General features: G+C 69.7%; 46 protein-coding genes, 2 pseudogenes and 1 riboswitch (2 of these 49 running past the window's edge). Of the genes and pseudogenes, 23 read left to right on the top strand and 25 right to left on the bottom strand.

Annotation, left to right across the window (positions count from 1 at the left end):
• Nucleotides 1-1,875, top strand: the 3' portion of a protein-coding gene (locus LT948_RS02970; RefSeq protein ID WP_003133648.1) for an FUSC family protein. 165 nt of this gene lie to the left of the window's left edge; the window shows 1,875 of its 2,040 coding nt (coding positions 166-2,040); the start codon falls outside the window, past its left edge; the stop codon is at nt 1,873-1,875.
• On the top strand, nt 1,872-2,129 hold the full coding sequence (locus tag LT948_RS02975) for a DUF2790 domain-containing protein (RefSeq protein WP_003107483.1): 258 nt from the start codon (nt 1,872-1,874) through the stop codon (nt 2,127-2,129). The genes LT948_RS02970 and LT948_RS02975 overlap by 4 nt, the downstream gene beginning before the upstream one ends.
• A 21-nt stretch (nt 2,130-2,150) precedes the next feature.
• Here the strand turns inward: LT948_RS02975 and LT948_RS02980 are convergent, their stop codons facing one another.
• A complete protein-coding gene (locus LT948_RS02980) occupies nt 2,151-2,654 on the bottom strand; it encodes a thioredoxin family protein (RefSeq protein ID WP_003086710.1) in 504 nt (167 codons plus the stop codon).
• Nucleotides 2,655-2,845: 191 nt separating this feature from the next.
• On the opposite strand from LT948_RS02980, the gene LT948_RS02985 reads away from it, so the two are divergent.
• Nucleotides 2,846-3,628, top strand: a complete 783-nt coding sequence (locus LT948_RS02985) for an AraC family transcriptional regulator (RefSeq protein ID WP_003086711.1) — start codon at nt 2,846-2,848, stop codon at nt 3,626-3,628.
• 2 nt (nt 3,629-3,630) lie between these two features.
• Here the strand turns inward: LT948_RS02985 and LT948_RS02990 are convergent, their stop codons facing one another.
• The 5 genes from LT948_RS02990 to LT948_RS03010 all read right to left on the bottom strand — a co-directional run bounded on the left by LT948_RS02990 (nt 3,631) and on the right by LT948_RS03010 (nt 9,849).
• Entirely contained in the window at nt 3,631-5,142 is a 1,512-nt protein-coding gene (locus tag LT948_RS02990; protein ID WP_003082523.1) for an MDR family MFS transporter, read from the bottom strand.
• Nucleotides 5,132-6,283: an HlyD family secretion protein gene (locus tag LT948_RS02995; RefSeq protein ID WP_009315512.1), complete on the bottom strand. Its 1,152-nt coding sequence runs from the start codon at nt 6,281-6,283 to the stop codon at nt 5,132-5,134. Before LT948_RS02995 ends, LT948_RS02990 begins: the two co-directional genes overlap by 11 nt.
• Complete coding sequence (locus tag LT948_RS03000; protein WP_014603671.1) at nt 6,280-7,728, bottom strand: efflux transporter outer membrane subunit; 1,449 nt, start codon at nt 7,726-7,728, stop codon at nt 6,280-6,282. Before LT948_RS03000 ends, LT948_RS02995 begins: the two co-directional genes overlap by 4 nt.
• A 382-nt stretch (nt 7,729-8,110) precedes the next feature.
• On the bottom strand, nt 8,111-8,995 hold the full coding sequence (locus LT948_RS03005; protein WP_003086717.1) for an alpha/beta hydrolase family protein: 885 nt from the start codon (nt 8,993-8,995) through the stop codon (nt 8,111-8,113).
• A 56-nt stretch (nt 8,996-9,051) separates the two neighbouring features.
• Nucleotides 9,052-9,849: a crotonase/enoyl-CoA hydratase family protein gene (locus tag LT948_RS03010; protein WP_003086719.1), complete on the bottom strand. Its 798-nt coding sequence runs from the start codon at nt 9,847-9,849 to the stop codon at nt 9,052-9,054.
• A gap of 164 nt (nt 9,850-10,013) precedes the next feature.
• Between LT948_RS03010 and LT948_RS03015 the strand changes: the two genes are divergently transcribed.
• Nucleotides 10,014-10,574 carry a TetR/AcrR family transcriptional regulator gene (locus LT948_RS03015; RefSeq protein WP_003086720.1) on the top strand — a complete coding sequence of 187 codons (561 nt, stop codon included), beginning with the start codon at nt 10,014-10,016 and terminating at the stop codon, nt 10,572-10,574.
• A 79-nt stretch (nt 10,575-10,653) separates the two neighbouring features.
• Nucleotides 10,654-12,426: a S8/S53 family peptidase gene (locus LT948_RS03020; protein ID WP_003086721.1), complete on the top strand. Its 1,773-nt coding sequence runs from the start codon at nt 10,654-10,656 to the stop codon at nt 12,424-12,426.
• Nucleotides 12,427-12,448: 22 nt separating this feature from the next.
• On the opposite strand, the pseudogene LT948_RS03025 reads toward LT948_RS03020, so the two are convergent.
• Together LT948_RS03025 and LT948_RS03030 are read right to left on the bottom strand one after the other, a co-directional pair.
• Nucleotides 12,449-15,024: pseudogene (locus LT948_RS03025) on the bottom strand (PAS domain-containing protein).
• 235 nt (nt 15,025-15,259) lie between these two features.
• A complete protein-coding gene (locus LT948_RS03030) occupies nt 15,260-15,574 on the bottom strand; it encodes a LasR-specific antiactivator QslA (protein ID WP_003086723.1) in 315 nt (104 codons plus the stop codon).
• 1,041 nt (nt 15,575-16,615) lie between these two features.
• Here LT948_RS03030 and aprX point away from each other — a divergent pair.
• The 6 genes from aprX to aprI all read left to right on the top strand — a co-directional run bounded on the left by aprX (nt 16,616) and on the right by aprI (nt 24,912).
• A complete protein-coding gene (aprX, locus tag LT948_RS03035; RefSeq protein WP_031636404.1) occupies nt 16,616-17,860 on the top strand; it encodes a type I secretion system-dependent protein AprX in 1,245 nt (414 codons plus the stop codon).
• Between the two features lie 86 nt (nt 17,861-17,946).
• The gene (gene aprD, locus LT948_RS03040) at nt 17,947-19,728 is read left to right on the top strand and encodes an alkaline protease secretion ATP-binding protein AprD (RefSeq protein ID WP_003086725.1); all 1,782 of its coding nucleotides are present in this window, start codon (nt 17,947-17,949) and stop codon (nt 19,726-19,728) included.
• The gene (gene aprE, locus LT948_RS03045) at nt 19,725-21,023 is read left to right on the top strand and encodes an alkaline protease secretion protein AprE (protein WP_003082540.1); all 1,299 of its coding nucleotides are present in this window, start codon (nt 19,725-19,727) and stop codon (nt 21,021-21,023) included. Before aprD ends, aprE begins: the two co-directional genes overlap by 4 nt.
• A 3-nt stretch (nt 21,024-21,026) precedes the next feature.
• On the top strand, nt 21,027-22,472 hold the full coding sequence (gene aprF / locus LT948_RS03050) for an alkaline protease secretion protein AprF (protein WP_073657080.1): 1,446 nt from the start codon (nt 21,027-21,029) through the stop codon (nt 22,470-22,472).
• 358 nt (nt 22,473-22,830) lie between these two features.
• A complete protein-coding gene (gene aprA, locus LT948_RS03055; RefSeq protein WP_003159842.1) occupies nt 22,831-24,270 on the top strand; it encodes a serralysin family metalloprotease AprA in 1,440 nt (479 codons plus the stop codon).
• A gap of 246 nt (nt 24,271-24,516) precedes the next feature.
• Nucleotides 24,517-24,912: an alkaline proteinase inhibitor AprI gene (gene aprI / locus LT948_RS03060; RefSeq protein ID WP_003082543.1), complete on the top strand. Its 396-nt coding sequence runs from the start codon at nt 24,517-24,519 to the stop codon at nt 24,910-24,912.
• Between the two features lie 12 nt (nt 24,913-24,924).
• On the opposite strand, the gene LT948_RS03065 is transcribed toward aprI, so the two are convergent.
• Nucleotides 24,925-26,550 (bottom strand): methyl-accepting chemotaxis protein, encoded by a 1,626-nt coding sequence (locus tag LT948_RS03065; protein ID WP_015503274.1) that lies wholly within the window; start codon nt 26,548-26,550, stop codon nt 24,925-24,927.
• A gap of 239 nt (nt 26,551-26,789) precedes the next feature.
• Between LT948_RS03065 and lhpD the strand changes: the two genes are divergently transcribed.
• Nucleotides 26,790-27,794: a bifunctional delta(1)-pyrroline-2-carboxylate/delta(1)-piperideine-2-carboxylate reductase gene (gene lhpD / locus LT948_RS03070; protein WP_096070264.1), complete on the top strand. Its 1,005-nt coding sequence runs from the start codon at nt 26,790-26,792 to the stop codon at nt 27,792-27,794.
• A gap of 103 nt (nt 27,795-27,897) precedes the next feature.
• On the opposite strand, the gene LT948_RS03075 is transcribed toward lhpD, so the two are convergent.
• From LT948_RS03075 to LT948_RS03120, 10 genes are all read right to left on the bottom strand, one after another.
• Complete coding sequence (locus LT948_RS03075; RefSeq protein WP_012614360.1) at nt 27,898-29,478, bottom strand: aldehyde dehydrogenase (NADP(+)); 1,581 nt, start codon at nt 29,476-29,478, stop codon at nt 27,898-27,900.
• A 92-nt stretch (nt 29,479-29,570) separates the two neighbouring features.
• Nucleotides 29,571-30,488 carry a dihydrodipicolinate synthase family protein gene (locus LT948_RS03080; protein ID WP_003105052.1) on the bottom strand — a complete coding sequence of 306 codons (918 nt, stop codon included), beginning with the start codon at nt 30,486-30,488 and terminating at the stop codon, nt 29,571-29,573.
• A gap of 150 nt (nt 30,489-30,638) precedes the next feature.
• Nucleotides 30,639-31,673, bottom strand: coding sequence for a trans-3-hydroxy-L-proline dehydratase (locus tag LT948_RS03085; protein ID WP_003082552.1), 1,035 nt, complete (start codon nt 31,671-31,673; stop codon nt 30,639-30,641).
• Nucleotides 31,674-31,698: 25 nt separating this feature from the next.
• Nucleotides 31,699-32,421, bottom strand: a complete 723-nt coding sequence (locus LT948_RS03090; RefSeq protein WP_209364652.1) for an amino acid ABC transporter ATP-binding protein — start codon at nt 32,419-32,421, stop codon at nt 31,699-31,701.
• Entirely contained in the window at nt 32,418-33,062 is a 645-nt protein-coding gene (locus LT948_RS03095; RefSeq protein ID WP_003082557.1) for an amino acid ABC transporter permease, read from the bottom strand. Before LT948_RS03095 ends, LT948_RS03090 begins: the two co-directional genes overlap by 4 nt.
• 10 nt (nt 33,063-33,072) lie before the next feature.
• The gene (locus LT948_RS03100; protein ID WP_073657084.1) at nt 33,073-33,738 is read right to left on the bottom strand and encodes an amino acid ABC transporter permease; all 666 of its coding nucleotides are present in this window, start codon (nt 33,736-33,738) and stop codon (nt 33,073-33,075) included.
• Nucleotides 33,738-35,480 (bottom strand): cis-3-hydroxy-L-proline dehydratase, encoded by a 1,743-nt coding sequence (lhpI, locus tag LT948_RS03105; RefSeq protein ID WP_073657083.1) that lies wholly within the window; start codon nt 35,478-35,480, stop codon nt 33,738-33,740. Before lhpI ends, LT948_RS03100 begins: the two co-directional genes overlap by 1 nt.
• A gap of 58 nt (nt 35,481-35,538) precedes the next feature.
• Nucleotides 35,539-36,360, bottom strand: coding sequence for an ABC transporter substrate-binding protein (locus tag LT948_RS03110; protein WP_003082561.1), 822 nt, complete (start codon nt 36,358-36,360; stop codon nt 35,539-35,541).
• A gap of 257 nt (nt 36,361-36,617) precedes the next feature.
• Nucleotides 36,618-37,415, bottom strand: a complete 798-nt coding sequence (locus LT948_RS03115; RefSeq protein WP_003110834.1) for an AraC family transcriptional regulator — start codon at nt 37,413-37,415, stop codon at nt 36,618-36,620.
• Nucleotides 37,416-37,456: 41 nt separating this feature from the next.
• Nucleotides 37,457-38,899 (bottom strand): MFS transporter, encoded by a 1,443-nt coding sequence (locus tag LT948_RS03120; RefSeq protein ID WP_015503268.1) that lies wholly within the window; start codon nt 38,897-38,899, stop codon nt 37,457-37,459.
• A 38-nt stretch (nt 38,900-38,937) separates the two neighbouring features.
• On the opposite strand from LT948_RS03120, the gene LT948_RS03125 reads away from it, so the two are divergent.
• Together LT948_RS03125 and LT948_RS03130 are read left to right on the top strand one after the other, a co-directional pair.
• A complete protein-coding gene (locus tag LT948_RS03125) occupies nt 38,938-39,882 on the top strand; it encodes a helix-turn-helix transcriptional regulator (protein WP_073657082.1) in 945 nt (314 codons plus the stop codon).
• A gap of 36 nt (nt 39,883-39,918) precedes the next feature.
• Nucleotides 39,919-40,041, top strand: a pseudogene (locus LT948_RS03130) (helix-turn-helix domain-containing protein); the annotation flags it as partial.
• A gap of 137 nt (nt 40,042-40,178) precedes the next feature.
• Here LT948_RS03130 and LT948_RS03135 read toward each other — a convergent pair.
• Nucleotides 40,179-41,045 (bottom strand): LysR family transcriptional regulator, encoded by an 867-nt coding sequence (locus LT948_RS03135; RefSeq protein ID WP_003082572.1) that lies wholly within the window; start codon nt 41,043-41,045, stop codon nt 40,179-40,181.
• A gap of 99 nt (nt 41,046-41,144) precedes the next feature.
• Here LT948_RS03135 and LT948_RS03140 point away from each other — a divergent pair, with 99 nt between their 5' ends.
• The gene (locus LT948_RS03140) at nt 41,145-42,047 is read left to right on the top strand and encodes a DMT family transporter (protein ID WP_003114958.1); all 903 of its coding nucleotides are present in this window, start codon (nt 41,145-41,147) and stop codon (nt 42,045-42,047) included.
• Here LT948_RS03140 and LT948_RS03145 read toward each other — a convergent pair.
• The 5 genes from LT948_RS03145 to LT948_RS03165 form a co-directional block, all read right to left on the bottom strand.
• Nucleotides 42,044-43,297 carry an NAD(P)/FAD-dependent oxidoreductase gene (locus tag LT948_RS03145; protein WP_023092071.1) on the bottom strand — a complete coding sequence of 418 codons (1,254 nt, stop codon included), beginning with the start codon at nt 43,295-43,297 and terminating at the stop codon, nt 42,044-42,046. The two genes, LT948_RS03140 and LT948_RS03145, sit on opposite strands and share 4 nt — an antisense overlap.
• On the bottom strand, nt 43,294-43,530 hold the full coding sequence (locus LT948_RS03150) for a (2Fe-2S)-binding protein (RefSeq protein ID WP_023095917.1): 237 nt from the start codon (nt 43,528-43,530) through the stop codon (nt 43,294-43,296). The genes LT948_RS03145 and LT948_RS03150 overlap by 4 nt, the downstream gene beginning before the upstream one ends.
• Nucleotides 43,527-44,642, bottom strand: coding sequence for a D-hydroxyproline dehydrogenase subunit beta LhpB (gene lhpB / locus LT948_RS03155; protein WP_023097861.1), 1,116 nt, complete (start codon nt 44,640-44,642; stop codon nt 43,527-43,529). Before lhpB ends, LT948_RS03150 begins: the two co-directional genes overlap by 4 nt.
• Nucleotides 44,639-45,583 carry a 4-hydroxyproline epimerase gene (locus LT948_RS03160; RefSeq protein WP_003117444.1) on the bottom strand — a complete coding sequence of 315 codons (945 nt, stop codon included), beginning with the start codon at nt 45,581-45,583 and terminating at the stop codon, nt 44,639-44,641. The genes lhpB and LT948_RS03160 overlap by 4 nt, the downstream gene beginning before the upstream one ends.
• Before the next feature lie 116 nt (nt 45,584-45,699).
• Entirely contained in the window at nt 45,700-46,368 is a 669-nt protein-coding gene (locus LT948_RS03165) for a GntR family transcriptional regulator (RefSeq protein ID WP_003140417.1), read from the bottom strand.
• Between the two features lie 244 nt (nt 46,369-46,612).
• On the opposite strand from LT948_RS03165, the gene LT948_RS03170 reads away from it, so the two are divergent.
• The 8 genes from LT948_RS03170 to LT948_RS03205 form a co-directional block, all read left to right on the top strand.
• Nucleotides 46,613-48,652 carry an FUSC family protein gene (locus LT948_RS03170; protein ID WP_003123102.1) on the top strand — a complete coding sequence of 680 codons (2,040 nt, stop codon included), beginning with the start codon at nt 46,613-46,615 and terminating at the stop codon, nt 48,650-48,652.
• 47 nt (nt 48,653-48,699) lie between these two features.
• Nucleotides 48,700-48,907: riboswitch (cobalamin riboswitch) on the top strand.
• Between the two features lie 96 nt (nt 48,908-49,003).
• The gene (btuB, locus tag LT948_RS03175; RefSeq protein WP_003111869.1) at nt 49,004-50,854 is read left to right on the top strand and encodes a TonB-dependent vitamin B12 receptor; all 1,851 of its coding nucleotides are present in this window, start codon (nt 49,004-49,006) and stop codon (nt 50,852-50,854) included.
• A 63-nt stretch (nt 50,855-50,917) separates the two neighbouring features.
• On the top strand, nt 50,918-51,529 hold the full coding sequence (gene cobO / locus LT948_RS03180; protein WP_003086769.1) for a cob(I)yrinic acid a,c-diamide adenosyltransferase: 612 nt from the start codon (nt 50,918-50,920) through the stop codon (nt 51,527-51,529).
• Between the two features lie 31 nt (nt 51,530-51,560).
• Complete coding sequence (locus LT948_RS03185; protein ID WP_003086772.1) at nt 51,561-52,868, top strand: cobyrinate a,c-diamide synthase; 1,308 nt, start codon at nt 51,561-51,563, stop codon at nt 52,866-52,868.
• A 1-nt stretch (nt 52,869) separates the two neighbouring features.
• Complete coding sequence (bluB, locus tag LT948_RS03190) at nt 52,870-53,526, top strand: 5,6-dimethylbenzimidazole synthase (protein WP_003086774.1); 657 nt, start codon at nt 52,870-52,872, stop codon at nt 53,524-53,526.
• On the top strand, nt 53,523-54,461 hold the full coding sequence (gene cbiB / locus LT948_RS03195) for an adenosylcobinamide-phosphate synthase CbiB (RefSeq protein ID WP_003111871.1): 939 nt from the start codon (nt 53,523-53,525) through the stop codon (nt 54,459-54,461). The genes bluB and cbiB overlap by 4 nt, the downstream gene beginning before the upstream one ends.
• On the top strand, nt 54,454-55,449 hold the full coding sequence (cobD, locus tag LT948_RS03200; RefSeq protein ID WP_003158252.1) for a threonine-phosphate decarboxylase CobD: 996 nt from the start codon (nt 54,454-54,456) through the stop codon (nt 55,447-55,449). The genes cbiB and cobD overlap by 8 nt, the downstream gene beginning before the upstream one ends.
• Nucleotides 55,442-56,496: the 5' portion of a cobyric acid synthase gene (locus LT948_RS03205; protein ID WP_034074750.1), read on the top strand. 418 nt of this gene lie beyond the right edge of the window; only the first 1,055 of its 1,473 coding nucleotides appear in the window; its start codon is at nt 55,442-55,444; the stop codon falls past the right edge of the window. The genes cobD and LT948_RS03205 overlap by 8 nt, the downstream gene beginning before the upstream one ends.

Genomic DNA, 56,496 nt, shown 5'->3' on the forward strand with positions numbered 1-56,496 from the left:
GTGCTGTTGCTGATCAATCCGGTGCAGGGGGCGGTGGTCGGCAAGGGCTGGTGGCGCGCCGTGGGTACCCTGGTCGGCACGCTCGCTGCCTTCGTCCTGACCGCGCTGTTCGCCCAGAAGATGCTGCTGTTCGTCGTCGCCCTGGGTTTCTGGCTGGGTCTCTGCGTCGGCGTCATGAGCCTGGTCCGGCACTTCTACGCCACCGCCGCGGTGGTCGCCGGCTACACCGTGTGCCTGGCGCTGGGACCGGCCATGGTCGAGCCCGAGGCGGCCTTCGAGCACATCGTCACCCGCGCCTCGGCGGTAATCGTCGGGGTCTGCTGCCTGAGCCTGGTGACCGTGCTCTTCAGCCGCAGGACCGTGTCCGGGCGGGTGCGCCAGCGTCTCGTCTCGCTCTGCGCGGCGACGCTGGCGCTGGTCGCTGCGCGGCATGCCGGTGCGGCTGACGGGGAACTGGAGCGCCGTCGCCGGACGCTGGCCGGCGAGGTCTACGCGGTAGACGACCTGCTGGGCGTCGGTCGCGCCGAGTCGCGGGCGCTGAGCGCTGCGCTCCCGGCGATCCGCGGTGGCCTGGCGGCGCTGTTTTCCACGCTGATGGAGTTCCGCTTCGCCGGCGAGACGCATTGGGCCCGGCGCTTGGCGGAGCGTGGACTGGCGCTGCCGATGGCCGACGACCTGTGCCTGCTGGGCGGCCAACTGGAGCGCGGCGAGCTCGACTTCGCCGGCGCCGCGCGACGGCTCGCGAGCTTGCGCGGTCGCCTGGCGGCGATTCGGCGCGGACTTCCGACAGACCAAGCGGATGCCTGTCGCGAAGGGCTGTTCATGGAGCGTCTCGACGAGCAACTGGATGACCTGCAGGCCGCCCTGCGGGGGTTCGCCCGGCTCGACGGCCGGGCCCCCGCCGACGTCCGCCCAGCGGCCTTCCATCGACATTACCGCGAGGCCTTGCGCAACGGCGCGCGAGCCTGGCTGGCGATGCTGGTCGGCGGCGCCCTGTGGTTCCTCAGCGGGTGGGACCAGGGGCCGACCCTGCTGGCGGTGCTCGGCCCCTACTGCACGCTGCTGGCAGCCTCGCCCTTTCCCGCCGAGGGCACGCGCAATTTCATTCGCGGCACGCTCTACGCGATACCTGCCGCATTGCTCTGCAAATTCCTTCTGCTACCGCTGATCAACGGTTTTCCATTGCTGCTGCTGTGCCTCGCCTTCTTCTGGTCGTTCGGTATCCAGGCCACCACAGTGCCCAGGCGGGCGTTGCAGGGAATCGCCTACCTGATCGCCTTCAACACCCTGGTCGCCACCGGCAATCTCGCCCGCTTCGATTTCGGCGACTTCGCCAACCAGTCCTGCGCCTGGGTGCTGGCGCTCTGCATCAGCCTGCTGGTCTACCGCCTGCTGCCGAAGGACCTGGAACGGCATTCGGCGTCGCTGCTCGACCATCTGCGCCGCGAGACCCTCGCCTTGCTGCGTCGTCGCGCCGGTTTCGACGCGCATGCCTGGCAGGCCCGCCAGCAGCATCGCATCGCCCAGCTGGGCGCGCTGCATGGCATGGAACATCCGCGCAGCGCGCTGGCCCTGCGCCTGGGCTTCGTATCCCTGCAACTCGGCCGCGAGTCGCGGCGCCTGTGGCGCGCCCTGGCCGGGCTCGACCCGGCCGCCGCGGAGGCGCGGTGGATCGAGCGCGCACTGCGAGCCATCGCCGTCCGCCATCGCGATCCGCCGCTCGCCGCGCGGCACGCACGCCGTGCCGGCGCCCGCCTGGCGGCCGCCGGCGAGTGGCGCCTGGCCGCGATCCTCACCGACCTCGCCTGGTTGCTCCGGGCCTATTCGCAAAGCGTCTCGTCCGACGGGGCGCAGCATGGAGAAAAGACCTCATGAAAACCTCGTTCTTGCTGGCCTTGCTGCTGTCCTGCTGGTCCCAGGTCCAGGCGGCGGACGACGACGGGAAAGAGTTGCCGCCGATCGAGCGCTACGACTACGGCATGCCGCTGGACATCGAGCGGGTGCTTTCCGTCACGCCGGTGCCGGCCACCTGTGGCGTGGTGCCGCTGGTGATGCTCTACCGCGACAGCGCCGGACGCCTACATCGCTTGCAGTACCGAGGCCTTGGCGCGGGCTGTTCGCGCCACTGAGAAGCGGGCGCAGGCGCTGTCTCAGCGCGCCGCGCCTTCGATGATCGCCAGGACGTCGCCGATGGCGTGCTCCAGGTAGTCGCCCGCCTTGTACGCCGCAAGCGCCTGCGGACCGCCGTCGAGCACCGCCTGCGGCCGTTCGACGAAGCGTCCGAGCAGGTTGAACTCCTCGTCCAGCACCAGTACCAGCGGAATCGGGATTCGCTCCAGCGCCAGGCGCTGGCGCAGGTCGTCCTCGGCGCGGCCCTTGGAAATGATTGCCAGCTCGATATTCGGTTGCAGGCGCTGCGCGAAGTCCAGCGCGGCCAGGTTGATCTGGCAGTCCGGGCACCACATTTCCCCGGCGACCAGCAGGCGATAGCGCCGTTCGATGCGTTGCAGGCGTTCCGTCAGCGCGCTCGGCAGCCCGTTGCTTTCCAGCTTCTGCCGGAACCGCGCGACCGCGCCCTGTTCCGTGGCCAGGCCATGGCCGACGAAGGCGGCGAAGTCTTCTCCGATATCGAACAGTTCCGCGTAAGAGGCCATGCTGGTTTCGCTCCTGTGCTTGGGGAGGGATGGCGCGGCGGATATGCCAGGCAGTCGCGCCACGCCGGGGCGGCCAGGGTAGCGCGCTCGCCGCGTCGCGGCGAGCGCCGGCGTGCTCCGCCGGGTCTGGTCGTTAGCATGGCGCGGCTGGTAAAAAGACAGCGCCACCACTGCCCGCCAAGGCCCGCCCGATGCTGATCGACCTGCCTTCCACCCGTCCGGTCTTCGCCTATGCCCAGGATTATCTCCACGGCGAGCGCGTCGAGCTGCACCGGCATTCGCGCGCGCAATTGATCCATGCGCTCAGCGGGGTGGTCACGGTCGGCACCGCCGAGGGCACCTGGGTGGTGCCGCCGGGACGCGGTGTCTGGTTGCCGGCCGGTATCGAGCATGCCCTGCGTTTCGCCGGCCAGGTGCGCATGCGCACCTTGTTCATCGCCCCGCAAGCGCGCCACGACCTACCGCAGGACTGCCGGGTGGTGGACGTGCCGCCGTTGCTGCGGCAATTGATCGTCGCGGCGATGCGGATCGCCCCGGACTACCCGCCGGGTGGCCGCGACGAGCGGGTGATGGAGCTGATCCTCGATGAACTGCGGGTGCTGCCGATCCTCGCCCTGCACGTGCCACAGCCGGTCGATCCGCGACTGGCGGCGCTGTGCCGCAGCCTGCGCGCCGAGCCGGCCGCCGACTGGAGCCTGGGCGATGCTGCGCGTCGCCTGGGCGTCAGCCCGCGGACCCTGACCCGCGCCTTCCAGCGCGAAACCGGTCTCAGCTTCGTCCAGTGGCTGCGGCGCATGCGCCTGCTCGCCAGCCTCGATGCGCTGGCGGCAGGGCATTCGATCCTCGAGGTCGCACTGGACCTCGGCTACGACAGCCAGAGCGCCTTCAGCGCCATGTTTCGCCGGACCCTGGGCGTTTCGCCGAGCCTCTATTTCGGCCGCGGCGCCGCCTACGGGGTGGCCGAGGGCGACTGAGTTCAGTCCTTCTGGCGCAGCATCAGCGAGGCCAGGGCGCAGGCCAGGAGCGCCACGCAGGAAAGGTAGAAGGCGTCGGAGTAGGCCATCAGGTAGGCCTGCTGGCGCACCCCGTGGTCGAGCAGGGCCAGCGCCTGCTGCTGCTCCGGCAGTTGTATCCGCACCTGGCCACCGCCCAGGCGCTGTTGCAGGGCGCCGTCGAAGATCGTCAGGGTCTCGCCGATCCGCTCGGAGTGGAAGCGCTCGCGCAGCGAGACCAGTTGCGTCAGCAGCGCGGTGCCGATCGCGCCGCCGAGGTTGCGCAGCATCGAGATCAGCGCCGAGGCCGAGCCGGCCTGGGCCTTGTCCAGGCCCTTCACCGCCAGTACCGAGAGCGCGACCATGATCAGCGGCTGGCCGATGCCGCGCACGACGATGGAGGGGATGATCACGTTGCGTCCCGCGTCGGCGTTCAGGTGCGCGCCCATCCAGCAGCCCAGGGCCATGATCGCGAAGCCGCCGGCCACCAGCAGCTTGGGGTTCAGCCAGCGCATCAGGCGCGGCAGCAGCGGCGCCAGGAGCAGTTGCACGAGGCCGTAGAGGATCAGGCTGTCGCCGATCTGCCGGGCGTTGAAACCCTGCAACTGGGACAGGTAGTTGGGCACCAGGAACACCAGGCCGAAGGTCGCCGCGCCGAACACCGCCATCGCCAGGCTGGACACGCCGAAGTTGTAGCTGCCCAGCAGGCGCAGGTTGATGAACGGCCGCGCGCCCCACAGTTGGCGCTGTACGAAGAGCAGCAGGGCGAGCACGGCGAGGACGGCGAAGGTGCGGATGAAGCCGGACTCGAACCAGTCGCGGCGGCCACCTTCCTCCAGCACGATCTGCAACGCGCCGAGGCCGGCGACCATCGCGCCGATGCCGAGCCAGTCGGCCTGGCGCAGGCGTTCGCGGTCGCCGTCGCGGGGGCGGATCGACCAGGCCACCGCGGCCAGCAGGGCGATCCCCGGCAACAGTTGCAGGAGAAAGATCCAGCGCCAGGAATAGGCATCCGCCAGCCAGCCGCCGATCGACGGGCCGGCGGCCTGGGCCACGCTGTTGGAAAGGCTGAACAGCGCCATGCCGAGGGGTATCCGGCTGGACGGCAGCTCGGTGAGGATCAGTTGCATCGACAGCGGGATCAGCACCGCCCCCGAAGCCCCCTGGATCACCCGGATCAGGATCAGCGTCGACAGGTTCGGCGCCAGCGCGCAGCTCAGCGAACTGAGCAGGAACACCAGCGAGCCGAGGAGCATCACCCGGCGCAAGGAGAACACTTCCACCAGCCAGGCGGTAAGCGGGATCATGCTGATTTCCGCGACCAGATAGGCGGTGGAGATCCACGAGCCCTCCTCGAAGGTGGCTCCCAGCGCGCCTTCTATCTCCGGCAGCGCCGCGCTGGTGACGTGCACGTTCATGCCGGCCATGAAGCAGCCGAACAGGCCGCCGGTGACGGCGACCCAGGCACGCAGCGATACCTTGTCGTCAGCGCTCATCGGCGGAGGCTCCGTCCGGTTCGCGAGTGTCCACGGTGGCGATCACCGACATCCCCGGCAGCAGCCGGCCCCGCTCGGCGGCGTCGGCGTCCAGGCGGATACGCACCGGGAAGCGCTGGACGATCTTGGTGAAGTTGCCGGTGGCGTTGTCCGGCGGCAGCAGCGCGAATACCGCGCCGGAGGCCGGCGCCACGCTGTCGACGCGGCCGCGCCAGCGGCGGCCGAACGTGTCCACCTCCAGCTCTACCGGTTGCCCGGGGCGGATGCGTTCGAGCTGGGTCTCCTTGTAGTTGGCCACCACGTAGGCCTGCTCCAGCGGCACCACCGCCAGCAGCGGCAGCCCCGGCGTGACGTACTGGCGCAGGCGCACCTTGCGCTGGCCGACGCGGCCGGCGAATGGGGCGCGGATTTCGGTATCGTCCAGGGCGTGGCGCGCCAGTTCGCGCGCCGCCGCGGCTTCCTGCAGCTCCGCCTGGCGCTGGGCGAGCGCCGCCTCCGCCTCGCGTCGCCGGCTCTTCAGTACGTCCCTGGCGGCGCGCTGGCGGCCTTCCTCGGCGCTTGCCCGCCGCGCCGCCGCCCGCGCTCGCTGGTGCGCCGCGTCGGCATTCTCCAGGCGCTGGCGACTGGTGGCATGCTCGTCGGCCAATTGCCGGTAGCGTCGCCAGTCGGTCTCGGCGCGGCGCCATTCGGCTCGCGCCGCTTCGCCATCGGCGCGGGCGCGGCTGATCGTCTGCACCTGCTCCAGCAGTTGCCGATCGAGGGTCTCCAGCTTCGCGCGCTGGGCTTCCAGCGCCGCCTGCGCCGCCGCTTCGCGGGCCTCGGCGGCGCGTAGGCGCTGGCGGAAGTCGCGCGGGTCCAGGCGCAGCAGCAGGTCGCCGGCCTGGACGTCGGCGTCGTCGGCCACCAGCACCTCGGCGACGTAGCCGGAGACCTGCGCGCTGACCGCCACCCAGTCGGCGCGTACATAGGCATCGTCGGTGCCCTCCAGGAAGCGTCCGCTGCTCCACCACCAGGCCAGCAGGGCGGCGAGCGCGATGGCGCCGGCGAGGCCGCCCAGCAGCCAGGTTCGGCGCCGGTGCGTGGCTGCTGGCATGGTTTCGCCAGTGGTGTGTTCGATGGGTTCCCTGATTGCCTGGTTCATTGTCCGTTTTCCTGGTGGGAGGGGCTGGGAGCGGCTTGCCAGCCGCCGCCGAGAGCCCGGAACAGTTCGACCTGGCGCTCGGCGACGCGCATCTCGGCGTCGACCAGGCGCGCCCGGTCGGCGACCAGGCTGCGTTGACTGTCGAGCAGCTCGAGGGCATCGAGGGCGCCGGCGCGATAGTTGCTGCGCGCCAACCGGTAGGCGTGGCGCTGCTCGTCGAGGGCACGCTGGAGGTCGGCACGCCGCTGGCGCTCGCCGGCATACAGCGCCAAGGCACGCTCGACCTCGCGCAGGGCGCCGAGCACCGCTCCGTCGAAGCGCGCCAGAGCGGCGTCGCGCTCTGCCGCTGCGCTGTCCAGGCGGCCTCGCGCGCTTTCCCGGTTGGGGAAGCGCCAGCTCAGCAGCGGGCCGGCCGCGTAGGCCAGCGCGCCGCTGCCGCCGAGGCCGGCGAGGGTCACTGCGGAGGTTTCGGCGCCGACGGCGAAGCTGATGCGCGGGTACAGCTCGGCTTCGGCCAGCGCGCGCCGGGCGTCGGCGGCGGCGAGCCGGCGCTCGGCCGCGCGGACGTCCGGGCGGCGCGCCAGCAGGCTCCAGCCGTCGCCGGTGGGCAGGGCACGGCGCAGTTGCGGTATGCCGGCGCAGGTCGCGGCGGGAGCGTCCAACTGGCGCGGCGAGCGCCCGCTGAGCAGCGCCAGTTCGTAGAGTGCCGCGCGCCGCCGCGCCTCGAGCATCGGCAGCGCGGCGCGGGTCCGCTCGCGCAAGGCCAGCAGCCGGCGTCGCTGCAGCTCGCTGGAAAGGCCGGCGGCGAGCTGGCGTTCGCTCAGCGCCAGGCTCGCGTCGAGCAGACCGACCGATCGGCGTTGTACCTCTGCCCGTCGCGCCAGGGCGCAGGCGCGGACGTAGGCGAGGGTGGTCTGGCTGGCCACGCTGACCCTGAGCAGGTCGCGCGCCGCTTGCGCCGCTTCGGCATCCGCCTTCGCCGCGGCGATGCGGGCGCGGACTTCGCCCCACAGGTCCAACTGGTAGGACAGGTCGAGGCGGGCGGTGTGTTTCCACTGGCTGCGTACGTCCTCGTCGGTGGCTTCGGCGAGGGTCTGGTCGTCGCCGTCGCGCCCATACTGGTAGCCATAGCCGACCTCGGTCCGTGGCCAGCGTTCGCCCTGTGCGCCGCGCAGATGGCCGAGGAGCGCGCGGGCATGGGCATCGGCTGCGGCCAGGTCGCGGTTGTGGCGCAGCGCGGCGGCCACCAGGTGGTTCAGCCCAGGGTCCTGGTAGAGCGTCCACCACTGGGCGGGCAGCGCGTCGCCGCGGGTTCCCGCCACCCTCGACAGGCCAGGGTCGAGGCTTTCCGCGCGTGGCGCGGGTTGGTTGCGGTTCGCGCAGCCCAGCGCGGTGGAGATCCCCAGCGCCAGCGCCACGCAACGCAGATGACTGGCAAGCGGCATTGCCCTGCTCCCATGTCTGAAAGAGCGGGGAACGGTAAGGCAGGCGCGGGCGGCCTGCGCCGGCAAAAGCGCCAGTCATCGTCGCGAAATGGACAGTCGGCGGATTTTTCAGCGTTGTCGCATCAGGTATGGGCCGCAGCCCAGGGCCAGCAGCCCGGCCGGGATGGCCAGCAGGGAGATGCGGGCGATCTGCCGGGAGTAGCGGTTCACCCCGGCAAAGCTGTCGGCCTTGGTGGCGGTCTCCCGGCGAAACCCCGGTCGCGGCTTTCGGCGCGGCTGCGTTCGAGAAGGAACTCCACGGCGACCACGCCCAGCCAGAATGCGACGGCGAACAGGCGAAGGGACAACGGCAACGGGTGCATGGCGCGCTCTCGCTGGTCTTTCAGGCGTTCTCCGGATGCCGTCTCAGCCAGCGCAGGGCGTCGTCCCACAGCGCCTCTGCACCGGCGCGGAAGTAGCCCATGTGTCCGAGCGGTCCACCGTCGGGTCGCAGGTCGAGGGTTTCCAGCGGTGCGTTGCGGTAGGCCTCGACGAAAGCGTCCCGCGAGCGCGGCGGTGCCCAGGGATCGTCCAGGGCGGTGGCGAACAGACAGGGCGTGCGCACTGCGGCGTAGCGCTGGTGGAGGTGGCGCATCGCCGGGTCGTCGAAATAGTAGCGGGGATGGCGGCACCAGCGCTTCCAGTCGCGGTAGACCCCCAGCGGCAGGTCGTCGCCCATGCCCAGCAGGCTCCAGGCCATGTAGCCTTTCCAGGCCACCAGCGGCGGCAGCACCAGGGTCCACAGCAGGCGCACCTTGAGCGCTTCGCGGCGCGACATCCAGCCGCTCCAGCCGGCGCCGCTGCCGAAGCTGTAGCAGGCGGCGAGCCGCCCATGGTCGGGCAGCAGGCCGATGGCGTGGCCGCCGAAGGAGTGGCCGATCCAGTACAGCGGCCGCTCCTCCCGGCCGAGCAGCTCGACGGCGGCGGCGAGGTCCCGGTAGGCCCAGTCCAGGTAGGACATGGCGAAGCCCTTCAGGCTTGCCGGCGCGGATTCGCCGATGCCGCGATAGTCCAGGGTGAGTACGTCGAAGCCCTGGCGCGCGGCGTGTTCGGCGAAACGCCGGTAGAAGCGCTGGGCGACGCCCGTCGCGCCGGCCACCAGCAGGTTGCCATGGGCGTGGCCCGGCGCGTGGTAGCGGTAGGCGGACAGCGGATAGCCGTCGGTCGCGGGCAGGGCCAGGCGTTCCATCCGCACCGGCGCTGCGGAATGTTGAGTCAACGAAGTCATGTCGGTTTCCGCAGGAGAGATGGAGCGGAGCGACCGGGGGTCGACCCGCAGGGGAGCTAGCGGCCTTTGAACGCCGGCGCGCGCTTTTGCACCATCGCCAGCACGCCCTCGCGGACGTCCTCGCTGCCGATCAACGCGGCCAGCGACTCGTTGACCCGCGACAGCGCCGCATCGTCCCCCTCGTCGCGCCCCTGGAACGCCGATTGCAGCGCGGCGCGCACCGCCAGCGGCGCGGCCCGGGCGATCCGCTCGGCGTATTCGAGGGCCCGTGCCAGTTCCTCGCCGGGTTCCACCACCTCGGTGAGCAGGCGCATGCGCAGGGCTTCGTCGGCATCGAACTCATCGCCGGTGAGGATGTAGCGCATAGCGTCGGTCCAGCCCGCCGCGCGCGGGAAGCGCACGGTGGATCCGCCCAGCGGCGGGATGCCGCGTAGCACCTCCAGATGGGCGAAGCGCGTGCCGCGCGCGGCCACCGCGATGTCGGCATTGAGCATTAGCTCTATCCCGGCGGTCCAGCAGGTGCCTTGCACCGCGACCACCAGCGGCTTGCTCCGACGCGGCTGGACCACGCCCCAGGGATCGACGCCGCCGTCCGGATAGCGGAAACCGCTGGCGGCGAGCTTCGGTGCCAGTTCCATCAGGTCGAGCCCGGCGGTGAAGTGCTCGCCATGGGCGAAGAGCACGGCACAGCGGGATTCCTCGCTGCGCTCGTATTCACCCATGGCCAGCGCCAGGTCCGCCAGCATTGCGCTGTCGAAGGCGTTGCGCTTGCCCGCGCGGTCCAGGCCGATGAGAAACAGATGACCGCGCTGCTCTCGGGTGACGCGGCCCGGGCCGCTGTTGGCTTCGCTCATGATGCCTCTCTCCTGTGCTTGGGTTGGTGGAGCGGAAACTTCTTCTAGTTACCTACCGAACATTCGGTTTGTAAAAACTAAACAAACATTCGGTAACCGTCAAATTGAGGCGCCAAGGCTTATGGCATAGAATCAACGCCTTTGATCGAGAGCAGGAACCTTCCGTGCGTCCGTTGAAAATCTCCCGCGACGAGCTTCTCCAGCGCTGCGCCGGCACCTTCCGTCGCTACGGCTACCACGGCACCACCATGGAAATGCTGTCCAGCGCCTGCGGCTTGACCAAGGCCTCGTTCTACCACCACTACCCGAACAAGGAAGCCTTGCTCCGCGACGTTCTCGAATGGACCCACCAGCGGCTCGCCGAGACGCTCTTCAGCATCGCCTACGACCCGCTGCTGACGCCCCGCGAGCGCCTGGAAAAACTCGGCCGCAAGGCCGCCCGGTTGTTCCAGGACGACAGCATCGGCTGCCTGATGGGCGTGGTCGCGGTCGACGCCAGCTATGGTCGCAGCGAGCTGATGGCGCCGATCCGCAGTTTCCTCGACGACTGGGCGCAAGCCTTCGCCCAGCTCTACCGCCCGGCCTTCGACGAGGCGCAGGCGCTGGAGCGCGGCCGGCAACTGGTGGCCGATTTCGAAGGCGCCATCCTGCTGGCGCGCATCTATGGCGAGCCGGGCTATATCGATGGCGTCACCCGGCGAGCGCTGGAGCAACTGGCGGGCTAGCCTGCGCCCGCCTTCAACCTGAACGAAGCGTTTCGCCAGGCGGTCGGAACAACAGGTCCCCGTTCCGGAAGCCGAGTCCATGCCGCTGCGCCGTGCCGTTTTCGCCATCCTTTTCGCGTCCCTGGGCAGTCCTTTGGTCGCCGCCGAAACACCCCTGCGCCTGGAGCGCCTGGAGCGCTGCGGCGATCTCCTGGCCAGCGAGCGGCAGGAGTGGTGCCTGCGCGTGCGCGGCCTGGGTGCCGGCCTGCCGCGCCTGTTGCTGGACGGCCGCGAACTGCCGGCCACCGCCCTGCGGCGCGAGGGCGACGGCCTGCGGCTCCGCCTGGACCGCCGTGGCCACGCCAGCGGTCCGCTTTGGCTGGAGCAGGGCGGGCGCAGCAGCAATCCGGTATGGCTGACCCTGAACGGCAGCCATGTGCTCGCCGCCGGTCCCGACGAGGTGGCGAAGAACATGGATGGCCTGACCACCTACGTCGACCTGGTCAGCCTGTTGATCGAGGAGAACCACGATGGTCGCCGGGAGGCCGAACGCCTGGCCGATAAATATGGCGCGCGGGTGGTCGGCGCGATCCCGCCGTTGAACCTCTACCAGTTGCGCCTGCCGGCGCGCGACCTCGTCCAGCGCGACGCGCTGGTCCTCCGCATCGGCAGCGAGACCAGCGTGGACGCCGTGGTGGTGGAGGAGTCCGCGCCGGAGAAGGGCGAGGAAACCGAGGCGGCGCGCCGGCCCGTGGACAAGCCGGACAGCGACTCCGACGAGTGGGCGGCCAATCGTTTCATGGACGCGGTGAACTATTACCAGCGTCGGGTCCGCGCCCGCCAGGCCCCGCTGGAGACCCGCCCGGTGCGCATCGGGGTGATCGAGCGCGACGTCGACTTCGACGCCCCCGACTTCGCCGACTACCTCGGCCCCTGCAAGGCGCCCGCGCCGCGTACCTGCCTCTACGCGCGCGATGCCGAACGTCCCGACAACCACGGTTCGACGGTCGCCGGCATCCTCGCCGCGCGCTGGGACCAGGGCGGCAACAGTGGCTTCCTGCGTGGGCTGGACCGCGCCAGCCAGGGTTTCGAAGTGATCGTCGAGCGCAATTCCGACGCTGGCATCACGGCCAACGTCGCCGCCTCGGTGAACCTGGTGGAGGATGGCGTGCGGGTGCTCAACTGGAGCTGGGGCATCCACCGCGTCGGCGCTCGCGACGTCGACGGCGACGAGGTGGATTCGCTGGTGCGCTCGGGGATCGCCATGAGCGGCTACGAGGAGTTGCTCGAGGAATTCTTCCTCTGGCTGCGCAAGGAGCATCCGGACGTGCTGGTGGTCAACTCCGCCGGCAACGGCTCGTCCTACTCCGGTACCGACGAATACCGCCTGCCGTCCTCCTTCGTCACCGAGCAGTTGCTGGTGGTGGGCGGCCACCAGCGCAGCGAGCGCCAAGGCCTGGCGGTGGACGACCCGGCCTACGCGGTCAAGCGCAGCACCTCGAACGTCGACATGCGGGTGGATGTCACCGCCGCCGCCTGTACCCATGCCTCGACCCTGGAGCGGGACGCGCGGGGCGAGGTGCACTGCGGCACCTCCTATGCCACGCCGATGGTCGCCGGCACGGTCGCCGCCATGCTTTCCCTCAACCCGCGGCTGCGACCCGAGGAGATCCGCATGCTGCTCCGGCGCAGCGCCATGACCATCGGCGGCGACTACGATTTCGAGCCGGCCGATGCCGAGGACCTCACCGCACCGATCCTGCCCTCGGAGCGCGGCTACCGCCTGGACCACCGCGACGTCGGCCGCTCGGCGCGGCTGGACATGCAGAAAGCCCTGGACCTGGCGGTGAAGAGCCGCGAGCGGGTGCGCTGAGGCGTTCCGCCGGCCCGGGGCCTCACGGCGAGGCTTCCAGCAGCCGGGCGAGGCGTTCGGCGAGTTCGTTGTGGCGGAACGGCTTGGTCAACACCTCGAAGCCGTTGAGTTGCTCGGGCCTGAGGTTGGCGTAGCCGGTGATGACCAGCACCGGCAATTGCGGGAAGCGCTGGCGCAGTTCCTCGGCAAGCTGCACGCCGGTCTTGTCGGCCATGAGATGGTCGGTGACCAGCAGGTCGGGCGCCAGGCCGCGCTCGACCTCGCCCAGGGCTTCCTCCGCCGACGCCGCCTCGCTGACCTGGTAGCCGAGATCGCCGAGCAGCAGCGCGGTGGTGTAGCGCACCATCCTGTCGTCGTCGACCAGCAGCACGTGGGTCGGCCGCAACGCTTCCGGTGCGTCCGGGCAGCTTTCTGCGGTGGATTGCGTCTGCTCCGCGGTGATCGGCAGCCAGATGCTCACCCGGGTCCCCTTGCCGATCTCCGAGTGGATCCCCAGGCCGCCGCCGGACTGGGCGACCAGGCCCTGGACCATCGACAGGCCGAGGCCGGTGCCCTTGCCCACGCCCTTGGTGGAAAAGAACGGCTCCATGCAGCGGGCCAGCACCTCGGCGGGCATGCCTCCGCCGTTGTCGGCGACTTCCAGGCACACGTAGCGGCCGGCGCCGAGACCGTCCACCGCGCCGTCGATCACCAGGTCGGTCCGCGCGCCTATTTCCAGGCGGCCGCCTTCGCCCATGGCGTCGCGGGCGTTCACCGCGAGGTTGAGGATGGCCAGTTCGAACTGGTGCGGATCCACCACCACCGCAGGCAGGCGTTCCGGGATCTCGATGCGGACCTCGATGGTCGGGCCGAGCGAGCGCTCGATCAGGTCGTGCATGCCTTCGACCAGCTCGCGCAGGGCCACCGCCTGCGGCTTGAGGGTTTGCCGGCGGGCGAAGGTGAGCAGGCGACCGACGAGGTTCCGCGCCCGTTCGGCGGACTGTAGCGCGCCGTCGATGAGGTCGGTGGAGCGGGCGTCGTCGAGCCGCCGGCGGATCAGTTCCAGCGAGGCCATGATCGGCGTCAGCAGGTTGTTGAAGTCATGGGCGATGCCGCCGGTCAACTGGCCGACCATCTCCATCTTGCGTGCCTCGTGAAGCTGCGCCAGGGCGCTTTCGCGCTGGGCGAGCATGGTCGCGACACGTTCTTCCAGGCTTTCGTTGAGTTCGCGCAGCTCGTTCTCGGCGCGTACCCGCGCGCTGATGTCCATGCACACGCAGAGCAGGCCGCTGGCGGCATGCTGCTCGTCCACCAGCGGCGTGATCTGGTTCTGCACCCACACCGTATCGCCGTCGGGGCGAACGTAGCGGCCGCTCATCTCGAACGCCGCGCCGGTCGCTCCGCCTGGCGCCGCAGGGAGGGCGAAGTCGGCGGGGTCGAGGATGTCCTGCATGCGCAGGCCGAGCAGGGTCTCGCGCGAACGGCCGGCGATCTCGCAGTAGCGATCGTTGACCCGGGTGAAGCGCCAGTTCCGGTCGCATACCGCGATGCCCGCGCTGGCCTGGTCGAACATCGCCGCCAGTTGCGCGGAACTGGTGCGCAGCGCCAGCTCCGCGCGGGCATGGGTGAGCGAGGTCCAGGCCAGCTTGGCGGCTTCCTCCGCCAGGCGGCGCGGATCTTCGCCGAGCGCCTGCGGATGGGCGAAGTGGATCGCCAGCAGCGCCTCCAGCCGGCCGTGGCGCAGCACCGGGACATGCAGCGTGGCGCCCAGCCCCAGGCGCGCGCGGCTCGCCGCCTCGTCGAGACTCATGCCGCGCTCCCCGGCGAGGTCTTCCCGCGCCACGCTGCGTCCGGCATGCAGTTCGCCGGACAGGGTGGCGCCGAACGCCAGGTAGCGATGCCGACCGACCGCCGAGCGGCCGTCGTGGAGATAGTCGCGATGGACCTGGAAGGTCATGCCGTCGCCGTTGTCCTCGCCGAAGAATATCCGCGACGCGCCCAGCTCCTCGCCGAGCCGGCGCAGGGCGGTGGCTTCGATCTCCAGGGGATCGGCCAGGGACGGCAGGGTCTGGCCCAGTTCCAGGAGGAACGCCTGGCGGCGTTCGAAACGCACCCGCTCGGTGGTCTCGGTGACGATGCACAGCACGCCGCCGACGGAACCGTCGGTTTCCCGCACCGCCGAATAGGACACGTCGAAATAGACCGTCTCGCCGCGTCCATGGCGTTCGATGTAGAAGGGCCGATCCTTTGCCGCGAAGGTTTCACCGGTCTCGTACACCCCGCGCAGCAGCGGTTCGAGGTCATCCCACAGCCCCGCCAGTTCTCTATCGCCGGCCGGCCGAGGGCGCGCGGATGCTTGTCGCCGATGCTCGGCGCGTAGGCATCGTTGTACAGGGCGACGAATTCCGCGCCCCAGAACAGCACGATCTGCGCCTTGGCCGGCAGCAGCGTGGCCATCGTCGTCTTCAGGCTCGCCGACCAGGCGTCCGGCGGGCCGAGGGGCGAACTGGCCGCGTCGAGGCTGAGCAACAGTTTCCCGACCGCTCCTCCGTTGGCCAGGAAGGCCGGTGGATGGTCAAGGGTGTTCGGGTCCGGTTCGATGGTGAAAGGCTGTGCCATGTCTGCGGAGTCTTGCTCGGTTCCGGTTGAGGTGGTGGGTCGTATGGAATATAGGAGGGCGGTGGGTGCGCTTGCGTTCAATCCGGCTGGGCGGGATGGCGCACCGGGGCGCTCCAGACGCTCGGCGCGTTGCCAGGCGGAGTCTGGCGATGATTTCGTACGCGGTGCCCGAGACCGCGATGGAGACTTGGCGTAGGGGCGAACGACGCCACCGGCGTCATTCGCCATGGCCGGGTCAACCGGAACGTCGAGCGGCTACCAGGCGCTGCTGCAGGCGCGTCAGGAAGGCCACTTCGAAGGCGGTCTTCTGCATCGGTGTGGGCAGGCTGTCGCGGCCGAAGGCGAAGGCGGTCCAGAGCTGGCCTTCGATCTGGTCGGCAAGCCAGTTCTCGGCCTGGCGGACGCCCTTGTCGATGGCGGGCTGGGCGGGAACCGGCCAGAGCAGGGAGAGACCGGGTTGCCGGTCGGCGGGGGGAATCTCGACCATCAGGTCCTTGTAGCGTTCGATGATTGCGTCGACGTGGGTCTTTTCCTTTTCATCCTTCGTCATGCTGGGTACTCCGTTTCTGAGAGTCACATGACCTGCCGCCTTCGCTGTCAATCGATGGAGGCAGGATCGCGCAGGGTTGACAGACCGGGAAACGGAACCGGCAGACCACGAGGGTCTCCCCACGCGATCCGCCATGAAGGCCCGCAGTTGGAAAACTGCGGTCGAGCCGATGCCTGCAAAAGCATTCGCTGCTTTCGCATGCACCGCTCGGCGCATCGCGCCGTCTCTTCGGGCTGTCAAACCCGGTCACGGATTTGGCCGTGACGGGCGCAGGATAGGGGCAGGCAAGGCGGGGAGCAAGGGCGGGAACGGGTGACGGCAGAGGCTATCGGCAGGCAAGGCGTTGGCTGAAGCGATTCATTGAAATAACCCGGCCTTGGAGCGCGCCGTTAATCATCGTTTACCAGGAGAAAACAATCCGCCTGGACTGTTCGATTCAATATTTTGTGATGCGCTTCACGTAATAAGAGTATTCCTTATGAGCCACGCAAAAGTGTCATTCGCTTCTTCGAAGAGGGCGCTGCCGAAGTTGCACGCTAGTTGGGCACGCCGCGAGGGCGGCTCGGCACTTTGGTGCATAAGGATATAACCCTTTCTTCATTTCTGATTTTCGTCAGAGTTCGTGCCGGGGCGACCGTCCGTCATTCGATATTAATTAAAAGCGTCAATAATCCGTTTAGGAATCAGGGGCTTGGAAATCCACCTGGCAGAACTGACAGGTCGGTATGCCCAACCAAAGTATTGAACTGATTTAAGTGGTGGTACAAATTCGCCTTTCCCATGTTAGTCCTACTTAACAGGCGAAGCGGTGGAGAGCGCTCTGTTGCGGGCTGCTCGGGATTAAATGGGTTTCGCCCTCGGGGGGCTCCTGTCTTCCAATAAAAACAAGTTGTCGCCAGGCCTGATGAACTTTCAGGTACCCGCGTTCCGTTTTCTCGCGGAACTCACTGACTGCGCTTAACCGCGTGACCGGTTCGGTCGGTAAACAGCGACCTGCGCCGGAAACGCGATAACCGAGACAACTCAATCGAGGAACAGAAGATGGGATTATTCAATGCAGCCGCGAACCTGTTCGGCCAGGTCTACGAGCGCGCGACGCAGGTGGCCGCCACCGCCGTCACGGCGGTGGCGGACGTGGCCAGGACATTGGTGGGCTCCACCGTCGACGCCGTGGAGCAGCAGGTGCACGAAGCGCTTACATCGGTGCATGACGCCGTTGCCAGCGTGGAGCAGGCGCTGGAGGGTACGGTCGGCGCGGTGGCCGGCACGCTCGGCGAGATCGCCGGCGACGCCCTCGACACCGTAGGCTCCGCGGTCGGCACGCTGGGCGGGCTGGCCGGCAACTCGCTGGCGATCGCCGACGACTTGTTGCACGGGCGCGTCGAGCCGGAGGATTACCTGAAGCTGGTCGGTGACCTGGGGCAGGGCGTCGGTGCCACCGTCGGCCATGCCTGGGAATTCGGCAGCGATAGCCTGAAGGCCGCCAACGATCTCTATCACGCCGCCTACCAGGGTGGCTCGCTAAGCCTCGGCAATAGCGACGGCCTGCTCGGGGTCAATGTGATCGGCTCGCTGCTCGGCGGCAATCACGACCAGGGCGTGATTCCCGATAGCCGCGGCATCCTCGGCCCGCTGCCGATCAACGTCTCCTTCACCGAGCAAGGCCTGACCTTCGGCGGCGAGACGCCGCTGACTCCGCTGGTCACCGCAGCCCTGGCGCTGAATCCGATCACCGCGCCGCTGGTGCCGGTGCTGGCGCCGCTCAACCTCGGCGGCCTGGGAGTGGTCGGCTCGGTCGACAAGGAAGGCTTCAGCGCCAAGTTCTACGGTATCGCCGGACCCAGCTACAACCTCGGCGTGGCCAATCTCGGCGGCACCCTGGAGCTGGGTAGCTACAACGAGGTCAAGCTGCTGAGCTGGAACGAGGTGACCCTCAAGGACCTGCCCATCGTCGGCGGCATCCTCGGCTACGTGCCGGTGCTCAAGGACATCGGTGTCTCGCTGCCGACGCTGGACCTGCACTTCGACAGCAAGCTGTATGCGCAAACGATTGCCGGTGTCGATGTCGCCGGGGTCGGGCCGAAGGGCCAGATCGAGCTGGTGCATGACCTCGACAATGACCTGTCGATCGTCGCCGGTATCGCCGGGGATACCGCGCACAGCGCCCTGGACGGTGCCGGCAAGGTGCTCGCGGCGCTGCTCGGCCACGGCGGCGAAGCGGCGCCGCCGACAATCCAGCTGATCGGCGCCGACCCGGCGCCGGAGCATCAGGCCCTGGCCGCCTGACGGCGAGGGAACGCCCGGCACAGGGAGGTGCCATCCGGGCTCATTCGGGATTCCAGCGGCAGTCGTGGCAGAAGTGAGCGCGCTCGATGGCAAGGCTCGGTTCCAGCGTTACCAACGAAATCAAACAGGCCCTGGCGGCCAGCCGCAGTGCGTTGCGCAGCGTGGCGGCGTTCTCCGGGGTGATCAACCTGCTGATGCTGGTGCCCTCGCTGTACATGCTGCAGGTGTACGACCGCGTGCTGTCCTCGGCCAACGAAGTCACCCTGTTGATGCTGACCCTGATGGCGCTCGGCGTGTTCGTCTTCATGGGCGCGCTGGAGGCGCTGCGCAGCTTCGTCCTGGTGCGGGTCAGCGAACGCTTCGACGGCCAGTTGCACGGGCGGGTCTACGCCGCCGCCTTCGAACGCAACCTGCGCGCCGGCGGCCAGGAGGCCAGCCAGGCGCTGCACGACCTGACCACCCTGCGCCAGTTCATCACCGGCCAGGCGCTGTTCGCCTTCTTCGACGCGCCCTGGTTCCCGGTCTACCTGCTGGTGATCTTCCTCTTCGACCCCTGGCTCGGCCTGCTCTCGCTGGTCGGCGCGCTGGCCCTGATGGCCCTCGCCTGGTTCAACGAACGCGCCACCCGTGCGCCGCTGGCCAAGGCCGGCGAGTTGTCGATCAAGTCCGGCCAACTGGCCAGCAACAACCTGCGCAACGCCGAGGTGATCGAGGCGATGGGCATGCTCGGTAGCATGCGCGGGCGCTGGGAACGGCTGCACCAGGCGTTCCTCGACCAGCAGAGCCTGGCCAGCGAGCGCGCGGCGCGGATCAACGCGCTGAGCAAGTACCTGCGCATCGCCCTGCAATCCCTGGTGCTCGGCCTCGGCGCCTGGCTGGCGGTGGAGGGACGCATCACCCCGGGGATGATGATCGCCGGCTCGATCCTGATGGGCCGTGCGCTGGGGCCCATCGACCAACTGATCGGCGTGTGGAAGCAGTGGGGCGCGGCGCGCGATGCCTATCGCCGGCTGAGCGGCCTGCTCGACGAATTCCCCGCCCGCGAGCGGCGCATGGAATTGCCCGAGCCGCGTGGCCACCTGCTGCTGGAATCGCTGGACGCGGCGCCGCCCGGCAGCGAGGCGCGCACCCTGCGTGGCCTGACCCTGGCGATCCCGGCCGGCTCGGTGGTCGGCGTGATCGGTCCGTCCGGCTCCGGCAAGTCGAGCCTGGCGCGGGTAGTGCTGGGCATCTGGCCGACCCTGCACGGCAGCGTGCGCCTGGACGGCGCCGAGATCCGCCAGTACGAGCGCGAGACCCTCGGCCCGCGCATCGGCTACCTGCCGCAGGACATCGAACTGTTCGCCGGCACGGTGGCGGAAAACATCGCCCGCTTCGGCGAGGTGCAGGCCGACAAGGTGGTGGAGGCGGCGCGCCTGGCCGGGGTCCACGAACTGGTCCTGCGCCTGCCGCAGGGCTACGACACCGTGCTCGGCGTCGGCGGCGCCGGGCTTTCCGGCGGCCAGCGCCAGCGCATCGCCCTGGCCCGGGCGCTGTACGGTGCGCCGACCCTGGTGGTGCTCGACGAACCCAACTCGAACCTCGACGACAGCGGCGAGCAGGCGCTGCTGGCGGCGATCCAGGCGCTCAAGGCGCGTGGCTGCACGGTGCTGCTGATTACCCACCGGGCCGGCGTGCTGGGTTGCGCCGACCGCCTGCTGGCGCTGAACGCCGGCCAGTTGCACCTGTACGGCGAGCGCGACCAGGTGCTCGCCGCCTTGAACAACCAGCGCGCCGCGTCGGCGTCGCAGCAGCGCGCGGACTACCGGGTGGCCGGCTACGGCGCGCCGCAGGTGGTGGCCGCGCCGCGCCAGGGAGGTGTGGAATGACCCGCACGGTGAAACGCGACGAGAACGCCTATGCGCGACTGGGCTGGCTGCTGGTCCTGTTCGGCTTCGGCGGTGCGCTGCTCTGGGCCGCCTTCGCGCCGCTCGACCAGGGCGTGGCGGTGCCGGCCACGGTGATCATCTCCGGCCAGCGCAAGTCGGTGCAGCATCCGCTGGGCGGGGTGGTCAAGCACATCCTGGTGCGCGACGGCCAGCATGTGGAGGCGGGCGAGCCGCTGATCCGCATGGAACCGACCCAGGCCCGGGCCAACGTCGATTCGCTGCTCAACCGGTACGCCAACGCGCGGCTCAACCAGGCGCGCCTACAGGCCGAATACGACGGCCGGCGGACCCTGGAGATGCCCGCGGGGCTGGCCGAGCAGGCCCCGCTGCCGACCCTCGGCGAGCGCCTGGAGTTGCAGCGGCAGTTGCTGCACAGCCGCCAGACCGCGCTGGCCAACGAACTCTCCGCATTGCGGGCGAACATCGAGGGGCTGCGCGCCCAGCTCGAAGGGTTGCGCCAGACCGAGGGCAACCAGCGCCTGCAACAACGCCTGTTGAACAGCCAGTTGAGCGGTGCGCGCGACCTCGCCGAGGAAGGCTACATGCCGCGCAACCAGTTGCTCGAACAGGAGCGCCAACTGGCCGAGGTGAACGCCCGGCTATCGGAGAGCAGCGGTCGCTTCGGGCAGATCCGCCAGAGCATCGCCGAGGCGCAGATGCGCATCGCCCAACGCGAGGAGGAGTACCGCAAGGAAGTCAACGGGCAACTGGCGGAAACCCAGGTCAATGCGCGGACGCTCTGGGAGGAGCTGTCCTCGGCGCGCTACGAACTGCGGCACGCCGAGATCCGCGCGCCGGTCAGCGGCTACGTGGCCGGCTTGAAGGTGTTCACCGATGGCGGGGTGATCGGCCCCGGCGAATTGCTGATGTACATCGTGCCCAACAGCGACAGCCTGGAAGTGGAGGGCCAGCTCGCGGTGAACCTGGTCGACCGGATCCACAGCGGGCTGCCGGTGGAGATGCTGTTCACCGCCTTCAACCAGAGCAAGACCCCGCGGGTCACCGGCGAGGTGACCATGGTCAGCGCCGACCGCCTGCTCGACGAGCAGAACAAGCAGCCCTACTACGCGCTGCGCGCCCAGGTCGACGCGGCCGCGATGGGCAAGCTGAAGGGCCTGCAGATCCGCCCGGGGATGGCGGTGCAGGTGTTCGTCCGCACCGGCGAGCGCTCGCTGCTCAACTACCTGTTCAAGCCCCTGTTCGACCGCGCCCACGTGGCGCTGGCGGAGAACTGACCGATGACCATGCGCCGCCTGATGACCTGGCTGTTCGGCGCCTTCCTGTTGCTGCTGCGCGAGGATGCCTTCGCCCTCGGCCTGCTGGACGGCTATCACCTGGCCCTGGAGAACGACCCGCAGTTCCAGGCCGCGATCCAGGAGCACGAGGCCGGCAGGCAATACCGTGCGCTCGGCCGCGCGGCGCTGCTGCCGCGCCTGGTGTACAGCTACAACCGTGGGCGCAGTTGGTCCGATGTGACCCAGGCCACCACCCGCGGCGATTTCAAGGAAGACCGCGACTACGACAGCTACGTCTCCACCCTCAGCCTGCAACAGCCGTTGTTCGACTACGAGGCCTTCAGCCGCTACCGCAAGGGCGTGGCCCAGGCGCTGCTGTCCGACGAGCGCTTCCGCAGCCAGAGCCAGGAACTGCTGGTCCGGGTCCTGGAAGCCTATACCGGCGCGCTGCTGGCCCAGGACCAGATCGAACTGGCGCGGGCGCAGAAACGCTCCTACCGCGAGCAGTTCCAGCTCAACCAGCGCCAGTTCGAGCGCGGCAACGGCACCCGCACCGACACCCTGGAGACCCAGGCCCGCTTCAACCTGGCCCAGGCCCAGGAAATCGAGGCGCGGGACAGCCAGGATGCCGCCCTGCGCGAGCTGGAGCGACTGGTCGGGGCGCCGCTGGAGATCGCCGACCTGGCGCCGCTCGGCGAACGCTTCCAGGTGCGCCCGCTGAGCCCCGCCAGCTACACCGCCTGGCGCGACCTGGCGCTGGCCGAGAATCCCGAGCTGGCCTCGCTGCGCCACGCGGTGGACGTGGCCCGCTACGAGGTCGAGCAGAACCGCGCCGACTTCCTGCCGCGCCTGGGCCTGTACGCCAGCACCGGCAAGTCCAAGTCCGGTTCGGAGAACACCTACAACCAGCGCTACGAGACCGACAGCGTCGGCATCCAGTTGAGCGTTCCGCTGTTCTCCGGCGGCGAGACCCTGGCGGCGACGCGCCAGGCCACGCATCGCATGGAGAAGAGCCATTACGACCTGGACGACAAGGTCCGCGAGACCCTCAACCAGGTGCGCAAGATGTACAACCAGAGCAGCAGCAGCGCGGCGAAGATCCGCGCCTACGAGATGACCGTGGAGTCGGCGCGGACGCTGGTGATGGCCACGCGCAAGAGCATCGCCGCCGGGGTGCGGGTCAACCTCGACCTGCTGAACGCCGAGCAGGCGCTGTACAGCGCGATGAACGAGCTGTCCAAGGCCAAGTACGACTACCTCACGGCCTGGGCACGCCTGCGTTTCTATGCGGGCGTGCTGGACGAAGTCGACCTGGAACTGGTGGCGGCGAACTTCGTCGCCGGCGAGACGCCGGCGCGCCGCCGCGACTGCGCGACGACGGATTGCCCGGCGCCGCTGCACACCCTGTCGAAGACCGATACGGAGGAAAACCGGAGCGCGCTCAATTGAGACCGCGAAGGACGTGCAGGCAATTGTTCGCCTGGCGTGAAGTCGATGTCCCGGGCGAGTCGACAGAGGTCGAACAATACGCACGGAATTGTTTTTCCAATAAGGCGCTATTTATATGAAACGGTTTTTATAATATTCCAGTGTATTCGGTAGTTTATCTTTCCTGCATGATTTCATATATGCAGAATTCGTTCGTGCATATGCTTTAAGTGCAGCTTAATTTTTTTCATGAAACCTGTGGACATTGGAAAATGAGCTGTGTCAGTTTGGACTTCGGCCTGATCTGGCCGATAACTGCAATTATCCACCCGATAATTGTATCCGAGTTATTTCCTTTACAACTTAAAGGGATATGACAATGTCCAGCAATTCTCTTGCATTGAAAGGTCGTAGCGATGCGTATACCCAGGTAGACAACTTCCTGCATGCCTATGCGCGGGGCGGGGACGAATTGGTCAATGGCCATCCGTCCTATACCGTCGACCAGGCGGCGGAGCAGATCCTCCGCGAACAGGCGTCTTGGCAGAAAGCGCCGGGCGACTCGGTGCTGACCCTGTCCTATTCGTTCCTGACCAAGCCGAACGACTTCTTCAATACGCCGTGGAAGTATGTCAGCGATATCTACTCGCTGGGCAAGTTCAGCGCCTTCTCCGCGCAGCAGCAGGCCCAGGCCAAGTTGTCGCTGCAATCCTGGGCGGACGTCACCAATATCCACTTCGTCGACGCCGGCCAGGGCGATCAGGGCGACCTGACCTTCGGCAACTTCAGCAGTAGTGTCGGCGGTGCGGCGTTCGCCTTCCTGCCGGATGTACCGGATGCGCTCAAGGGGCAATCCTGGTACCTGATCAACAGCAGCTACAGCGCCAACGTCAATCCGGCCAACGGCAACTACGGACGCCAGACGCTGACCCACGAGATCGGCCATACCCTGGGCCTGAGCCACCCCGGCGACTACAACGCCGGCGAGGGCGATCCCACCTACGCCGACGCTACCTACGCCGAGGACACCCGCGCCTATTCGGTGATGAGCTACTGGGAAGAGCAGAACACCGGCCAGGACTTCAAGGGCGCCTATTCCTCGGCACCGCTGCTGGACGACATCGCGGCGATCCAGAAGCTCTACGGGGCCAACCTGACCACCCGCACCGGCGACACGGTGTACGGCTTCAACTCCAACACCGAGCGCGACTTCTACAGCGCCACCTCGTCCAGTTCCAAGCTGGTGTTCTCGGTGTGGGACGCCGGCGGCAACGACACCCTGGACTTCTCCGGCTTCAGCCAGAACCAGAAGATCAACCTCAACGAGAAGGCGCTGTCCGATGTCGGCGGGTTGAAGGGCAATGTGTCGATCGCTGCCGGGGTCACCGTGGAAAACGCCATCGGCGGCTCGGGTAGCGACCTGTTGATCGGCAACGACGTGGCCAACGTGCTCAAGGGCGGCGCCGGCAACGACATCCTCTACGGCGGCCTCGGCGCGGACCAGCTGTGGGGTGGCGCGGGAGCCGACACCTTCGTCTACGGCGATATCGCCGAGTCCTCCGCGGCGGCGCCGGATACCCTGCGCGACTTCGTCAGCGGCCAGGACAAGATCGACCTGTCCGGGCTGGACGCCTTCGTCAACGGCGGGCTGGTGCTGCAATACGTCGACGCCTTCGCCGGCAAGGCCGGCCAGGCGATCCTGTCCTACGACGCGGCGAGCAAGGCCGGCAGCCTGGCGATCGACTTCAGCGGGGATGCCCATGCCGATTTCGCGATCAATCTGATCGGCCAGGCGACCCAGGCCGACATCGTCGTCTGACGCGCTGACACGGGCGCGGTTCGGTGCGGCGGTACGAACCGCGGCCCTTCGGCCGGCCGGGCACTGTTCGAATTGATAGGTGTCTTCCACAGGAGCGAAGTTGTGAACTGTGGCGCGCCCGTGGGCCGGCGACCCGGCGGACGAACGGAGGCCCGCGGCGCCTGGCGCGCGCTGGCGTTCGAAGCGAGGATGGCGGGCGGCGTTCGCCGTGTTATCCGATGTTCCAGGCTTGAAGGAGATCTCTCGATGTCGGCAAGCGCGAAGCTCTCCAGGATGGTTTGCTTGCTCTGCGGTTTTTTCAGCACAGGTATCAGTATGGCCAGCAGTCTGATTCTTCTCAGCGCTTCCGATCTCGCCGGGCAATGGACCCTGCAGCAGGACGAGGCGCCCGCGATCTGCCACCTGGAGCTGCGCGACAGCGAAGTGGCGGAAGCCAGTGGCTACGACCTGGGTGGCGATACCGCCTGCCTCACGCGCTGGCTGCCCAGCGAGCCGCGCGCCTGGAGGCCTACCCCGGCCGGGATCGCGCTGCTCGAACGCGGCGGCCTGACCCTGATGCTCCTCGGTCGCCAGGGCGAGGGCGACTACCGGGTGCAGAAGGGCGACGGCGGGCAGTTGGTGCTGCGCCGCGCGACGCCCTAGCTCGCCTGCGGGTCAGACCACGAAGCGACCGATCATGCCCTTGAGGTCGTTGGCCAGGCGCGACAGCTCGTGGCTGGCGCCGCGGGTCTGCTCGGCGCCCTGGGTGGTCTGCACGGCAACGTCGCGGATGTTCACCAGGTTGCGATCGACCTCGCGGGCGACGTGGGCCTGCTCCTCGGCAGCGCTGGCGATCACCAGGGTGCGCTCGTTGATCCGCGTGGCGTGCTCGGCGATCTCGCCCAGGGCGTGGTCGGCGGCCTCGGCCTCGTCGAGCATCTGCCGGGCGCGCTGGTCGTTCTCGCGCATCGCGGACACCGCGGTGTCGGTGCCCTCGCGGACGCTGGCGATCATGCCTTCGATCTCATGGGTCGATTGCTGGGTGCGGTGGGCGAGGGCGCGCACTTCGTCGGCGACCACCGCGAATCCGCGGCCCTGCTCGCCGGCGCGGGCGGCCTCGATGGCGGCATTGAGGGCGAGGAGGTTGGTCTGCTCGGCGATGGCGCGGATCACGTCGAGCACCTTGCCGATGTCCTGCGCCTGGCTGGCCAGGCCCTCCACCAGGCGCGCAGTCTGGCCGATCTCGGTGTTCATCTGGCGGATCGAGCGGACGGTCTGTCCGACCCGTGCGCGGCCGTTGCCGGCGGCCCGTTCCGAGAGACTGGAGGCCTCGGCGGTGGAGCTGGCGTTGCGCGCGACCTCCTCGACCGCCGCGCTCATTTCGTTGACCGCGGTGGCGGCCATCTCGATCTCATCGTTCTGCCGGGCCAGCGACCGGTTGCCTTCCTCGGTCACCGCGTTCAGTTGCTCGGCAGCGGCGGCCAGCAGCGCAGCGGAATCGCCGATTTGCTCGATGGTGTCGTGCAGGCTGGCCTGCATGCTGCGCATGGCCTTCATCAGTTGCGCCGGCTCGTCGTCGCCGTCGCTGGCGATCTCGCCGGTCAGGTCGCGGGCCGCGATGCGGTCGGCGCAGGACACCGCCTGGCGGATCGGCACGACGATGCTGCGGGTCAGCAGCCAGGCGATCGTCACGCTGGCCGCCAGGGCCACCAGCAGCACCGCGAGGATCGCGGTGGAGGCCCGGGAGTAGACATCGGCGGCTTCGGCGGTGGAGGCGCGGGCGGCCTCGCGGTCGAGGGCGATGAGTTGCTTCAGGGTCCGCTGCACCTGCTCGTAGCGCTGCAACTGGGCCCCGCCCATCAGCACGCTGGCTTCGTCGGTACGGTTGTCACGGGACAGCGCGAGCAGGGCGGCGTGTCCTTCGAGGTACTCCTGCTGGCGCTGGACGAACTGGTCGAGCAACGCGCGCTCCTCGTCCAGGACCAGCAAGGGGCGGTATTCCCTTTCCACCCTGGCGAGGGTAGCGATGACCTCGTCCATCCGTTGTTCCTGCTGGCGCATGCGCGTGGCGTCGTGCAGCAGCACGTGGTTCATCTCGCCGAGGCGCAGTTCGCTCATCAGGCCGCTGAGCTGGGCCGAGGCTTCGACGCTGGGCAGCCAGACCTCGCCGATATCCTTGGCGGCGCGGTTCAGCGAACCCATGCGGTTGTGCGCGAAGAGGCCGAGCGCCACCAGCAGCGAGGCGAGGATGGCGAAGCCGATGACGGCGCGTGGGGTGATGGCGATACGACGAAGAAGCATGGGGTGGTCTCCGACCGGGCTGTGGGAAGGTGCTTGGTCCTGTAGCGGGGCGCGGAGGGGTTTCTTGAGGGGCTGCGGGGCTATTTGGAATTGCCTTACATGATTGATAGGAATTTTCTGTAAGTTTTCGATGTGCTCGAGCCGGTTGTGCCGTTTTCGGCATGCTCAGGGTCGATTGAGGTCAAGAGAAGGCTGTCGCGGCAGGCCACCCTAGGGATTGGTCGAACAAGGAGAAGCCCGTGATCCGAATGACGCTGGACGAGGTCCGCGAGCTGGCCGTGCGCATCCTGCGCCGGCACGCTTTCAGCGAAGCCCATGTACAGGCGGTGGCCGATACCCTGGTGGCGGGGGAGCGCGACGAATGCGCCTCCCACGGTATCTGGCGGTTGCTCGGCTGCATCGCCACCCTGAAGGCCGGCAAGGTATCCGCCGACGCCGAGCCGGAACTGCACGACATCGCTCCCGGCCTGCTGCGGGTCGACGCCCATGGCGGGTTCTCCCAGTGCGCATTCCGGCTGGGGCTGCCGCATCTGCTGGAGAAGGCCCGCAGCCAGGGTATCGCGGCGATGGCGGTGAACCGCTGTGTGCATTTCTCCGCGCTATGGGTTGAGGTCGAGGCACTCACCGAGGCGGGCCTGGTGGCCCTGGCGACCACGCCGAGTCATGCCTGGGTGGCGCCGGCGGGCGGACGCAAGCCGATCTTCGGCACCAACCCGATCGCCTTTGGCTGGCCGCGTCCGGACGGCCTGCCGTTCGTCTTCGACTTCGCCACCAGCGCCGTGGCGCGTGGCGAGATCCAGTTGCACGAACGCGCCGGCAAGCCGATCCCGCTGGGCTGGGGGGTGGACGAGCAGGGCGAGCCGACCACCGATGCCAGCGCCGCGTTGCGAGGCGCCATGCTCACTTTCGGCGGGCACAAGGGCTCGGCCCTGGCGGCGATGGTCGAACTGCTCGCCGGTCCGCTGATCGGCGACCTGACCAGTGCCGAGTCGCTGGCCTACGACGAGGGCAGCCGTTCTTCTCCCTACGGTGGCGAACTGCTGATCGCCATCGATCCGCGGCGCATGCTCGGCGCCTCGGCGGAGGAGCACCTGGCGCGCGCCGAGACGCTGTTCGAAGGCATCGTCGAACAGGGCGCGCGCTTGCCCTCGCAGCGACGCTTCGAAGCGCGCGAACGCAGCGCCAGGGACGGTGTGACGATTCCCGAGGCGTTGCACCGGGAGCTGCTGGCGTTGCTGGAGTGAGCGCAAGGCGAGGGGCCGACCGGACAGCGTGGCGCAACGAGGACGACTGCGTAGGGCGGATAGCGCCAACGGCGCTATCCGCCATCCAGGCTCCCAGGCGTGCTCAATCCAGCGCCTCGCGCGTGCTCCGGCCATCGACCAGGCGCAGCAGGCCCAGCGGGTTGGCGTTCTTCAGGGCGTCCGGGAGCAGGCTGTCGGGGTAGTCCTGGTAGCACAGCGGGCGCAGGAAACGCTCGATGGCCAGGGTTCCCACCGAGGTGCCGCGAGCGTCGGAGGTGGCCGGGTAGGGGCCGCCGTGGACCATGGCGTCGCACACCTCGACGCCGGTCGGATAGCCGTTGAATAGCAGGCGCCCGGCCTTGCGTTCGAGCAGCGGGACCAGCCCGGCGAACGCCGCGAGGTCGTCCGCTTCGCCGATCAGGGTCGCCGACAACTGGCCGTGCAGGTTGTCCAGCGCGCGGGCAAGCTGTTCCTCGTCGGCCGCCTCGACGACCACGGTGGCCGGGCCGAACACCTCTTCCTGGAGCAGTTCGTCGCCTTCCAGCAACAGGCCCACGTCGGCCTTGAACAACTGCGGATGGGCCTGCCGTCCTTCCTGTGGCGCGCCGGCCAGGCGCCGGATGCCGGGATGGCGCTCCAGGCGTTGCAGTCCTTCGACATAGCTGCGCAAGGTACCGGCGTTAAGCATGCTCTGTGCCGGCCTGGCGGCCAGTGCCTCGCCCAGGGCCGCGACGAAGGCGTCGAAGCCGGGGGAGCGCAGGCCAAGCACCAGGCCCGGCTTGGTGCAGAACTGGCCGCAGCCGAGCGTCACCGAGGCGGCCAGCTCCTCCGCCACCTGCCGGCCGCGCCGGCGCAGGGCTTCGGGGAGCACCACCAGCGGATTGATGCTGCTCATCTCGGCGAACACCGGGATTGGCTGCGGCCGCGCCGCTGCCAGGTCGCACAGTGCGCGCCCGCCCTTGAGCGAACCGGTGAAGCCGACCGCGCGGATGGCCGGATGGCGCACCAGCGCCTCGCCGACGCCGCTGCCGTAGACCATGTTGAATACCCCGGCCGGCATGCCGCTGTCGGCCGCCGCCTGGAGGATCGCGTCGGCCACGCATTCGGCTGTGGCCATGTGTCCGCCGTGGGCCTTGACCACCACCGGACAGCCGGCGGCCAGGGCGGCGGCGCTGTCGCCGCCGGCGGTGGAAAAGGCCAGCGGGAAGTTGCTGGCACCGAACACCGCCACCGGGCCGAGACCGATTCGCCACTGGCGCAGGTCGGGGCGCGGCGGGGTACGCCCGGGTTGTCCTCGATCGATGCGCGCGCCGTGGAAGTCGCCACGCCGCAGGACTTCGGCGAACAGCCGCAACTGGTTGGCGGTACGTATCCGTTCGCCCTGGATGCGTGCGGCGGGCAGCGCGGTCTCGCGACTGACCAAGGCGACGAAGTCGTCGCCCAGGGCGTCGAGGCGCGAGGCGATCGCCTCGAGGAATCCGGCGCGGCGCGTGGCGGACAGTTGCCGGTAGTGTGGATAGGCGCGTTCGGCGGCGCGGGCGGCGGCGTCGACCTCCGCCTCGGTGGCCTGGACGAAGGCGTAGGGCAGCGCTTCGCCGCTGTCGGCGTCGAGGCTGCGCAGGATGAGGTTGCCGGCGGCGCTGCGAGCGCCGCCAACGTAGTTGTGACCGAGGATGCTGGGCATGGGGCCTCCCTGGGGACGGTGGACGGAATGCTCTGCCGCTGGCCCTCGCCGGCCGCTCCCCGGGGAGCGAGGCGGCGAGGGCGGGGCGTCGGCTACAAGCCGACGTCCGGCAGCGCCGGCCGGCTGGCCAGGGCCTTGGCCATGATCCGCTCGACGTGCTCGCGATCGGCGCCGCGCAGGGCCAGGCGCGGTGGACGGGTGAGGGCGCTGCCGCGACCGGCGAGTTGCTCGCAGAGCTTGATGCACTGCACCAGGTCGGGACGGGCGTCGAGATGGAGGATCGGCATCAGCCACTCGTAGATCGGCATCGCCTCGGCGAAGCGCCCGGCCCTGGCCAGGCGGAAGATGGTCTCGCCTTCCTTCGGGAACACGTTGGACATTCCCGAGATCCAGCCCTGGGCACCCACCGCCACGCTTTCCAGGACCACGTCGTCGAGCCCGGCGAAGAGGATGAAGCGCTCGCCCACCTGGTTGCGTACGTCGATGAAGCGGCGGGTGTCGCCGGAGCTGTCCTTGAAGCAGACGATGTTCTCGCAGTCGGCCAGGGAAACCAGGATGTCCGGGGTGACGTCGTTCCGGTAGATCGGCGGGTTGTTGTAGACCATCACCGGCAGGTCGGTGCCGCTGGCCACGCTGCGGAAATGCTCGGCGGTCTCGTGCGGCTTGGAGGAATAGACCAGCGCCGGCATCACCATGATGCCGTCGACGCCGACCCGCTCCACCGCCTTGGCCACCTTCGCCGCGCCGGCGCTGGTGAACTCGGCGATCCCGCAGATCACCGGCACGCGGCCGCCGGAGGCATCCTTGGCGACCTCGGTGACGGCCATCTTCTCCTCGATGGTCAGCGAGGTGTTCTCGCCGACGCTGCCGCATACCACCAGCCCGGACACGCCGTCGCGTACCAGGTTGGAGATGACCGTGTGGGTTTCCTCCAGGTTCACCGAGAAATCGGCGTTGAATTGGGTGGTGACCGCGGGGAATACGCCGCTCCAGTTGACGTGCTTGCTCATGGTTTCTCCTTTTTTCGTATTTCGTATACGAATTCAATCGGACCGCTGCGGTCCGAGTCACAGGGCGACGGCAGCGTTCGCCGTCGTGGGCGATCCGGTACGCGCCGGATCGGTTTCCGCCCGGCCGCTGCCTGCGGTCGGGCGGGGTGGTCAGCAGTGGCCGCCGGGCCAGGTGTCGGACAGCCGATAGCCTTGCGGCCAGGGATCGTCCGGGTCGAGCAGGTACTGGTGGATGCCGGTGATCCAGGCCCGCCCGGACAGGCACGGGAGGATCGCCGGACGGCCGCCGAGTTCGGTCAGCGACTCGATGTGGCAGTGGAATTCCGAACCGATGATGGAGCGCCCGACGAAGCGTTCGCCGACCCGCAGCTGGCCTTTCGCCTGGAGCACCGCCATCCGCGCCGAGCAGCCGGTGCCGCAGGGCGAGCGGTCGATCTTGCCGGGGCGGATGACCACCGCGTTGCTCGCGCCGAGGACACCGTCGCGGCGCTCCGGCGGCGCGGCCAGCTGGCAGAAGGACAGATGGTCCCAGTCCGGGTTGGTCGGGTGGCGGAAGCCCAGTTGTTCGTTGGCCGCGTGGGTGATCTTCAAGCCGGTGGCGACCAGCTCGGCGGCCTCGTCGGCGCGCAGGGCGAAGCCCAGGCGCCGGGCGTCGGCGATGACGAAGCTGTCGCCGCCGTAGGCGGTGTCGACCTGTAGCGAGCCGAGGCCCTCGACTTCGATCCAGGCGTCGAGGCGGTCGGCGAACGACGGCACGTTGCGGATTTCCACCCGCTCGGCCTTGCCGTCGCGGCATTCCGCGCGGGCCTCGATCAGCCCGCCCGGCGCTTCCAGCAGCAGCCGGGTCAGCGGTTCGCGCATCGGCAGGATGCCGCTGTCGAGCAGTACGGTGGCCACGCACAGCGAATTGGAACCGGACATCGGCGGGGTGTCGGCCGGTTCCATGATGATCCAGCCCATCTGCGCGCGCGGGTCCTTGGCCGGCACCAGCAGATTGGCGTGGCGGAACACCCCGCCGCGCGGTTCGTTGAGGACGAAGTTGCGCAGGTCCTGGTCTCTGGCGATCCAGCGCGACTGTTCCCAGAGGGTGGCGCCGGGCGGCGCGGCGACGCCGCCGACGATCACGTCGCCGACCTCGCCTTCGGCATGGCAACTGACGATGTGGACGATCCGCTGCGAACGCATGGCTATCTCCTGTGCGGGGGCGGGCTCAGAGCACCGAGCGGAGGAATTCCACCGTCTCCGGCCGCTGCGGGTTGCCGATCACCTGGTCGGGGGGGCCGATCTCGTGGACCAGGCCATTGCGGAAGAACGCCACCCGGTCGGACACGTCGCGGGCGAAGCGGATCTCGTGGGTGACCAGGACCATGGTCATGCCTTCTTCGGCGAGCAGGCGCATGGTGTCCAGCACCTCGCCGACCAACTGCGGGTCGAGCGCCGAGGTGGCTTCGTCGAACAGCATGTAGTCCGGCGACATCGCCAGCGCCCGGGCGATCGCCATGCGCTGTTGCTGGCCGCCGGAAAGGCGCTGGGGGAAGACCTTGAGCTTGTCGCCGAGACCGACGTGGGTAAGTTGCTTCAGCGCCATCGCCTCGGCTTCGGTGCGGCTCTTGCCGAGCACCTTGCGCGGCGCGAGCATGACGTTTTCCAGCACGGTCAGGTGGGGGAAGGCGTTCCACTGCTGGAAGACGATGCCGATCTTCCGCCGCAGGCGGTTGAGGTCGGTGCCGCGGGCATGCACGTCGATGCCGTCGACGCGGATGCTGCCGCGCTGGATCGGCTCCAGGCCGTTGATGCACATCAGCAGGGTCGACTTGCCGGAACCGGAGCCGCCGATGATCGACAGCACCTCGCCCTTGTCCACCCTCAGGTCGACGCCCTTGACCACCTCGAACTGGCCGTAGGCCTTGTGCACGCCGCTGATCTCGATCATTGCTGCCATCTCCGTTCCAGCCGGGCGCCGAGTCGCGCGACCACCCAGCTCATGAGGTAATAGACGAGCCCCGCGATGCAGAGCACGAAGAGCGGTTCCTGGATGCGCGTGACGATGGTCTGCGAGGCGCGCAGCAGTTCGACGATGCCGATCCAGAGCACCAGCGAGGTGTCCTTCATCACCGACAGGGTCAGGTTGACCCAACCGGGGAAGGCCACCCGGGCGGCCATCGGCAGGACGATGTGGAACAGGTCCTGGCGATAGCTCAGGCCCAGCGAACGCGCCGCCCGGCGCACGCTCGGCGGTACCGAGAGGACGCCGCCGCGGACCACCTCGGTGCAGTAGGCGGCGGCGTACACGCCGAGCACCAGGCAGGCCACGGCGAAGGCGCTCCAGTCGAGGCCGAGGATGCTCTTGAAGGAATTGAGCAGGACGAACTGGATCAGCAGCGGCACGCTGCGGAATACGTCGAGCAGCGCCGCCAGCGGCAGGCTGGCGCGTGGCAGCAGGGCGCGGAGCAGGCCGAAGACGACACCCAGCAGGGTGCCGATCAGCATCGCCATGGCGGTGATGGCGAGGGTGGTCCAGGCGCCTTGCAGGAGGAACAGCAGGTCGTTGGCGGTGAGGCTGGTGGTGAACACGGCATTCCCCTCAGTAACGGAACAGGCGCCAGCCCAGCAGGCGGGCGGCCAGCACCAGCAGCTTGGCCATGGCGAAGTAGAGGACGGCGGCCAGGGCGAAGTATTCGAAGGTGCGGAAGGTCTTGACGTTGAGCGCCTGGGTGACGCCGGTGAGGTCGTCGGTCAGGCCCACCACCACGCCGAGGGAGGTCATCAGCATGGCCCAGACCAACTGGTTGGTCAGCGGGTAGAACACCACTCGCAGCAGTTGCGGGATCACCACCAGGCGATAGGCCTGCGGCGCGCTCATGCCCAGCGAGCGGGCCGCCCGCAACTGGGTCTCGGGCACCGCCTGGAGGCCGCCGCGGAAGGTCTCGGCGAGGTAGCCGGCGTTGTTGAAGGTGACCCCGGCGAGCAGGGCGAACCAGGAACTGACGTGCAGGCCGAAGGAGCCCAGGCCGAAGTAGAGGATGTAGATCTGGAACAGCGCCGGGGTATTCCGCGCGAGGGAGATCCAGGCCCCGGCGGCGGCGCGCAGCGGGCGGTTGCCGCCGAGCCGGGCGAAGGCCAGGAGCAGGGCGATGAGGATGCCGAAGAGCATCGACAGCGCGGTGACCTGGAGCGTCACCAGGCTGCCGGCGAGCATCTCCGGCAGGGCGTTGAACGCCGAGCGCCAGTGGAAGGTGTAGTCGAACATCAGCAGTCCTCGCTCAGCCAGGCGGGCAGCCCGGCGGGGGCCCGTCCGCCGACGGCGGCCTCGACGCAGCCGGCGAGGCCGGCGAAGCGCACCTGGCGGCCGACCAGTCCGGGGGCGTAGTGGGCATACTTGGCGGAGTTGGTCATCAGGGTGCGCGCGCCCGGCGGCACCAGCGGTTCGTCGAGCATGCACCAGCAGGTGTCGGTGACCAGCCGCGCGCCGAACGCCCGCAGCGTCGCCAGGTGCCCGGCCGCTTCGGCCTGGGCGACGACCTGCCGGCTGCTGGTGATCACCAGCGCTACCTCCGGGTGTCTGCGGCGGCCGTGGCAGAGTGCGGCGAGCTGGGCGAATTCGCTGGCGGAGAAGTGCGGGTTGCCCAGCGCCACCAGGTCGATCCGCGCCTCGTCGGCGCTGTCCAGCTCGTGCCAGGCGTCGCGCAGGCGCTCGCGACCGACCCGCAGGGTCCGCCGCGGTGCGCGGCCGCCGAAGGCGCTGGCCAGGTCAGGGGCTTCCGGGGTGACGCCGATGACGTGGAACATCGGCACCGAGGAACTGGTGCCCAGCGCCGCGCCGAAGGCCTTGAGCGCGTCGCGGTCCGGCTGCCGCTGCCGCAGGCCGTCGATCGCCGGGATCTGTCCGTCGCAGAGCAGGCCGCAGAGGTAGCCGAGGGTCGGGTAGAAGGCATCGTCGACGCTGCCGAGGTCTTCCACTTCGATCAGTACCCGCGCCTGGCGCTGCTCGTCGAGGTGGCAGCCGGCCAGCGGCGCGCGACCGGTGAGGGCGCAGCAGATATCCATGAAGTCGGCGTACTTGTTGGTGCGTGCGCCGAGCACGCTGTTGGCGAAGAGCACCGCGTTGGACTCGGCCCAGACGATCTGTTCGCCGGCCCGCGCGCTGTCGTCGAGCAGGTAGGGCGCGCAGGTGAAGCTGGGCTGCGCGCCCATGTCGAGATAGGCCTGGGCCAGGGCCGCGGCTGGCTCGCCGAGGGCGGCGGGTACGCCCTGTTCGCGCCAGCGGCGCTGGTCCACGGAGATGGCGTTGAGGGTGGTCGGTACCCGCACCCGGGCACCGAGGTCGCGCAGGGTCTCGGCGAAGCGCAGGCCGGCCGGGCCGGTGTAGATGCAAGCGTCGATGTGCGCGCGCTGGATCTCGACCAGCCGTTGCGCGCCCTGCAACGCCGCCATGCGCAGGACGATGCGCATCGCCAGGCGCGCGGCTTCGCCGTGTTCGCCGGCGAGCAGGGCCTGGTCGAAGGCGTCCAGTCGCGGGCCGGCATCGGTCGCCAGCGCTTCGGCGGGCCGGGCCTCCAGCGGCGGCGGGGCATCGCGGTGGAGTTCCAGGCGACCGTCGGCCAGGCGCGCCCAGGGATAGGCGGCGAGTTCGTCGAAGCGGTCGCCGAGACAGGCGATGGGTAGCGAGCGGCCGAACAGTTCCTCGGCGACGATCGCGCCGAGGGCGAGGATTTCGTCCGGTTCGCGCAGGAGGATCGCCGCCGGCGCACGTCCGCCGAGGATCAGTTCCAGCAGTACGCTGCTGCCGGTGCAGGAGCCGCGCCCACCGGGAATCGCCAGCAGCCTGCCGTGCAGACGGCGGCCGCTGAGCGGGTGGTGGCGGTCGATCACTTCCGCGCTGCGCGGGTCGACGCCGCCCCAGAAGCTCAGGCCGGTCGGTGCGTACAGCAGTTCGCCGGACGCGCTGCCGGCGACCAGGGTACGGGGAACGATGAGGTGTGCGTGCTTCATCGGCGCATCCAGGACGGGGGGAAACGGCGCGGCCCGGCGGCGGACCGCGCCCTCGGCTTCAGCGGTAGACCGCGCTGGTGGTCAGCTCCGGCGCCGTGCCGCCGACCCATTTCTGCGCCAGCTCGGCGTAGCGGCCGGTGCGCACCTGCTGGTTGATGAACAGGTTCAGGTAGTTGAGCAGGCCGTATTCGTTGCGCTTGGCGCCGAGGGCCACGTAGTCGATGTCATAGGGCGCGTCGCCGGCGATCTTCAGGCCCTTGTACTTGCCCGACTTGATCCACGAGGCGGCGACGGTGGAAGAGACGACCGTGGCGTCGATATGCCCCTGGCTGATCGCCAGGGCGGTGTCGGCCTCGGACTGGTAGGCGCGGAAGCTGCCCTTGGCGTCGCCCCAGGCCTTGCTGTCCTTCTCCAGGGCCAGCGCCTCGAAGGTGCCGGCGGTGCCGCCGACCGGGCGGCCCTTGAGGTCCTCGTAGCTGGCGATGCCGGTGTCCTCGCGGGTCAGTACCACCTTGACGAAGGCGAAGTAGGGGATGCTCATGCCGATGGTCTTGGCCCGCTCCAGGGTGTCCGAGGTGGACGCGACGATCACGTCGGCGCGACCCGACACCAGCGCCGGGATGCGGTCGGGAAAGGGCGTCTCGACGATCTCCGCCTTGACGTCCAGGGCCTTCGCCAGGTCGTTGCAGTAATCGACGTCGAAGCCCACCGGGTTGTTCTGCGCATCGCGCGAGCCCATCGGCGGAAAGTCCAGGGTGACGGCGCAGCGCAGCTTGCCGGACTCGATGATGTCGTCGAGCTTGTCGGCCTGGGCGAGACCGGCGAGGGAACAGCCCAGGGCAGCGGTGAGGGCTAGGGCAAGGGTCTTCTTGGTATTCATGGGGGCCTCTGGCGATGCGGTTGAGCGGAAGGGCGGCAAATCCCGTATTTGTGATTTCGTATACGATATTTTAAGCGAGCAATGGCTGTGCCAGAACCTCGTCCGACGCCGATAAAAAATCTTTCGCTGGAGCGCGACCGCTTTGGCTGGCGCGTCGCTGTGCCATGCCGCGCCGGACTGCGCCCCGCTCAGACGCGGCCGGCGGTGTTACAAAAGGGAGCAGGATTGCTACCGCCGCCCCGTGGCGGGGCGAGGCGTTACGCTTTTCGGGGCTGGCGATGGGTCTCGCGGTATTGGCTCGGCGAGAGTCCGGTGAGCGCCTTGAACTGGCGGCTGAAGGCGCTGTGGTCGGTGTAGCCGCAGCGCAGGGCGATCTCGGTGATCGGCGCGTCGCCGGCGAGCAGTTGCGAGGCGGCGCCGAGCCGCGCCTTGTGGATCATCTGCCGTGGGGTGAGCTGGAAGATGCGCTTGCAGTGACGTTCCAGTTGCGCCACCGAGAGCCCGGCGATGGCAGTGAGATCGGCGAGGCTGAGCGGCTGGTCGTAGTGCTCGCGGATATGCGCGTCCACCGCCGCCAGCCGGCCGTAGGCCGGGTGCGCCGACTGCGCCGCCGGCAGGTCGTGGGAGATGCCGGCCATGCCGATGATCGCCCCGTCGGCATCGCGCAGCGCCTGCTTGTGGGTCAGGCACCAGCCCGGCTGGCGACCGGGATAGAGGTGCAGCTCCAACTGGTTCTCCAGCGTCGCGCCGCCGCGCAGCACGCGCCGATCCTGCTCGGCATAGAGCGGACCGAGGCTGGAAGGGAAGACCTCGTCGGCGCTGCGGCCGAGCAGTTCGGCCTTGTCTTTCACGCCGCAGCGGCGTGCCAGGGTGCGGTTGACCAGGACGTAGCGGGCGCGCTCGTCCTTGACGAAGAACACCACGCCGGGCATGGCGTCGAGCAGCGCCTCGACCTGGCGCAGGCTGGCCAGCAGGCTGGCGAGGTCGGCGGGGGGCGGGGCGGCGAGCAGGTCGTGCATCGGGGCGAAGGCCTGGCTGGGGGACCGCGCCAGCATACGGGGCGCCGGCGGCCGGGAACAGGGCCCGGCCGCGCGCCTCAGTTGCCCGGCGAGTCGCAGCGCAATGGCACCGTGCGCACGCGGCGCAGGTAGAAGAGGCAGGTGGCGCCGAGCAGCAGCGTCATCAGGACGAACTCGACGGCCAGGGTCGTCTGCGTCGCTTCCAGGTAGTCGCCATGGCGCTCCAGCCTGTGCGCGAACACCGCGCCGAGCAGCGCCGAGCCGAGGCCGAGGGAGGCCTGCTGGACGGTGGCGAGCATGGCGCTGCCGGCGCCGGCCTGGGCGGCCGGCACCTCCGAGAGGCCGATGCGGAAGAAGCTGCTGACGATGAACGCCTGGCCGAAGCCGATCACCAGGGTCGCCGGCGCCAGGTTGAGGATGCCCGGCTGCGGCCAGACCCGTTGCAGGGTCAGCATCAGGCCGAGCAGGCCGCACATCTGGATGACGCAGCCGAGCAGCAGCAGGCGTACCGGGCCGATCCGCGCCGCCACCCGGGCGGTGAGCAGCGCCGAGACGAAGTAGGAGGCGCCGAGGGCGATGAAGGCATTGCCGGCCTGCACCGGCGAGAGACCGGCGCCGGCCTGCAGGGCCAGGGCAAGGGCGAACATGAAGCCGCTCCAGCAGGCGAAGAACAGGATCGCCAGCAACAGGCCGAAGCGGATGCTCGGCAGGCGCAGCAGCGACGGCGGCAGCAACGGCCAGGCCTGGCGGCGTTCCTGGCGCAGCTCGGTGCGCCACAGCCAGGCCAGCAGCGGCACCGCCGCCGCCAGCAGCAGGGCGCAGGGCCAGGACCAGTGCAGCGATGGGCCGAGAGCCAGCGGCAGCAGCAGGCAGAGGATCAGCGCGGCGAGCAGCAGGGTGCCCGGCGCGTCGACGCGGGCGGCATGCTCGGCGCGGGTCTCCGGTACCCAGCGGCGGCTGCAAAGGAGAATGCCGAGGCAGATCGGCAGGTTGATCAGGAACACGCTGCGCCAGCCGAGGCCGCCGATGTCGGCGGAGACCAGGAAGCCGCCGAGCACCTGGCCGACGACGAAGGCCAGGCCGCCGATGGCGCCGTAGGCGGCTAGCGCGCGGGAATGCGCGTGGCCGCTGAGGCTGACATGCAGGGTGGCGAGGATCTGCGGCACGACCAGCGCCGCGCCGACGCCCTGTAGGGCGCGCGCCACCAACAGCAGCCAGACCGAACCGGCCAGCCCGCAAAGCAACGAGGCGACGGCGAACAGGGCGACGCCGAGATCGAACAGGCGGCGACGGCCGTAGTTGTCGCCAAGCCGGCCGCCCATCGCCAGGCACACGGCGAAGGCCACGCCGTAGACGGCGACGATCAGTTCCAGTTCGGTTTCGCTGGCGCCGAGGGAATGGGCGAGGGCGTCGAGGGCGACGTTGACGATGGAGAAATCGATCATCGGCAACAGTTGCCCCGCCAGCAGGATGCAGAGCCCGGCGAGGCCGAGCCGCGACGACGAGACGGCGCTGGGCATGGGCGGAGTCCTTGTGCGGAAGGGAGTGGGCTGGCAGCATGCGCTTCTGGCTAACCCGGTACCAGTTCTTGCTTATCCTGGTATTGGCGCTACCCGTCTGCCCTCCGAAGGACTTCGCCATGCCCCTCGACGCCCCTGCCAGCCACTCTGCGGAAAGCCCCGCGCAGCCGTCCCGCGCCGAACAGCTGGGGGCCTTCCTGCGCCGCCGGCGGGAAAGCATCGAGCCGCAGCGGGTCGGTATTTCCCGCCTCGGCCGCCGACGCACGCCGGGCCTGCGTCGCGAGGAGGTGGCGCAGCTCGCCGGGGTCGGCGTGACCTGGTACACCTGGCTGGAGCAGGGCCGCGCGGTACGCGCCTCGGAGCAGGTGATCGGAGCCATCGCCCGGGCCCTGCTGTGCAACGAGACGGAAACCCACCACCTGTTCAACCTCGCCGGGCTGGCCGCGCCGACCTCGGCGCGGCGGGCGGTCTGCGAGAAGCCCTCGGCCGCCACCCAGGCCATCCTCGATGCCCTCGACCCGTTGCCGGCCATGGTGCAGAACGCCCGTTTCGACATCCGCGGCTACAACCGCGCCTATTGCCGGCTGGTGGGCATCGACCTGGCGGAGATCCCCGAGGAAGACCGCAACTGCATCTACCTGGCGCTGACCCACGAACGCTGGCGCTACTGCATGGCCAACCGCGAGGAGGCGTTGCCGCGGATGGTCGGCTTCTTCCGCGCGGCAATGGTCGAGCGCATGGGCGATCCGCTGTGGGAGCGGCAGTTGCAGCGCTGCCTGGAGGTTTCGGCGGAGTTCCGCGAGATCTGGCGGCGCAATGAGGTGATGGGTATCGAAAACCAGCTCAAGCGCTTCCGTCATGCGCGCTGCGGCGAATTCGAACTGCAGCAGACCAACTGGTGGTCGGCGCCGAAGAACGGCGATCGCCTGCTGGTCTTCGTCCCCCTCGACGACCACGCTCGCGACTGCCTGGAGCAACTGTGAGTCGGCGCCCTGTCCCGTAGCCAGCGCCTGCTCGACCTGCTGCAGATTCTGCGCCGGCATCGTTACCCGGTGGCCGGGCATGTGCTTGCCGGCGAACTGGGGATCAGCCTGCGCACGCTCTACCGCGATATCGCCACCCTGCGACAGCAGGGCGCGCACATCGAGGGCGGCGCCGGCGCCAGGCGTTGCTGCGCGAGTGGCGTGAACGGGAAAGCATCGCCGCGCAGTGAGCGACTGCTGCCGGAAACTGACAGACGGCCACCGCCTGCGGGTCTAGCGCCCGGCGCTGTAGCGGCTCAGAGCCGGAACTCCTCGGCGATCAGTTCGCCGAGGCGCTCCAGCGCCGGCGGCCGCTCTCCCGGGGCGAAGGCCAGGCGAATGCGGTGGGCGGGCAGTTCGGCGAAGCCCTCCGCCGGCCCCAGCACGCGCATCGTCGGGCCGACCCGCGCACGGTCGATCACGCCGATTGCCAGGCCGCCTTCGATGGCTGCTTCCAGCGCCGCCGCGCCGGGACTGCTGACCACCGTGCGCCAGCGCCGGCCCGTCGCGCCGAGGGCTTCCAGCAGCGCCTGCCGATAGGGACAACCCTGGCCGTGCAGGGCCAGCGGCAGCGGGCGTTGCGGATCGATCCGCAGGCCGTGGCCGGCGACCCACACCGGCTGGGTGCCGCCGATCTCGCGGGAGTGCCCGTCGTACGGGGTTTCGTCTTGCGCTTGCACCAGCAGGGCGAGGTCCAGCTGGCCGCGCCGCAGGCGTCCGGCCAGCCTGCCGCTGGCGTCGGTGAGCACCTCCAGCTCCAGCGCCGGCAGTTCCGCGCCGAGGCGTGGCAGGAGGCGGCCGAGCAGCTTGCCGGCGTATTCCTCGGAAATGCCGAAGCGCACCCGCAGTGGCTCTTCCCGTCTGCGCAACCCGGCGAGCACGCGGTCGTGGGTCTCCAGCAGCTCGGCGGTCTGGCGCTGGAACCGCTGCCCCAGCGGGGTCAGCCGCACCGACTGGTTGTCGCGCTCGAACAGCCGGCCGCCGGCCAGTTCCTCCAGGCGCCGGACGTGGGTGCTCACCGCCGAGGGGCTGCGGTTGAGGTGGCTGGCCGCGGCGAGAAAGCGGCCGAAGCGCAGGATGGCATGGAAGGTACGCAGCAGCTCGATATCCAGGTTGGCGCTCATGGTTCCGATTTCCTGCATGACTGGTGCAGATAGTTTCGTTTGATAGTAGCGGCGGAGGCCGCCTAGCCTCGACTCGAACCTGACCGACGGAGGCGAGCGATGCGCGCGACCACCTGCACCCCGCGAGCGATGCCCGGGGCGACCCGCCTGCTGGCCGTGCAACTGGGCATGGTACTGGCCTGGAGTTCCGGCTTCGTCGGCTACCGCTATGCCATGGAACAGGCGCCGGTGTTCCTCACCAGCTTCTGGCGCTTCGCCGTTTGCCTGGCGCTGCTGCTGCCCTTCGCCTGGGCCGGGCTGCGCCGGTTGTCGGCGCGCCAGTGGCGGCGCCAGGCGCTGATCGGGGCGTTGGCCTACGCGGGCTACATCGCGCCGATCGCCAAGGCCATCGAACTCGGCGTCTCGCCGGGCGTGGCGGCGCTGATGGCCGACCTGTTGCCGCTGCTGGTGGCCTTGCTGGCGCTGGTCCTGCCGGGGCAGCGAACGCGGCCGGGGCAGTGGCCGGGGATCGCCCTGGGCGTCGCCGGGGTGCTCTGGGCCGGGCATGCGGCGCTGGCGCTGGGGCGGGCGCCGGGCTGGGCCTACGGCCTGCCGCTGCTGGGCATGCTGGCGCTGGCCCTGGCCACCCTGTTGCAGAAGCGCTGGGACGACGCGCCGGGATCGCTGGCCGTGGTGCTGTTCGTGCAGATCGGCGCCGCGCTACCGGCGTTCGCCGGCCTGGCGCTGGCGGAGGGTAGCCTGCGGCCGCCGCTGTCCGGCGGATTCCTGTTCGGGCTCGCCTGGCTGGTGCTGCTGCCCACCTTCGGCGGCTACGGCCTGTACTGGCTGGGCCTGCGCCATCTTTCCGCACAGGGTGGCAGCGCGGCGCTGTACCTGAGCCCGGCGCTGACCCTGCTATGGGCGCACTGGATGTTCGCCGAGCCGCTGACACCCATGCTGCTGGGTGGTCTGCTGCTGTCGCTGGCCGGCCTCGGCTGGCTGTATCGCGCCGAGCGTCGCTAGCCGGCGTCGCCCTGCCAGCGGGCCAGGGTCTCCAGGCGCGCCGGGCTGAACGGCGGACGCGGCGCCGGAGGCGTCCAGCCGAACAGGAATTGCGCGGCGCTGCCGCATATCCGCCCCTGGCAGGCGCCCATGCCGCAACGGCTGTGCAGCTTGGCCTCGGTCCAGCCGGCATGCCCGGCCAGCGCGGCCAAGGGGACGTCTTCGCAACGGCAGACCAGGGTATCCGCCTCCGCCAGTTCACGCAGTTCGGCACGCAGGGCGAAGTGTCGCGCCAGGGTGTCGGCGAAGCCCTGCCAGCGTCGCCGTCGTGGCCACAGGCGGCGAGCCGCGTCGCGCTCGTCGACGGCGGCATGGCCGGCGATGGCGCCTTCCACCAGGGCCAGTTCGCTGCCGCCGAAGCCGGTGCATTCGCCGGCGGCGTAGTGGTCGGGCAGGCTGCCGGCCTGCCATTCGTCGACGGCGAGCGCCTGGCCGTCGAGGCGATAGCCGAGGGCCTGGCCGAGTTGCACGTTGGGCACCAGGCCGAAGCCGCAGGCCAGGCGTTCGCAGGCGATCTCGCGGACCCGACCGCCTTCGCGCAGGCGCACGGCTTCCAGGCGCTCCTCGCCGAGGGCGGCGAGCACGTAGCTGTCGGCGCGGTAGCTACGGGCGAACAGGCCGGCGGCCTGCCACAGCTTACCGGGCCAGCGCGGGAGGCGTACGGCGAAGGCGGCCAGGGTTCTCGCCGGCGCCTGTTCGGCGACGCGCAGCAGGCGCGCCCCGCACTGGCTGGCGCTGGCGGCGCTGGCCAGCAGCAGCGGGCCGGAGCCAGCCACCACCAGGCGCTGGCCGGCCAGTGGCAGGCCGCCCTTGGCCAACGCCTGCAGGCCGCCGGCGCCGGTGACGCCGGGGAGGGTCCAGCCGGGAAACGGCAGCAGCAGTTCGCGGGCGCCGGTGCAGAGGACCAGGCGTCGGTAGCCGACCTGCCAGCCACGTTGCGGGTCTTCCAGCAACAGGCGCCTGCCGGGACCGCAGGCGACCACCCGGGTCGCCGGGAAGTGCTCGACATTGGTGTGCCCGGCCAGGCGTTGACGCATCTGATGGGCACGCGGCGGCAGGTTGGCACGTGGGCCGTCGCGCCAGATCTGTCCGCCGGCGGCCGGGTTGTCGTCGACCAGGGCGATGCGCGCGCCGCTCGGCGCGGCGGCCAGCGCTGCGGCCAGGCCGGCGGGGCCGGCGCCGACGATCAGCAGGTCGTAGTCGGCGCTCATGCCTGGGTCTCCACGCGCATGCCGGCTTGGCAGACGGTCTGGCAGGCCAGGCGTCGCCGACCGTCGATCAATACCCGGCATTCCTGGCACGCGCCCATGCCGCAGAACGGCGCGCGCCGCCCGCCGCCGACCGCGCTGCGGGAGCAGCCGTCGCCGCCGAGGGCGAGGGCGGCCGCCACGCTGGTACCGACGGCGACCCGCAGCGGACGCCGGTCGATGAACAGTTCGATCATGGCCGGGCACTCCCGGAGCTGAAGAGGAAGCGTCGCGGCAGATAAGGCGTGGGATCCAGCGGCGGCGTTTCGCCGAACAACTGGGCGGCGAGCAGGCGCGCGCTGCCCGGCGCGGTGGTCACGCCCAGGCCCTCGTGGCCGACCGCCAGCCACAGGCCCGGCTGCGCCGGGTGCTCGCCGAGCAGCGGCAGGCCGTCCGGAGTGGCGGCGCGGAAGCCGGTCCAGGCACGGATCGCATTGAGGCCGGCGAGCCCCGGCAGGTAGTCCAGGGCACGCCGCAGCATGCGCGCCAGCACCGGGCCTTCCACCTGCGGGTCGAGCGTGTCGAACTGCCGCGAGGAGCCGAGGAAGATCTGCCCGGTGGGGCGCGGCTGGGCGTTGAAGGCTACCGAGGTACCGCTGCTGGCGTGGGCGCTGCTGACATAGCCGAGTTCCACCAGTTGATGGCGGAGGGTGCCGGGATAGCGGTCGGTGATCAGCAGGTGGCCTTTCTTCGGGCGGATCGGCAGCTCCGCGCACAGCTCGCCGGCATGGATGCCGTTGGCCAGCACCAGCGCCTCGGCGCTCAGCCAGCGGCCGTCGGCCAGGCGCAGGCGGCTGCCGTCCACTTCGCTGACTTCGGCGTGCAATCGACGCAGGCGCGGGCCGGCTCGTTCGAGCAGCCAGCGCGCCGTGTTGGGCGCGTAGAGGATGCCGTCGCCCGGCACCTTCAGGGCGCCGGCGAGGCCTGGCCGCAAGACCGGTTCCAGGTCACGCAGGCGCGCGGCGTCGAGCATCTCGCAGGCGACGCCGGCGGCCAGCAGGGCCTGGCGCTTGCGCTCGGCTTCGGCGAGTTCGGCGGCGTCGGCGGCCAGCCAGAGGGTGCCGCAATTGCGGTACGCGCAGTCTTCCGGCAGATCCGCCGCCCAGGTGCGCCAGGCCTGGATCGAGTAGTCGCTGAGGGCCAGTTCGGCCGGGTTGTCGTCCATCGCCACCAGGTGCCCCATGCCCACCGCGGTGGCACCGCCGCGGCGGCTATCCAGCACCAGTACGTCGAGGCCGCGACGCGCCAGTTCATGGGCGCAGGCGCTGCCGACGATGCCGGCGCCGACCACGATGACCTCGGCGTTCACCGGCGGATGCCCCAGGCGAACGGATCGTCGTCCGCCAGCAGCAGGGTGGCTTCCGCGCTGACGTGGGCGCGGCCGCGGATGGTCGGCACGATACGCCCGCCGGGCTGGCCGTCGAGCCATTCGTAACGCCCCTCGAACTGGCTGCCGATCACGCTCGCCTGGCGCCAGGGCTGGCCGGGCAGCAGCTTGCCGTCGGCGGCCAGGCAGGCCAGCTTGGCGCTGGTGCCGGTGCCGCAGGGCGAGCGGTCGTAGGCCTTGCCGGGGCAGAGCACGAAGTTGCGGCTGTCGGCGTGGGGGTCGTCGGCGAACAGTTCGATGTGATCGATGGCGCCGCCGTCCTCGCCGCGGATGTCCTGGTCGTCCAGCGCCTGCTGGACGGCGACGGTGTAGGCGGTGAGGGCGTCGAGGTTGTCGCCGGCGAGGCGCTGGCCGTGTCCGGCGACCAGGAAGAACCAGTTGCCGCCCCAGGCGATGTCGCCGCTGACCCGGCCGATGCCGGGCACTTCGACGCTGACCTGGCGACGGTAGCGGTAGGCCGGCACGTTGCGCACGCTGACCGAGCCGTCCTCGTGGAGGGTCGCCTCGACCTCGCCGACCGGCGTCTCGATGCGGTGCACGCCGGGACCGATCCGCCCGAGGTGTGCCAGCGAGGCGACCAGGCCGATGGTGCCGTGGCCGCACATGCCGAGGTAGCCACTGTTGTTGAAGAAGATCACTCCGGCACAGGCTTCGGGATCGACCGGTGCGCAGAGCAGGGCGCCGACCAGTACGTCGCTGCCGCGCGGTTCGAGGATGCAGGCGGCGCGCCAGGCGTCGTGGCGCTCGCCGAGCAGGCGCCGGCGCTCAGCCATGTCGCCGTGGCCGAGATCGGGAAAGCCGCCGATGACCAGGCGGGTGGGCTCGCCGCCGGTATGCGAATCGATGATGCGGATGCGTTGCATGGTGGCCCTCGCCTGTGCCGGGGTATGCGCCACAGGGTGGCGTTTCGGCGGGGCGGGGCGCTTGAGGGTTTTCGCTCAGGCGAGTGACGAAAGCGGCATAGCCGGGATGGCCCGGCTCAGGTGCTGGCCGGGCGGTTCGGCAGGTGTTCGTAGAGGGTCCGGCAGACCCCGACGATATGTGCCTCGATCAGTGCCGCGGCCTGTTCAGCATCGCCGGCGCGACAGGCGGCGACGATCTCGCGGTGTTCCTGGTCGGCGCGCTGCTTGCCTTCGGACAGGCTCATCTGCATGCGCAGGTAACGTTCCAGCTTGTCGTGGATGGAGCGGATCAGGTTGACCAGGAACGGCCGCTGTGCCGGTTCGTAGAGGCAGGCGTGCAGTTGCCAGTTGAGTTCGGCCCAGCGTCCGACGTTGTCTTCGCCGACGAAGTCGGCGCAGATCGCCTCGGCGCGGGCGAAGGTGGTCTCGTCCATGTTCGGCACCGCCAGGCGGATCGCCTGCGCCTCGAGCAGCACCCGCACTTCGAACATCTGCGCCAGTTCCGGTTCGGAAATACGCGTCACCACCGCGCCCTTGTTGCGCTGGAACAGCACCAGGCCTTCCGCTTCCAGGCGCTTGAGGGCCTCGCGGACGGGAATCTTGCTGACATTGAAGAGTTGCGCGATGTCGTCCTGGCGGATCGGTTCGTCCTCGGCGAAATGCCCGGCGATGATCGCTTCGCGCAGGTGCTTGGCGATGATCTCGGAGGCCGAAGGGGCGATGCCCAGGTTAGGGGCGTTGAGCATGGAGAGAGGCAAGCGGGGCAACCTGCGTGGCGTTGGGAACGTGCGGGATATTGTATACGAACGTTCGGCGGCTGCCGCTGCCGGTTGGCGCCTTCTGCGCAGGCGTGTTGGTCGGCTTCAGTGGGCCTCCGTGGCGCATGTTTCGCAGGGCGAAACGCTCTTCCGGAAAGTTCGCGGAGAGGCTGGACAATAGAAAATTAGCTTGCTAATAATTCGCTCGCTCATGTATTTCGGGGCGTCCGCGATGGCCAAGCCTTCCTTCTTTTCCTCCGACCTGGTGCAGGTGCTGCTGTGCCCGCGCCTGCACGAACTGCAGTTCGCCGTGAAGGCCCTGCTGGCCGGCGGGTTGGCCCTGTACCTGGCCTTCAGCCTGGAGCTGGAGCAGCCGCAATGGGCATTGATGACGGTGTTCGTGGTCAGCCAGCCCTATAGCGGCATGGTCCTGGCCAAGGGCATGTTCCGCCTGATCGGCACCTGCGCCGGTGCGCTGGTGTCCATCGGCATGGTCGCGCTCTATGGCCAGGCATCGCTGCCCTTCCTCCTGCTGATGGCGCTCTGGCTGGCGTTCTGCACCGCCGGCGCGTCGCTGCTGCACAACCATGCGTCCTACGGTTTCGTCCTGGCCGGCTACACCGCGGCGATCGTCGCCCTGCCGGCCAGCGCCGATCCGGCGACGGTGTTCGACCAGGCGGTGGCCCGCTGCTCGGAGATCGGCCTGGGCATCCTCTGCGCGGCGCTGGTGAATGTGCTGCTCTGGCCGCGGCGCCTGGAACGCCAGTTGGCGAACCAGGGCAAGGCGGCCTGGGAGGCCGGCTTGCAGGCGGCCGCGGCGGAGCTGCGCGGCGCCGACGAACGCGGCGAGCTGCTCGCGGCGCTGGGGCGGATCGCCGCGGCGGACGCCCAGCGCGACCACGCCTGGTTCGAGGGCGCGCTCGGCCGCGCCCGTTCCCAGGCCTTGCGCGTGCTTGGCCTCGACCTGCTCGGCCTGCTGCGCGCGGCGCGCAAGGTGGCTCGCGAGCGGAGGCTGCTCGATCCGGCCAGCGCGCACGCCTTGCAGCCCTGGCTGGAAGAACTCGAGGCACTGTTGCGCGAGGGCCGCCAGGCCGAGTTCGAGGCCTGCCGGCAGCGCTTGCGCCTGGCGCTGGACGCGGCGCACGGACAGTTGCACCTGTGCCTGGTCTGCCTCGAACGCCTGCTCGGCGAGGCGAGGGCGGCCGGGCGTAGCGTCGAGGCGCTGGTCTATGGCGCGCCCACCCGCCAGGCGCCGGGCGCCATCGCCTGGCACCGGGACATCGAGCGCGGCGTGCTGTTCGGCCTGCGCAGCGCCCTGGCGTTCCTCTGCGTAGCCGCGTTCTGGCTGGCCAGCGCCTGGCCGAGCGGGTTGGGCGCGGTGTCGATCACCGGCGTGGTGCTGAGTCTCTTCGCCAGCCGCGACAACCCGGCCCAGGCCGGCCTGAACTTCCTTCGCGGGATTCTCCTGTCGATCCCGCTGGCCGGCTTCGTCGCACTGTTCTACCTGCCCGGCGTGGACGGCTTCCCGCTGCTCTGCCTGGGCCTGGGCGTACCGCTGTTCTTCGCCGCGCTGTGCGTGAACCGGGCGAGCCTGGCCGGGATCGCCTCGCCGTTCTGCATCTTCTTCGTGAAGAACGTCGCGCCGAGCAACAGCATGAGCTACGACCTCGCGCACTTCCTCAACAACGCCCTGTCGACGGTGCTTGGGGTGGCCTTCGCCGTGCTGGTGTTCAACCTGGTCAGCCTGCGGCCGGGCGAACGCCATTACCGGCGCATGCTGCAGGCCACCCTCGGCGACCTGGCGCGGCTCACCCTGCGCTCGCCGGCGCAGGCCGAGGCCTGGTTCGGCGGGCGCACCGCGGATCGCCTGATCCGCCTGGCGCAGCGCTACGACCGTTTACCGGAGGGGCGCCGCCAGCCCTGGTCGGACGGCCTGATGGGACTCGACTTCGGCGACGAGCTGCTCTACCTGCGGCAGTGCCTGGAGGAGGTCCCGGCGTCCCTGGCGCAGGCCCGCGACCGTTACCTGCGGCGCCTGCGCCTGGCGCTGCTGGGCGATGGCCCGCGGGCCGAGCGTGAACACGCCCTCGACCCGCCGACCGCGCGCCTGCTCAAGGCCCTGGCCGCCAGCCCGCTGGCCGGCAGCGAACGCGGCGAGCTGGCCGGCGCCGCGCTGGTGCAGTTGCAGGCCACCTGGCGGCAGTGGTGCCGCAGCCATGCTCCGGCCGGGACGGCGCTGCGCGCGGACCCGCTCCCCGGAGCCGGGCGCTAGTTCTGCGGTGGCCGGCCACATTGACCGCGCAAGCCCCGAACCACTAAGCTGCGCGCCTTGCGACAGGTGCCCCGCAAGGGGTGAAACAGGGAAGCTGGTGCGTTCCGTCGGAACCAGGCCAGCGCTGCCCCCGCAACGGTAGGCGAATCAGACAGCCGCTCGATGACCACTGTGCTCCGGCATGGGAAGGCGCGGCTGGAAGCGTCCAGCGCTTCGCTCGCGAGCCCGGAGACCGGCCTGACGCACCCACGGCATCGCGGAGGGCGCTGTCGGACGTCTCCTGCCGTCGCTTCGTCCTCCGTCTGCCTCAACCCAGGTCGCGCGGGTGAGAGCGACGGAGCAGCGCAGAGCATGAACAGAGTTTTCCTGACCCCGGCAGCCGTGGCGCTGTGCGGCGCGTCTTCCCTGAGTCTGGCCGAACCGGTCAGCCTTGCCGACCAGGTGGTGACCGCCACCCGTACCGCCCAGACCGCTTCCCAGAGCCTGGCGGCGGTGAGCGTCATCGACCGCGAGGATATCGAGCGCAGCCAGGCGCGCAGCGTGCCGGAGCTGTTGCGCCAGGTACCCGGCGTGTCGCTGGCGAACAACGGCGGTTTCGGCAAGAACACCACGCTGTTCCTGCGCGGCACCGAGTCCGACCATGTGCTGGTGCTGATCGACGGCATCAAGGTCGGCTCGGCCAGCGCCGGCCTCACCGCGTTCCAGGATTTGCCGGTGGAGCTGATCGAGCGCATCGAGGTGGTCCGCGGGCCGCGTTCCAGCCTGTACGGCTCGGAGGCCATCGGCGGGGTGATCCAGATCTTCACCCGGCGCGGCGACGGCCAGGGCGCCAAGCCGTTCTTCTCCGCCGGTTACGGCACCCATCAGACCCTGGAGGGTAGCGCCGGGGTCAGCGGCGGCGCCGGCAACGGCTGGTACAGCCTCGGGGTGAGCAGCTTCGATACGGCGGGGATCAATACCAAGCGCGCCGGTACTGCGGGCTATGAGCCAGACCGCGACGGCTACCGCAACCTGTCCGGCAACCTGCGCGGCGGCTATCGCTTCGACAATGGCCTGGAACTCGACGGCACCCTGCTCAGGGCCAAGTCGCACAACGACTATGACCAGGTCTTCGGCAACTCCGGTTTCAATGCCAACGCCGACGGCGAGCAGAACCTGGTCGGCGGCCGTGCCCGCTTCACTCCGTTCGATCCCTGGCTGGTGACCCTCCAGGCCGGGCGCAGCGAGGACAAGGCTGATGCCTATCAGGATGGCCGTTTCTACTCGCGCTTCGATACCCGTCGCGACAGCCTGTCCTGGCAGAACGACCTGACCCTGGCCGAAGGCCATGTGCTGACCCTCGGCTACGACTGGCAGAAGGACGAGATCAGCAGCAGCGAAGCCTTCAGCGTCGACTCGCGGCTGAACAAAGGCTGGTTCGCCCAGTACCTCGGCCGGTACGGTCGCCAGGATTGGCAACTGAGCCTGCGCCGCGACGACAACCAGCAGTTCGGCGTGCACGATACCGGCAGCGCCGCCTGGGGCTACGCGCTGAGCGACGCGCTGCGCTTCACCGTCAGCTACGGCACGGCGTTCAAGGCGCCGACCTTCAACGAACTCTACTACCCCGACTACGGCAATCCCGACCTGGACGCCGAGACTTCGCGCAGCCTGGAAGTCGGGCTGAGCGGTACGCATGGCTGGGGGCACTGGGCGGTGAATGCCTTCCGTACCAACGTCGACGACCTGATCGGCAACGATCCGCGTCCGGCGCCGGGGCGCCCCTGGGGGCAGCCGAACAACATCGACGAAGCGCGCATCCGTGGCGTCGAACTGGTCCTCGGCAGCCAGTGGCTGGGCTGGGACTGGAACGCCAACGCAACCTTCCTCGACCCGCAAAACCGTTCCGGCGGCGTCAACGACGGCAACGAGCTGCCGCGCCGGGCGCGGCGGATGTTCAACCTGGAACTGGACCGGCGCTTCGAGCGTCTTTCGCTGGGCGCCAGCGTGCACGCCGAAGGCCGACGCTATGATGACCCGGCCAACAAGGTGCGCCTGGGCGGCTACGCCACCCTCGACCTGCGCAGCGAGTACCGGCTGAACGACGAATGGCGCCTGCAGGGCCGGATCGCCAACCTGTTCGGTGCCGACTACGAAACCGCGTATGGCTACAACCAGCCTGGCCAGGCGGTCTACCTCAGCGTGCGCTACCAGGCCCTGTGAGGCCGGGTATTTCGAATGAACGAGGCGACGGCGCGGCCGCGTCGCCGCAAGGAGTGATCGACGATGAACGAATCCCCCGAGAAGGACCAGCGCCACCGCGAGCGGATGGAGCGCAAGAAGGCCGTGGTCGACGAGAAGATCGCCCAGGCCCGCGACGAACGCGGCGTGCTCCTGGTGCATAGCGGCAACGGCAAGGGCAAGAGCAGCTCGGCCTTCGGCATGGTCGCGCGGGCCCTGGGCCATGGCATGAAGGTCGGTGTCGTGCAGTTCATCAAGGGCGCCGCCAGCACCGGCGAGGAAGCCTTCTTCCGGCGCTTCCCCGAGGAAGTCAGCTATCACGTGATGGGCGAGGGCTTCACCTGGGAGACCCAGGACCGCCAGCGCGACATCGCCAAGGCCGAGGCGGCCTGGAAGGTCGCCGCGCAATTGCTGGCCGACCCGGACGTTGGCCTGGTGGTGCTGGACGAACTGAACATCGCCCTCAAGCACGGCTACCTGGAACTGGATAGGGTCCTCGCCGACATCCAGGCGCGCCCGGCCATGCAGCATGTGGTGGTGACCGGCCGCGGCGCGCAGCCGGGGATGATCGAGGCCGCCGACACGGTGACCGAGATGAGCCTGGTTAAGCACGCGTTCAAGGCCGGGATCAAGGCGCAGAAAGGAGTGGAGTTCTGATGCCGGCGCCATGCGCGGAGACGCTTCGCCCATGACCCAGGCACGCTGTCCGGCCCTGCTGATCGCCGCCCCGGCCTCCGGCCAGGGCAAGACCACCGTCACCGCCGCCCTGGCCCGCCTGCATGCGCGCCAGGGGCGACGGGTGCGGGTGTTCAAGTGCGGACCGGACTTCCTCGACCCGATGATTCTCGCTCGCGCCTCCGGCGCGCCGGTCTACCAGCTCGACCTGTGGATGGTCGGCGAGGCCGAAGCGCGACGCCTGCTGGCGCGGGCCGCCGGCGAGGCCGACCTGATCCTCATCGAAGGGGTGATGGGCCTGTTCGATGGCAACCCCTCGGCGGCAGACCTGGCGCGGCGTTTCGGCGTGCCGGTGCTGGGGGTGATCAACGGCGCGGCGATGGCCCAGACCTTCGGCGCCCTGGCCTACGGCCTGGCGCATTTCCAGCCGGACCTGCCGTTTTCCGGAGTGCTCGGCAACCGCGTCGGCAGCCAACGCCACAGCGACATCCTGCGCGATTGCCTGCCGCCTGGCATGCGCTGGTTCGGCGGCCTGCCGCGCTCGGCCGAGTTCGAACTGCCGAGCCGCCACCTGGGCCTGGTCCAGGCCGAGGAACTGGCCGATCTCGATGTGCGCCTGGACGCCGCCGCCGACGCCTTGCGGGCCAGCGCCGAGACCGACCTGCCGGAGCCGGTGACCTTCGAGGTGCCCGCTCCGGCGCCGCTGCAACGCAGCCTGGAAGGCGTGCGCATCGGCGTGGCTCGCGATGCCTCGTTCGCCTTCCTCTACCAGGCCAATCTCGACCTGCTGCGCGAACTCGGCGCCGAACTGGCGTTCTTCTCGCCGCTGCAGGACCAGGCGTTGCCCGCCGTGGACAGCCTGTATCTGCCGGGCGGCTACCCCGAACTGCACCTGGGGCGCCTGCAGGGCAATCGCGCCATGGCCGAGGCGATCCGAGCCCACCATGCCGCCGGCAAGCCGCTGCTGGCCGAGTGCGGCGGCATGCTCTACCTGCTCGACTGCCTGGAAGACGCCGACGGCGAGCGCGGCGAACTGCTCGGCCTGCTGCCGGGCCGGGCGCGCCTGCAGAAGCGCCTGACCGCCCTGGCCTTGCAGGAGGTCGAGCTGCCGGAAGGGCGGCTGCGCGGGCATACCTTCCATCACTCGACCCTCGACTGCGCCGTCGAGCCTCTGGCCCGTGGCGTCTGCCCGAACGGCCGGAACACGGCGGAGGCGGTGTTCCGTCTTGGCCGGCTGACGGCTTCCTATATCCATTTCTACCTGCCTTCCAACCCGCAGGCCGCCGCCGCGTTGCTGGCGCCCGCGCGAGACGCCGACTGACATGTCCGATTCTTCCCACGCCTTCAGCGCCACGGAACGCGCCGCCGTCTACCGGGCCATCGCCGAGCGCCGCGACATGCGCCACTTCAGCGGCGGCAGCGTGGCGCCGGAGCTGCTCGCGCGGCTGCTGGAGGCCGCGCACCAGGCGCCCAGCGTCGGCCTGATGCAACCCTGGCGCTTCATCCGTATCACCGAGCCGGCGTTGCGCCGGGCCATCCACGGGCTGGTCGAGGACGAACGCGGACGCACCGCCGAAGCCCTCGGCGAGCGCTCCGACGAGTTCATGCGGCTCAAGGTAGAGGGCGTGCTGGATTGCGCCGAACTGCTGGTCGCCGCCCTGATGGACGACCGCGAGCGCCATGTGTTCGGTCGCCGGACCCTGCCGCAGATGGACCTGGCGTCGCTCGCCTGCGCGATCCAGAACCTCTGGCTGGCCAGTCGCGCCGAGGGCCTGGGGATGGGCTGGGTATCGTTGTTCGATCCGGCCGCGCTGGGCGAGTTGCTCGGCCTGCCGCCCGGCAGCGAGGCGGTGGCGGTGCTCTGCCTGGGCCCGGTGGCGGAGTTCTACCCGGCGCCGATGCTGGCGCTGGAGGGTTGGAGCGAACCGCGTCCGCTGGCCGAGCTGGTCTACCAGAACCGTTGGGGCGAGCGAGCATGAGCGCACTGCTGGGTATCCTCGGCGTGGCGCTGGATGCGCGCTTCGGCGAGCCGCAGGGCTGGCACCCGCTGGTCGCCTTCGGCCGCCTGGCCGATCGCCTGGAGCGCCGTTTCAATCGCTCGCGCCTGGCCGGCGAGGGCGATCCCGGGGTCGGCTGGCGCAGCCACGGGGTGACCGCCTGGGTCCTCGCGGTACTGCCGCTGACCCTGCTGGCCTGGGCGCTCGCTGAACTTCCCTACCTCGGCTGGTTGGTCCAGGCCCTGGCGCTGTACGCCGCGCTCGGCCTGCGCAGCCTCGGCGAGCACGCCGAACCGGTGGCACTGGCCTTGCGCGCCGGCGACCTGGACGAGGCGCGGCGACGTGTCGGCTACCTGGTCAGCCGCGATACCCGCGAGCTGGACCAGGCCGGGGTCGCCCGCGCGGCCACCGAATCGGTACTGGAGAACGGCAGCGACGCGGTCTACGCCGCGCTGTTCTGGTTCGCCGTGGCCGGCGCGCCGGGGGTGGTGCTGTATCGCCTGAGCAATACCCTGGACGCGATGTGGGGCTACCGCAACGCGCGCTTCGAGCGCTTCGGCTGGGCCGCGGCGAAGATCGACGACATCCTCAACTACCTGCCGGCGCGGCTGGTGGCGCTGACCTACGCGCTGCTCGGCGGCACCCGCCAGGCCCTGCGCTGCTGGCGCGAGCAGGCGCCGCAATGGGACAGCCCCAACGCCGGCCCGGTGATGGCCGCCGGCGCCGGTGCGCTGGGCGTGTCCCTGGGCGGCGCGGCGATCTACCACGGCGAGCTGCACCAGCGGCCGCTCCTCGGCAGCGGCCCGCAGCCGCAGGGCCGCGACATCTATCGGGCCCTGGCGCTGGTGCGCCAGGGCGTGCTGCTCTGGCTGCTGGTGCTGGCCGGACTCTGGGCCATGGGGTGGCTGCATGCTTGAACATGGAGGGCGGTTGCGCGAGGCGGCGCGCCGCTACGACATTCCGCTGGCGGACTGGCTGGACCTGTCCACCGGCATCGCGCCCTGGCCGTTTCCGCTGCCGGCGATCCCCGAGCAGGCCTGGACCCGCCTGCCGGAGAGCGACGACGGCCTGGAAGCCGCCGCCTGCCTCTACTACGGCGCCGAACGGGTATTGCCGCTGGCCGGCAGCCAGGCGGCGATCCAGGCCCTGCCAAGGTTGCGGCGGGGCGGGCGGGTCGGCGTCCTGTCGCCGTGCTACGCCGAGCACGCCCACGCCTGGCGCCAGGCCGGGCACCTGGTGCGGGAGATCGGCGAGGCCGAGGTCGAGCCCTATCTCGACAGCCTCGACGTGCTGCTGGTGGTCAACCCGAACAACCCCACCGGGCGGGTCTTCGAGCCCGCCGAGCTGCTGGCCTGGCATGCCCGCCTGCAACGTCGCGGCGGCTGGCTGCTGGTCGACGAGGCGTTCATGGACTGCACCCCGCAGTCGAGCCTGGCGGCCTGTAGCAACCGGCCCGGATTGATCGTGCTGCGCTCGTTCGGCAAGTTCTTCGGCCTGGCCGGTGCGCGGCTCGGCTTCGCCCTCGGCGAACGGCCGCTGTTGCAGGCGCTGGCCGAGCAGCTCGGTCCGTGGACGGTCAATGGCCCGGTGCGCCATGTGGCCCAGAGCGCCTTGCGCGACCGCCAGCAACAGCGCCAGCAGCGCGAGCGCCTGCTGGCCGCCAGCCAGCGCCTGGAGGAACTGCTGCGCCGCCACGGCTGGCCGCCGGCGGGCGGCAGCGCGCTGTTCCAGCGCCTGGTCGATCCACGCTGCGCGGCGTTGCACGACTACCTGGCGCGGCGCGGCATCCTCACACGCCAGTTCGAGCAGCCGGCCAGCCTGCGCCTCGGCCTGCCCGCCGACGAGGCCGCCTGGGCCCGGCTCGATGCCGCGCTGCTCGGCTTCAAGGAGCCTGCTCATGCGTGATCGCGGGCGGACCCTGATGGTCCAGGGCACCACCTCGGACGCCGGCAAGAGCACCCTGGTGACCGCGCTGTGCCGCTGGCTGGCCCGGCGCGGCGTCGCGGTGGTGCCGTTCAAGCCGCAGAACATGGCGCTGAACAGCGCGGTCACCGCCGACGGCGGCGAGATCGGCCGCGCCCAGGCGGTCCAGGCCCAGGCCTGCCGGCTGGCGCCGCACACCGACATGAACCCGGTGCTGCTCAAGCCCAACACCGACATCGGCGCCCAGGTGATCATCCATGGCCGCGCGGTGACCAGCATGGACGCCGCCGCCTACCACGACTACAAGCGCGTGGCGATGGAAGCGGTGCTGGCTTCCCATGGGCGGCTCGCCGCCGCCTACCGGGTGGTGATGGTGGAGGGCGCCGGCTCGCCGGCGGAGATCAACCTGCGCGCCAACGACATCGCCAACATGGGCTTCGCCGAAGCGGTGGATTGCCCGGTGATCCTGGTCGCCGATATCGACCGCGGCGGGGTCTTCGCCCACCTGGTCGGCACCCTGGAACTGCTCTCCGACTCGGAGCGAGAGCGGGTCAAGGGCTTCGTCATCAATCGCTTCCGCGGCGACATCGCCCTGCTGCAACCCGGCCTCGACTGGCTGGAGGCGCGCACCGGCAAGCCGGTGCTCGGCGTGCTGCCCTATGTCAGCGACCTGCACCTGGAGGCGGAGGACGCCATCGACACGCGCCAGGCGGCCAAGGTCGGGCCGCGCCTGAAGGTGGTGGTGCCGGTGCTGCCGAGGATCAGCAACCACACCGATTTCGATCCGCTGCGCCTGCACCCCCAGGTCGAGTTGAGCTTCGTCGGCCCCGGCCAGGCGCTGCCGTCGGCGGACCTGATCGTCCTGCCCGGCTCGAAGAGCGTGCGCGCCGACCTCGCGGCGCTGCGCGAGCGTGGCTGGGACGAGGAGATCCTCCGTCACCTGCGCTACGGCGGTCGCCTGCTGGGGATCTGCGGCGGCCTGCAGATGCTCGGCGAGCGCCTGCACGATCCGCTCGGCCTGGAAGGCGC

This window comes from Pseudomonas sp. CP-1, from assembly GCF_021213715.1.
Classification (GTDB): domain Bacteria; phylum Pseudomonadota; class Gammaproteobacteria; order Pseudomonadales; family Pseudomonadaceae; genus Pseudomonas; species Pseudomonas aeruginosa.

Excerpts from the sequence above, each read along its gene's own strand:
- LT948_RS02980 (WP_003086710.1), bottom strand. The coding sequence starts at position 2,654 with ATGGCCTCTTACGCGGAACTGTTCGATATCGGAGAAGACTTCGCCGCC.
- aprD (WP_003086725.1), top strand. The coding sequence starts at position 17,947 with ATGGCAAGGCTCGGTTCCAGCGTTACCAACGAAATCAAACAGGCCCTG.
- LT948_RS03085 (WP_003082552.1), bottom strand. The coding sequence starts at position 31,673 with ATGCGTTCGCAGCGGATCGTCCACATCGTCAGTTGCCATGCCGAAGGC.
- LT948_RS03165 (WP_003140417.1), bottom strand. The coding sequence starts at position 46,368 with ATGCTCAACGCCCCTAACCTGGGCATCGCCCCTTCGGCCTCCGAGATC.
- bluB (WP_003086774.1), top strand. The coding sequence starts at position 52,870 with ATGTCCGATTCTTCCCACGCCTTCAGCGCCACGGAACGCGCCGCCGTC.
- LT948_RS03160 (WP_003117444.1), bottom strand. The coding sequence starts at position 45,583 with ATGCAACGCATCCGCATCATCGATTCGCATACCGGCGGCGAGCCCACC.
- LT948_RS03075 (WP_012614360.1), bottom strand. The coding sequence starts at position 29,478 with ATGCCCAGCATCCTCGGTCACAACTACGTTGGCGGCGCTCGCAGCGCC.
- LT948_RS03120 (WP_015503268.1), bottom strand. The coding sequence starts at position 38,899 with ATGCCCAGCGCCGTCTCGTCGTCGCGGCTCGGCCTCGCCGGGCTCTGC.
- LT948_RS02990 (WP_003082523.1), bottom strand. The coding sequence starts at position 5,142 with ATGAGCGCTGACGACAAGGTATCGCTGCGTGCCTGGGTCGCCGTCACC.
- LT948_RS03080 (WP_003105052.1), bottom strand. The coding sequence starts at position 30,488 with ATGAGCAAGCACGTCAACTGGAGCGGCGTATTCCCCGCGGTCACCACC.
- LT948_RS03185 (WP_003086772.1), top strand. The coding sequence starts at position 51,561 with ATGACCCAGGCACGCTGTCCGGCCCTGCTGATCGCCGCCCCGGCCTCC.
- LT948_RS02995 (WP_009315512.1), bottom strand. The coding sequence starts at position 6,283 with ATGAACCAGGCAATCAGGGAACCCATCGAACACACCACTGGCGAAACC.
- btuB (WP_003111869.1), top strand. The coding sequence starts at position 49,004 with ATGAACAGAGTTTTCCTGACCCCGGCAGCCGTGGCGCTGTGCGGCGCG.
- LT948_RS03145 (WP_023092071.1), bottom strand. The coding sequence starts at position 43,297 with ATGAGCGCCGACTACGACCTGCTGATCGTCGGCGCCGGCCCCGCCGGC.
- LT948_RS03090 (WP_209364652.1), bottom strand. The coding sequence starts at position 32,421 with ATGATCGAGATCAGCGGCGTGCACAAGGCCTACGGCCAGTTCGAGGTG.
- LT948_RS03005 (WP_003086717.1), bottom strand. The coding sequence starts at position 8,995 with ATGACTTCGTTGACTCAACATTCCGCAGCGCCGGTGCGGATGGAACGC.
- aprE (WP_003082540.1), top strand. The coding sequence starts at position 19,725 with ATGACCCGCACGGTGAAACGCGACGAGAACGCCTATGCGCGACTGGGC.
- LT948_RS03170 (WP_003123102.1), top strand. The coding sequence starts at position 46,613 with ATGGCCAAGCCTTCCTTCTTTTCCTCCGACCTGGTGCAGGTGCTGCTG.
- LT948_RS03020 (WP_003086721.1), top strand. The coding sequence starts at position 10,654 with ATGCCGCTGCGCCGTGCCGTTTTCGCCATCCTTTTCGCGTCCCTGGGC.
- cobD (WP_003158252.1), top strand. The coding sequence starts at position 54,454 with ATGCTTGAACATGGAGGGCGGTTGCGCGAGGCGGCGCGCCGCTACGAC.
- LT948_RS02985 (WP_003086711.1), top strand. The coding sequence starts at position 2,846 with ATGCTGATCGACCTGCCTTCCACCCGTCCGGTCTTCGCCTATGCCCAG.
- LT948_RS03100 (WP_073657084.1), bottom strand. The coding sequence starts at position 33,738 with ATGTTCGACTACACCTTCCACTGGCGCTCGGCGTTCAACGCCCTGCCG.
- LT948_RS03065 (WP_015503274.1), bottom strand. The coding sequence starts at position 26,550 with ATGCTTCTTCGTCGTATCGCCATCACCCCACGCGCCGTCATCGGCTTC.
- cbiB (WP_003111871.1), top strand. The coding sequence starts at position 53,523 with ATGAGCGCACTGCTGGGTATCCTCGGCGTGGCGCTGGATGCGCGCTTC.
- LT948_RS02975 (WP_003107483.1), top strand. The coding sequence starts at position 1,872 with ATGAAAACCTCGTTCTTGCTGGCCTTGCTGCTGTCCTGCTGGTCCCAG.
- aprI (WP_003082543.1), top strand. The coding sequence starts at position 24,517 with ATGTCGGCAAGCGCGAAGCTCTCCAGGATGGTTTGCTTGCTCTGCGGT.
- LT948_RS03115 (WP_003110834.1), bottom strand. The coding sequence starts at position 37,415 with ATGCTGGCGCGGTCCCCCAGCCAGGCCTTCGCCCCGATGCACGACCTG.
- LT948_RS03030 (WP_003086723.1), bottom strand. The coding sequence starts at position 15,574 with ATGACGAAGGATGAAAAGGAAAAGACCCACGTCGACGCAATCATCGAA.
- aprA (WP_003159842.1), top strand. The coding sequence starts at position 22,831 with ATGTCCAGCAATTCTCTTGCATTGAAAGGTCGTAGCGATGCGTATACC.
- LT948_RS03000 (WP_014603671.1), bottom strand. The coding sequence starts at position 7,728 with ATGCCGCTTGCCAGTCATCTGCGTTGCGTGGCGCTGGCGCTGGGGATC.
- LT948_RS03110 (WP_003082561.1), bottom strand. The coding sequence starts at position 36,360 with ATGAATACCAAGAAGACCCTTGCCCTAGCCCTCACCGCTGCCCTGGGC.
- lhpI (WP_073657083.1), bottom strand. The coding sequence starts at position 35,480 with ATGAAGCACGCACACCTCATCGTTCCCCGTACCCTGGTCGCCGGCAGC.
- aprF (WP_073657080.1), top strand. The coding sequence starts at position 21,027 with ATGACCATGCGCCGCCTGATGACCTGGCTGTTCGGCGCCTTCCTGTTG.
- aprX (WP_031636404.1), top strand. The coding sequence starts at position 16,616 with ATGGGATTATTCAATGCAGCCGCGAACCTGTTCGGCCAGGTCTACGAG.
- LT948_RS03135 (WP_003082572.1), bottom strand. The coding sequence starts at position 41,045 with ATGAGCGCCAACCTGGATATCGAGCTGCTGCGTACCTTCCATGCCATC.
- LT948_RS03140 (WP_003114958.1), top strand. The coding sequence starts at position 41,145 with ATGCGCGCGACCACCTGCACCCCGCGAGCGATGCCCGGGGCGACCCGC.
- cobO (WP_003086769.1), top strand. The coding sequence starts at position 50,918 with ATGAACGAATCCCCCGAGAAGGACCAGCGCCACCGCGAGCGGATGGAG.
- LT948_RS03125 (WP_073657082.1), top strand. The coding sequence starts at position 38,938 with ATGCGCTTCTGGCTAACCCGGTACCAGTTCTTGCTTATCCTGGTATTG.
- LT948_RS03150 (WP_023095917.1), bottom strand. The coding sequence starts at position 43,530 with ATGATCGAACTGTTCATCGACCGGCGTCCGCTGCGGGTCGCCGTCGGT.
- LT948_RS03010 (WP_003086719.1), bottom strand. The coding sequence starts at position 9,849 with ATGAGCGAAGCCAACAGCGGCCCGGGCCGCGTCACCCGAGAGCAGCGC.